Genomic DNA, 53,862 nt, shown 5'->3' on the forward strand with positions numbered 1-53,862 from the left:
GGTAAGGGCGCGGGGCTTGTAGGTCCTGCCGCCGTCGGAGGTCGCGCGGACATCGAAGCCGCTAATCCAGAACGGGATATCGGGACCCCTAACGACCAGCGAGACCTCGCCGTCGCCGGAGCGCGATAGCGAGACCGATGCCGGTGGGGAGGGCGTCTTGTAGACGCGCACGGAGCTCGTTCTCTCCGACGTGCCGCCTCGCCAGCGCGCCCTTACGTCGTAGTCGTAGTAATTGTTTGCCGATGTCGACGTGTCGCGCCAGTTGGAGATCGTGACGCTGTTGTAGGGGTTCTCGGTGTCGCCGCCGTTGGTATGGCGGTAGACGTTGATGCCGTCGTAGTACTTCCTAGCATCGTCGTCCGGGTGGTTGACCCACTCGAGCTCGGTTGTCCCGTCGGTCGAGCGCGTGACCCTGAGGTCGGTCGGGGCCGCGGGCTCGTATGCCGGGACCTTGCCGATCCTGGCGCCCTCGCCGCAGGAGGTCGTCGCGCCGACCCCGCCGTAGCCGTTGACTGCCACGGACTCGGTGTACGCCTCGACCCAGACGTCGTAGTCGTTGTCCTTGCGTTCCGCGTCGGTGTACCCACTGACGGTGACGGCGCGCTTCCAGGAGGAGGTCGTGTAGCCGTCGCCCGACGCGCGCCAGACGCCGCCGACCTTGACGTGCAGGCGCACGCCGTAGTAGTACCAGTCTCCGAAGTCGACGGTGGCGGTCCAGTAGATGCGGGCCGTGGTGTCGTTCACGTTCGACACGGACGTGGAGAGGTTGACGGTGTAGTACGTCACGCCTCCCCTGGTCGTCTGCGCTGATGCCATCTGCTACCCCCTTCCGGTCCTGACGGTCCTCTTGAGTTCGGAGACCAGCGCCCTGAGCGCCTCCGCGACGCGCTCGTCGACCTCGAGGGCCGACCCGTCGAGGTAGATGTTGTAGACGTCGCCGCGCTGGCCCCCGAGCTTTGCCATCTGCTCGGCGATGGTCGCCGCGAACGGCTCCGAGTACTTTCGGTTGGTGAGCGGCACGATTGCCTCGGCGCCGTCCTCGCCCACCCAGTCGAGCGGGTAGCCGGTCACCGGCGCGTCGACGATGGCTCCGTGCGCGTGCATGCGGATGCCGCCATCGGCGTGCCGTATGCCGCCTGCGGCCTTCTCGTTGCGCGTCCTGTTGACGGTCACGTAGGTCGTGGTGATCGTCGCCGACCTTGAGTGGAACGGCTCGTTCATCACCGCCTGCATCGCAGACTGGCACTTCGGCAGCGTCCCGTAGCTCGCCTTGGCGGTCATCTCCTTGCTCTTGAGCTTGGTGCCGTTGAGCTTGTCCACCGAGGTCTGCGCCCTGTCGACTTCCTTCTTGTCGACCTTTGTCTTGGCGCTCTTGGACTGGAGAGCCGTGCCGTTCCAAGTCACGAGGTTGCCCTGGGCGTCGCGCAGGTCGCCGACGCTCACGTCGACGACGCCGTTCTTGTCCATCAGCTGCGAGCCGTTCCAGGTGTAAACGTTGCCCTGGGCGTCCATGAGCTGGGCCTGGTTGACGGTAACGTTGCCGTTCTTGTCGACGATGGGCTGCGCGTTGTAGTTCTGGACGGCCCACACCATCTGGTCGATGTTGCCGTTGAAGTTGCCGGCGAGCGCGGCGAGGTTGGCGGAGCCGATGCTGTTGAGCGTCTCGGTCGACACGCCGGCGGCGGCGCAGGCGTCCGAGAACGCGCCGAAGTCGATGTTCTCCTTCGAGAACGCCTTCTTGAACTTGCCGCCCATGTCCTCGAGCGCGGCCTGGATCTGGCTCGCGGCGCGGACCGTCGAGGCGGCGCCCTCGTCCATCGATACGCCCCACCCGTCGAGGTCGTCGACGATGGAGCGGGCGGTACCGTCGTAGTCCTGAGCCAGCTTGGCGAGCTGGTCGTCGCTGAGGCTCGCCAGTTGCTCGGTGTCGACGCCGAGCTGCGTGAGAGAGCCGGAGACGGCGGACAGGGTCTCGCCGTTGGCCGAGAGCTGCGCCTGGAAGAGCGTCAGCTGCGCCTGGGCGAAGTGCTCGAAGGTGCTGCCGGCCTCCTGCGAGGTCAGCGCGGCGTCTCCGAGCTTGCCGTTGAGCACGTCGATGCTCTCCGAGGCGGAGTCGAACTGCTTCTTCGCCTCGTTGTACTCCCTGCCGACCTTTTCGGTGCAGGCGAGCGCCTCGAGCTCGCCCTTGGTGAGCTCCGGGTAGGTCTTGGCGAGTTCCTTCAGGCGGTCCTGGTAGGGCTTCGTCTTGGAGGCGAGCGTGTTTGCCGCCTCGGACTGCGCCTGGTACGCCTCGGTGAGGTTCGCCGTGAGGGCGCTCACCTCGGCGTCTTTCTTCTTGGATGCGACGAGCTCGTCGATGGACTGCTTGAGGTTCTTGACGTTGCCGTCCGCGTCGACGTACTGCCCGTTCGCCACGTCCTGCGCCGAGATGTTGAGCCCGAGCTGGTCGTTGAGCAGCTGCAGCGCCCACGTGAGCCTGCCCTGGGCGTCGGTGGACAGGTCGGTCTTGCCGGCATAGTTGTCGATGATCTGCTGCGCGGTGTTGAGCTGCGCGATCTGCGACTCGGCGGCCCTCGTGTTCTCGTTCATGGCGTCGACGTGCTTGCCGATCGACTCGGCGAGCTCGTCGACGGACATGGCGGATAAGCTGGACTTCTTGCCTACATTCTCGACCCTGCCGGCGTAGGAATCGAGCGCCACGGTGTTTGAGGCCGCGTCGACCAGGCCGGTCGTGGCCTTGTTGAGCGCGTCCGTGCGGGCCTGCCACTCGACCTGTTTCTCGATGAGTATGCCGATGCCGGCGGCCGCGACGGTGCAGCCGATCGCGACCGGATTGAAGCCGATGCCCACCGCCTCGAGCGACTCGGCGAATGTTCCGGCGCCCCCGCGAGCGAGTTTGAACGCCTCGGTGGCCTTGCCCACGCCGCTCGCGACGCCGGAGAGGACGGGCACCGCCTTCTGCCACGCCGCGATGCCCGCCGCGCCCGAGACGATCTCGGGCGCCAGGCCCTTGAACCCGCCGTAGAGCTGCTTGACCAGGGGCATCGATGCGGAGACTCCGCCGTTGACGACCTTGAAGAAGCCGTTCACGGCGCCCTTCGCGTCGTCGAGCACCCCGGCGATGTTGTTTCTGCCGATCGCCTCGAACGTCCCGGTGACGCCCTTGGTCACGGAGTTCGACATGTTCTGGATGCTCGTCTGGACGCCGCCGGCCGCGGTCTCGGCCTGGTCCTTGAAGGACGCGAAGCTCGCGCCGCCCTGCGTATCGAGCTCGACCATCTTGTCCATGAGCTGGTCGAGCGTGATGGTCGGGTCCTTGCCCCTGCCACCGAGCGCTGCGTACAGGTCGTTGGCGTTTGCCGTGGGGCCGAGCATGGATTTCGCCAGCTGGTCCATCTGGCCAGGCGCGGCCGTCGTAAGCGAGCGCCAGTCCTCCATCTCGGGCTTGCCCTTGGAGAGGATCTGGCGGAACTGCTCCATCGCCGCCGCGCACAGCTGGGTCGAGCTGCCCGAGGCGATGAGCATGTCGTTGAGCGCGAGTCCGACGTCGGTGGCCTTGTCGAGGTCGCCGACCGTGGCGGTGATGCCCTGGACGACCGAGACCATGTCGTCGAGCCTGGTGGGCAGGGTCGACAGGCGGTCGGACATCTTGCCGATAGACGCGTTGGCGGAATCGGCGGAGTACCCGAGGGACCGCATGACCTTCGGGTAGTTGTTAAGCGTGTCGAAGCGGCTGATCGCCGACCCGACATGGGACGAGATGGAGTCCATGGCCTTCGACGTGAGCGTCGAGAAGGCGCCTATCATCGCGCCGGAGCCGGCCAGCCCCTTCCCGAACCCGGAGCCCGTGCTCTTGCCGAGGCTGGAGCCGGACTTGCTCGCCTGCCCCTCGCACTTGCCGAGCGCGGACTCGACCGACTTGGTAAGGTTGTCGAACCTGGGGACGATCAGCAGGTCCGCGCGTCCGATCTCAGCCATCCGTCACCTCCACCCACTCGGTGTTCTCGATGCGGGCACGAACCGACGCCGCGCGCTCTACCGCGGCGCCGGCGGCGGCCACGTCCCGCGGGCGGGGCACCCTCGGGGCTTCCGATGCCTTGCCGCCGCACAGCGCGGTCGCCGCCGCGTAGACGCTGTCCACGACGTCCGCCGTCAGGTGCTGCTCCTGGGTCCAGCTGCGCTCCGGGTGGAGGGCCGCCACGGTGAGCGACCCGTCCGGCAGCGTCCTCACGAGGTCGTACGCCTCGGCGGCGCCGACCTCGTCGTAGCAACAGCCGTAGAAGACCCTGAAGTCGTGCCTGAGCAGGGGCAGGTGGCGTTCCTCAAGGTCGGCGAGCTCTAGAAGTTTTTTAGTTCGGCCGAGTAGAGCAGCTTGTTGTAGGCGTAGCCCAGCGCATCGTCGTCCTGCGTGCCGTCGTCCTCGGTCACGGCCTCCATGAGGCTCGCGTACTGCTCGTCGCCGAGGAGGAAGCGGAACGCCCCGTCGAGCTCCTCGGTCGTGCGGTCCTCCTTGTTCATGGCGTCGATGAAGCGGCGGTCGTGCGCTCGCTTGACGGGAATGCTCATGGCGATGCCGAGAACGGTCAGCTCGGCGCAGCGTCCTCGCTTCTGCTCGATGAGCTTCGCCTTGTCGGCCGCCGTCTGCGCGGCGGCGGTCGTGAAGCCGAGGACCTTGGCGTATGCCTCGAGCTCGCCCTCGTCCATCATTGCCAGGTAGTCCTTGTTCATCTTTCCTCCCAGATAAAGGGCCGCCCCGGCAAAACCGGGGCGGCGTTTTCGTTATGGCCCTGTCTACGCGGCGGGCTTAGCGCGGTAGATGTCGAACAGCGGCTTGTCCGCGGTCTTGAGGACCGTGAAGGTGAAGCCGTACTGGACCAGTCCGCCGGGCTTGTGCTCGACGTCGTCGTAGGAGTCGATGGAGACGCGCGGGATGACGGTGCGGCGGAGGTTGCCAGTGTCCTCGAGCTCGTCGATGACGAGCGGGACGCGCACGTCGGAGTTGGCGACGGCCTTGATGTGGCTGAACGTTCCGTCCTCGTTCGTCTCGACGTTGTCGGCGCCGTAGCGCAGCTTGGCGACGGAGGAGCGGACGGACTCGATGAAGACCATCTTGTACTGGTGCTTCTCCTCGGAGACCTTGGTGAGCACGATGGACTGGTGCCAGCCCTTGAACTCGTTGACCGTCACGCCCTTGGAGGCCGTGAAGCCGTCGGGCGACAGGTCGCCCAGCGACACGAGGTCGGTGAGCGTGGAGATCTTGGTCATGGCGTCGGCCGGGAGCGTCGGCTTGGCCTTGAAGCTCGTGTACACGCAGCCGCCCTCGACGGGTGAGCCGGTGGTTACGAGCGAGGGGTCGATATCGGCCGCGGGGGTCGCGTCCTCTGACGCGAGGGCAATCTTGGCCTCTTCGTTGTTGGATGCCATTTATCCTTCTTTCGGTTGGTATGTCTTCAGTCGGTACAGCGCGTACCAGCGCGGGGACCGGGCGAGGTAGTCGTAGTCGGTCCGCATCTCGAGCTCCTCGCAGGCGCAGAAGCCCCGCGCGAACGGCAGGTGCGACATCGCGTCGCCCACGAGCTCGGCGAGCTCCTCGGCCCTGGCCTCTGTCGGGGCCCACATGATGACCTCGACCTGCGGCGAATCCACGAGCGCGTCCTGCCGCGCGCCCCCGCACCGGCGGACCACCACGACGGTCCCCGGCCGTTCCCCGGGCAGGCCGACCTGAACGGGCACGCCGCCCAGGACGGACTCGAGAATCGCCCTGAGCTCGCCCATCACGTTGAGTCTCGGCACGTTTCCTCCTTAGAGCAGGTGGTCGAGCGTGTGGTTGCGGTTCTGGTCGTAGGCGCCTGCCGGGGTCGCGGCGCTTACGACGCCGAAGGTGTCGCAGGAGCCCGACTTGACGACGCCCGCGTAGGGGGCGCTGTCGAATGTCCCCGGGTATTTCTTCTCGAGGGACCTGCGGTAGCCTGACGGCACGTGGTGTGATGCGGCCTCGGCGTTGGCCCTCGCCGCGAGGCGGGCAGTCTCGGTCGCCACCCAGGCGCGGACGCCCGCGCCCTTCGTGACGGCGATGACTCCCGCGTCGCTGTGGACGAAGCGCCCGAACTTGATCTTGTCAGCCATGGACCCTCCCCGCCGTCGCCGTCATGTTCCACGCCGTGGGACAGGGGTTCGTGATGTCGGGGGAACCGACGACCAGCAGCGCGGTGTCGGGGTCGGCTGGCATGCCGCGCCCCGTCAGGGCGATGCGGCAGCGCGCCAGCGGCGGCCCCGCGTACGTCTTGGGGAACGCGATGGAGTAGCTCGCCTCGATGCCGTCAGGCCGGACGGCATCCCCCACATCAGAGCCCGCCAGGGGCCGCACGAGGCACCCCGTGACGACGGTGGCCTCCCACTCGACGACAGGCTCGCCCATGGCGTCCCTGCCCGTCTCCGTGCTCGACAGCACCGTCACCTCCTCGCCGATCACGGCCTGCCCCCGTAGCTCGGGCACACGGTGCCGATGCGCTGGCCGCACCCGAGCAGCCTCTTGAGCGCGGCGAGCGTCGAGCGGTCGAAGTAGGCCGTGCCGCTCGGGTTCTGAAACGTGAAGCTCCCCTGGAACCCGTTGGCCGTGAAGCTCGACTGCGAGACGCCGGTGAGGTCCTCCACGCCCATGGGCGCGCAGGCCGGCTGGACCAGCTTCTTGCGGGCCGCGTCGGTCACCAGGTCGCGGGCAAGCTCGCGGGCGTCGCCCGTCAGGGAGCGGTAGCGCGGTATGCCGAGGGTCGCGCGGAGCTTCGCGCTCTGCCGCGACAGCTCGGCCGCGACGCGCTCCTCGTCGGTCACCGCGTCCCCCGTGTCGATGCGGTACTCGTCGACCGTAGCGAACGCGTAGTCGTCCACGTCGGCCTCCTTACTTGGTCGTGATGGTTCCCTTCACGATGTAGTCCTTCACCTCGGGGAAGAACGTCGCGCAGGCGAGCACGTTGGTCTCGACGGACACGTGGTCGTACGCCGGGGTGTGCGCGACGCCGATCAGGCCGGAGTCGGAGACCGTGTACGTGAGGCCCGAGGTCGCGAGCTCGCCGAAGTCCACGCCGAAGATGCGGATGTTGTCGGCGAGGGTGGCGATCATGGTTCCCTTGGCGACCTGGTTGGTCAGGAAGACGCCCGAGAGGCCCAGGAAGTTCTCGAGGTAGGTGAGGCCGAACAGGTTCTGGTCGGTGATGGTCGCGGTGCCGAGGTAGTCGGCGGCGTCGTCTCGGTTGATGAAGTGGACGACGCGCTCGGCGGCGTCGCCGTTGGTCTCGAGGGTGTTGCCGAGCCTGGCGTCGACGGCCGCGGCGCATGCCTGCAGGCCCTTGCCGGTCGCCGTGCCCGTTCCCTTGAGCAGGAAGGAGAAGAACTGCGAGACGATGCTGCGGCGCACGAGCGAGGCCATGTGCTTGTCGGTCTTGAGCACGGCGTTGACGTAGCCGGACTGCTGGATCGCCTTGTGCGTGGTCATGCGGCGGTACGGGAAGGCCTCGGCCTCGCCCACGGGCTCGTAGGTGGCGGTGAACTTGGACAGCGCGACCTCGTCGCCCTCGACGTAGGACGTGCCGGAGCTGGAACCCAGCTGGACGGCGGCGTCGCCGGTGGCGGATTCCTTGGAGCCGTCGGTCTTGGAGTCGTTGAGCTCGCCGGTCACCTTGAGCATCTTGAGCGTGGTGCCGGCGGCGATGGTCTCGGCGCCGAAGATGCCGAGGACCTCGAGCAGGCGGTCGAGGTCGCCCTCGAAGTTGCGGATGAACTCCTGGTCCATCGAGGCGTTGATGGCCTTGGAGTCGGAGATGTTTGCGGGTACGGGCATGCTTGCCCCTTTCTTACTTGTAGAGGTCCATGTGCGCGGCGCGGGCCATGATGCGCTTGGCGGGGTCCTTGATGGACTCGATGGACTCCCTGTTCACTTTCTTTCCTCCACCGGATCCGCCCTTGTCGAGCGGGTAGCCCGGCTGGCGCGACTCGGCGAAGTCGCCGACGGCCTTTGCCGATGCCGTCATAGACTCCTCGTCGTCGCCGTGGATGAGCGCGGCCGGCACGCCGGTGGCCTGCGACACGCGGGCGAGCGTGCGTTCGCGCTCGCGCTCGGCCTCGGACGCGGCGAGGCGTCCCTTCAGGTCGTTGAGCTCGTCGTTGAGGGACTCGACGGTGGGCGCCTGCGCGCCCTGGGCGTCCCACAGGTCGGCCTTGCCCTTGTTCTCCTTGGCCCGGGCCTCCCACTTGCGGGACTCCTTCTTGAATCGCTCGGCCTCGGCCTTCCAGTCGATCGCGGGCGGCTCCTGCGGCGCGCCGGGCTCTTGGCCGGCGCCGGGTTCCGCCGGCGCGGCGGGCTGCGGGGGCTCGACGGGATCGGTCACGTTGTTGGCTTGCTGCTGGGTCGGCATCTTGCACTCCTTCCGCCCCGTGCGGGGCTCGCTTCGCGCCCCGTGCGGCGGCGCTGGCGGTCTTTAGGCATGGAAAAGGCCGCCTCCCGTGCGGGCTGCGGCCTCGTGTTCCTGCCGGCGCGTTGCGTGTCTTCGCCGGCGACGCTTGATGGCGCGTCGCGCCCGCCCTCCCACGGGGCGTCCTCACTTGGCCGAGAGCCTCTTGCTCACGCTCGCCGCGGTCTGCGCGAGCGACTTGGCGTAGGGGCTCCCGGGCTTGAAGCCCATGGCCAGCCCCGCCCTGTTCGCGGTGGCCATGCGTGCCTTGAGGTCATCCGGGGACGACGCCCCCTCCATGTACCTCTGGATGTCGCCGATGCTTCCGAACCTCTTCCCGTCCACGAACGCGGCGACTACCTTGCCGCCCCTGTGGTGGCCGCGGGACCCCGAGCGCCTGGACCCCCATTCGGGGTGCTTCCCGCGGTACTCGTCGTAGAGCGCCGACGGGTCGTATCCGTCGAGCGCGGGGCTGCCGGAGAAGTCGGCGACCGGTATGCACCTGCAGCTCGGGTGGCGCTCGGCTCCGGCTGTCGCCGAGCTCTTGAAGACGAAGCCGCGAGAGCCGATCATCCGGCACCAGTCGCACGCGCCCGCGTGCGGCACCAGCGCCCAGCGCGGGTGCGCGGGGTCGGCCATGGCGTTGCCCTGGATCGTGGCGTCCGCATAGCCCATGGCGCGCTGCACGGCGGTCGCCGCGAGCGCCGTGGCGGCCGCGGAAGTCCGCAGCGCCTCGTCGACGTCGCTCGCGAGAAGCCCGCCGTGGCCGGGGTCGAACTGCCGCGGTTCGTATCCCTGCGCCGGGCCGGCGCCCGAGCGCATGGCGGCGTAGAACTCGACGGCCGCTGCGGCGGCAAAAGAGCCGAACTTGGCCACGAGCGCCGCGTAGGTGCGCGCCAGCGCCCGGTAGAGCTCATCGCCGTAGAGTCCGGCGAACTCGTCTATCGCCTGCGCGACCGCCGCCTGCAGCAGGTCGGCGTTGATGCCGAGCGCGCGGGCGTAGCGGTCGAAGTCCTCGCGCGGTATCACTCCGCCTCACCGCCGGCGGGCGGCAGGGCCGCGGCCTTCGCGGCCTGCGCGGCCATCGTCTCCGCCATGGCGTTTAGCGCCGCGATGGCCCCGCTCTGCTGCTTCTCGCGTTCCAGGCGGTCGATGGTCGGCTGGGACAGGCCCACGCCCTCGTAGTAGACGCGGGTGCCCAGCATGCTCTCGTCCGCGGCGGCGAGTTTCGTCCACGCGTCGGCGCGCGCCGCGATGGTCGGCATCGAGGGGTCCTTGAAGTACGCCTGGACGGCGCGCTGCTCGTCGGTGAGCCCGGATATCGGGACGCCGTCCTTGACCGCCATCATCATCTGCGCGACCGTCTCGAGCGCCTCGGCGTTGTGCTCGTTGATCTGCTCCACCTCGAGGATGAGCGGGTCGTTCGCTGCGCCCAGGGCGTCCGAGGACGTGTAGGTGTTCGACAGCACTCCCAGCTGCGCCAGCGGGACGTTGGTCGCGCCGGAGAACCGCTGCGCGTCGTTCTCGAAGACGCGTGTGAAGTTGTCGGCGGTCGGCGCGGCGAACTGCCCTACGGTCGGGACGTCGCCGTCCTCGTCCTTGGTGATGGCGAGGAACGACCCGACGTACGCGTTGAACTTGGCGATGGGCGACGGCGGGGTGGCGGGGCCGCCCTCGTCCTCGTCCTCGTCATCGCCCTCCCCGCCGTCCCCGTCCTTCACGGAGAAGAGGTCGTCCTTGGCGCCGAGGATGTATCGCTGGGGGAATGTGAAGAACTCCGCGCCGACCTCCATGCGCAGCACGTCGCGCATGGCCTTGTCGACGATGCCCAGGATCTCGGGCGTGAGCATGGAGTGGCCGAGCGGGCGGTCCGGGTCGGGGTCGTAGGTGAACACCTCCATGAGCGGGCGACCCATGGGGTTCGGCTCCGTCTCGCAATCCCACTCGTAGGGGCCGCTGCCCAAGCCGATGCGCACCAGCGTGAGCACCGCGTCCGGGAAGTGGCACACGTAGCGGGAGGCGTTGCCCGACCTGTCGACGTCGGCGAGGACGACGCCGCAGCGGATGCGGCGGGCGTCCTTGTCCCACAGGCAGCAGAACTGGTTCGCGCTGAACACGCGGACCATCGCCTCGGGCTGTCCGGGGCCGCCCCTCATGACGGTCATGGCCGACACGCCGTAGGTGAGGGCGCTCGCGCACGCCTGCCGGTAGAGCGACCTCAGGCGGTTCTCGCGCACGAGACGCTTGAGGTCCTGGTCCTCCGCGCCGTCGAAGACGAAGCCGTCGAAGACGGAGCGCACGGAGTGCGCCTTGATGGCCTTGGCGCACCACCCGGTGACGCAGTTGACCATCTCGAGCATGGGCGGGATGGAGATGCCGAGGCTCTTCATCTCGTTCTTCATGTCGTAGTAGCGCTTGAGGACGGTGTTTCGCGCCGACACGTCGCCCCAGGTTTCGAACATGTCCTCCACGGCGGCTCGGTACGGCTCGGGGACGGCGTCGAGGTTCGGCGTCTCGACGGAGGCCCTCTGCCCAATTCTCTGGATCACAGTGTCCTCTGCTTCCTGCGCGGGTTGCGCTTGGTGTTCCTCGCGCCCCACAGCGCGAGCGAGCAAGATTCGAGTGGCTCGGGCGACACGGTCGCGTCCTCGGGGGAGCCGAAGCCCCACCCGCCGCGGGACCCGATCTTCCTGCGCACGCACTTCCTCGCCGAATCCTCGAGCGTCGGGTCGTAGGTGTGCGCGAGCGTGCCGTCGTTGAGCGCGTCCACGAAGCCGACGGCGGCGGCGACCACGTCGCGCGTCTGCGGCCTCACGACGTAGCCGCGCGGCGGCTTCATCTCGGCGAGGCGGTCGATGAGCGCGTCGGCGCCCGACATGCCGTCGATGACGACGACCGACGCGGTCGTGCGGCGGTCGTAGAGCCACTCGGCGAGCTCGCGGGCGCCGCCCGCCGTCGTTCCGACCCTGATGAGCTCGACGGCGGCCTTGCCCTTGAGTGCGCGCTGGCCGAGCTTGCAGCCCGACAGCGCGTAGGTCGACCCGTCCCTCGAGAACTTCACCCCGAAGGCCTTCTTGCCGCGGTACCGGTCGCCGATGGCGTCGATGAGGGCGGCGCCCCACGATTCCCGCGGGATGGCCCTCGTGAGCATGGCGGCCGGGCTGAACCAGCCCAGGCGCTCGTGGGCGAAGCCGGTGATCGAGCCGCCGGCGAACTCCGTGCGGGTGAAGTCGAGCGACAGGATGATGCCCATGCTCGGGTTCGATTCGTAGATGAGGTCCACCACGTCGTCGAACGTGGCGTCCTGGCGCGGGCACTCGTCCGTGGCCCACGAGCACCACTCGGTGCTCGGGATGTCGCCGGCTAGGATGGCCGCGCGTGTGCGCGCGAACACGGTGCCGGGGCAGTCCTCGTTGGGCGGCGTGCCCGTGTAGATGATCTGGCGCTCTCCGGTTGCGGACGCGGCGAGCGTGTACATGATGGCGTCGTACTGGGAGTCGGTGAGCTCCTGCGCCTCGTCGAACACGACGAGCTGGATGTCATCGAAGCCTCGCGCGCTTCCGTTGGTGCGCGCCGAGAACTCGATGGAGCCGCCGTTGGTGAGGTAGATGGCCTCCTCGCCGTTCGTGCGGCGGATCCTCTCGACGAGGCACGAGAGCTCGGGGTGCTCCCTGTCCGTGAAGTAGCGGACGAGTCGGTTGAACGCCTTCTTGGCGGTCTTCACGCGGTGCGCGGTATGGAGGATGTGCCAGCCGCAGACCGCCAGGCGGAACACCTCGTATATCTCGATGACGGCGTTCTTGCCGTTCTGGCGCGGCACGTCCAGGCCGCACGTGACGTAGGCGGGGCGGCCCTCGGCATCGCACGCGCACCAGTCGGACAGCACGAGGGACTGCCACTCGATGGGCTCCATGCCCAGGTCCCCGCCCAGCTCGGCGGCGTCCTCTCCCTCGGAGTAGGCGACCTCGCCCACGGCGACCCTATACCGCGGCTCTTGCCTTCCGCGCCTCGTGGCGCTCGGCGATCGAGAAGAGCTTGGTCTGGACGTTCCGGACATCTGGCGCCCCCTCGTGGCCGTCGGTTATGCCGAGCTGCTTGTTGAGCTGCCTGATCTCCGCCGAAGCGGTCTTCAGGGTCGCTATCTGCGGGAATGACTTCAGGTCCCCCATGTCGTTCTGGTAGGCGGTCTGCTCGCCGAAGCTGTCCAGCTCGTCCTGGGCGAGCTCGACGATCTTGTACCACTGGCAAAGCAGCGCGAGCGTCGGCGCGTCGGCCTGGGTGAACGAGCGGCCGGCGGTGAGCTCGTCCCACTTGGCGCTCTTCACGGGGTCGCCGGCGACCGCGGCGGGCTTCTCGAGGGGCATCCGCCACCTCCAATCGGCATAAAAAAGCCGCCCCGAAGGACGGCTTGCGCGGCGGTAGGATTTGCACCTACGTCTCCTCAATCAAGGGCACTCCTCGTACTGTGCTACTTTCCGCGCTTCCTATTTTCCCATATGCTGACAGCCTTATCAACCATGGCCTGCTCGTCCGGCGTCAGCCTTGCCGCGCCCTTCGCCGAGTCGTTCTCATTGTGGTTGTAGCCGTGGTGCGCATGCGGGCGCTCCCCATTATGCGAGTGGTCCACGTCGATCTGCTTCGACCTCTTGTTCTCATTGTCGAAATAGACGATCGATTTCAAGTCGTCCCCCTCGACATGGGCGTAGACGCGCCCGCGCGTCATCGTCTCCATGAGGGTTTCGCTGCCGCGCCCGTTCTTAGATACGAATTTGATGTTCCCGACGGTCAGCACCGAATGGTACTGGCTGCCGTACGGGTTCTTCGGGTTTCCGCGTTTATCTACGCTCCACCCGCTGCTGGCGCCCCTGCCTCCCACGGAACCCGCCTCCCTTGTACTCGACGACCTCGCAGGCACCGAAGTCGAAACCTATGTCGCCGCCGTAGAGCAGCACGCGAGCGGGCTCCAGTCGGCTCATGGCCTCCGCCATGCCCTCGCGCCAGACGGCCAGGGCGCCCTCGTCCCCCTTCACGCCGACGGTCGACACGGCGACGGTCGAGCGGCGCGGGACGCCGTCGAACGTGAAGAGAAAGCTTCGGCGCTGCGCCCACGAGAGGGTCGGGACTACACGGAGGCCCTGCTCCTGCCACCAGTGCCCGAGCGCCTGGGAGCGGTAGCGGTTCCATCGCTGCATGGCGTCGGGCATGTCGAGGTAGAGCGAGAAGTCGGGCGTGAGCACGCAGTCGAAGCCGCGCAGGCACTCGAGGTAGGCCGCGGGGCGGGCCCACACGCGCTCGAACTGGTAGTCGTCGATGAAGAAGTGGCAGCAGCGGTCGGCCTTGTCGGCCTCGGGCGTGCTCTTGGCGTAGTTGAACCCGATCATGTCCGCCGGCTTGGCCATGCAGCGTTTCATGCGGGGCATGCCGTCGCGGCCGCAGTCGGATCGGCTGACGAGGCGCAGGTTGTACGCATCGTCCGTCCTCAGGCGCTCGTGGCCGTAGTCGAGCCGTTTGCTTTTGAAGTCGAGCCCGAACCTCGACATGTCGAAGTCCTTGAGGCTGCGGACCTCCTCGCGCAGCATCGACTTGTTCCAGGTCGCCACCTCGCCGGTCTTGTTGTCGGCGATGCGGAAGGCCTTGATCTGCTCGTCCGTCAGGTCGTCGCAGTACTCGATCTTGGAGTCGGGAATCTCGTCCCACCCCAGGCTCCTGCACGCCTCGACGCGCGTGTGCCCCCATACAATAACCGGGCGCTCGCGGCTCTCCAGGCCGATGGTCCCGCGCAGCCCGAACTCCTTGATGGAGTCGGCGACCACGGGGACGGCGGAGGCGTTGTGCCGGGCATTTCGCTCATATGGGACGATGTCGTGTATCTTCACGTACACACCCGCCTAGTTTTTCTCGGTTTAGCTGCGGTTTTGGCTTGACTTCTGTAAAAAAGCGTATTCGGGGGTATTGCGGCCCTGGCGCGGGATGGTGGCCTGTCACCATCCGGTAAAAGACCCCCGTGGGGTCGTGTGCCGAGGCGCGTCCCCTACCACGAGGTCGTTGCCCGAGGCTGTCTGTCGGGCACGGACGGGGGATTAATAACCGATGCGCCATCGTCCTTGAGTGCCTTGCACAGCGCGACGAACGTCTCGGGCGAGTTCCAGGCGGCGCGGCGCGAGGCGAGCGCGAACCGGACGGCCGAGACCTCGGCGACGCTGCGGGCGCGGCGCCAGTTGTTGCAGCAACGATGTGCGGCGGCGACGTTGTCACGGTCGAAGGGCGATCCGCCGCGGCTGACCGGGACGAGCTCGTCGCACTCGAAAGCCCGGGGGTCGCCCGCAGGCACCCCGTAGTCTATGGGTAGCCCACATATCCAGCAGGGCCTACCCTGTGAGCGCAGCCACCGCACGACATGGCGGCGTCGGGCGCCGTTGGCCTTGCGCGGGTTGCCCATCCCCTACCACTCCACCGGGGAGCGCCCTCGGTTGGACATGCACGCCTCGATGCCCCCGTAGCGCAGCGCCTCCAGGCGCACGCCCCCGGCACCCCCAGGTCGGCGGCGCGGCGCCGCCGTGACCCCCAGGGCGCGGCGGAACGCCCACGCCATGACCGTGTCGTGGCGGCGGGCGGATCGCGCGATGTACTCTCGGCTGACCACGGGCATCATCCCCTATTGAATTAAACGCAGTAGAAAGGCCGGAGTCCCTGAACTGCTGAAGGGAACTCCGGCCACTCATCTGTGCTTCCACGCACATCCGACCCGCACACCGCGCGGGCGGCGCTGCGAATCGACACCCTAGTTATATCCCAGAAGAAACCTGCAACGGTCTGCAATTGTGTGCAATCGTCTGCAACTATCTGCAATTGTCTGCAGAAGTGTGCAATCGTCTGCAATTGCATGCAGTCCCATAAAGACAAAAGGCCCCGACCGCACATGGCGATCGGGGCCGACATGCTGACGCGAACCAGCCATCCAATTATATTGCCGCACGGCCCACGCCAGCCCTTGCGGTGGCGATGCCCACCATATCGACCCAGTCCAGGGCCGATGACATATCTGAATGCACCGACCTCACCGACACCCCCAGTGTCCCCGCGATCTCCTGCAGGGTGCGGTCCTCGCAGTAGCGCAGCTCCAGCACGTCGCCCCAGCGCTTGCCTGGGTTGGCCGAGCGCACGCCCGCGCAGAGCTCGCGCCCACGCTCCACCTCGTGCCGGAGCTCGGACAGCTCCGCGCCGCTGCGGCGCTCGTAGTCTATGCGGTCGTCCGTCGAGCGCATGAAGTCCGTGCCGTGCGCGCCCTTGCCCACGGCGTCGTAGCGCTGGGCGCGCACCTGCTCGCGCGCCTGCATCGACTGGATGACCGCCAGCCTGCGGTCGATGCCGCGCTGGGCGGCCCGTACAGTCTCCAGATATTCCCGTGCATCCATGTGACCTCCCGCGTGGTACCATGCTCTACGCCACATAGAGGATGCCGGGAGGCGTCTTTGCCAAAGGCCGCCGGCGCTCCAACGCCAGCGGCCTTAATTATATATCTACCTGCGGAAACTCAATATCTCATCGCGACCTCGCGCCGCATGGCCATGATCTCGTCGTGCACCGCGCCCGAGCCCGCCAAATAGCGGTCGACCCTGTCGAGCTTCGGCTTGGCGCCCTTGCGGCGGGCCTCCTTCACGCGGCGCAGGTCGTGCTCGCGCCGGCACGCCTCCGAGCAGTACTTGGCGTGGGGCGCCTTCGGGATGAAGACCCTCCCGCAGACCGCGCAGTTCCTCTCCTGCACGTCCCACATCACGGTCATCTCGTCGACCTCCTGCACCTGCGTGCGAGGCGCGTCTCGATGCTCTTGCGCACGCGGCGGTTCTCGGCGAGCATCCGCCGCAGCCTCTCGAAAACTCTCATCGGTTAGCCTTCCTCGACCTCTTGAGCGCGCGGGCCCGGTCGCGCTCCAGCGCCCGCGCCCTCCGCTCCGTCTCCCCGATCTGCGCCGACGTCACCCGCGGCGCGTCCGCCCGACCGTGCGTGAGCGCCCGGCGCGCGGGACCCGACACCAGATCGGGCACCGTGCGCCAGGCGGTTGCGCGGAACAAGTCGATCGCCGAGCGGATCACCGGCTGTTCCAACTGTCCGCGAGCATGGCCACCGCCTGGCGGAACGGCGGCAGGTCCATGCTCCCCCACGCGACGCTGTTCGACATCCCGCAGGCGGGGCACCTGACGCTCAGCACGTTGGGCTTGGTCAGGGAACGCTCTCGCACATCCTCCACCTTGGGCTCCGCCCCGCACTTGGGGCACGCCTTGAACTCGGCATCGTTAAAGGTCACAGTTCTCTCCCGTCTCTCTGAAAACATCTCCCGTCGTGCGCCATCTCGAGTACGAGTCCATCAGCATCGCCCAGAGCAGGCAGAGCGTCGAATCTTCTCTCAAACTTCCTGTACCTCGCATACTAAGGTCGTATCTCAGCCGAAGGGAGCCTCCGCTGTCGGGGCAGTAGACTTGCACGCCCAACGGCAGGAGCATCTTGTCGTACAGCTCGTCAGCAAGGTCGCGAGGGCACACAAGCCAGTTATCGTCGCCTCGGAACGTGAAGCCGTGGCCGCTCTTGAAGTCCGCCATGCAAGACTTGACCTCAACGAACACGAACCGCCCGTGCTCGAGCTTCATGTTTCGTCCTCCGACGCCCGGAGAAAATGCCATGAAGTCGACCCTGTGGTCGGGGTCCACCCATACCTCCCGCGCGACGAGGGCGAACTGCCTGCGGAGCTTCTTCTCCACCTTCTCGGACAGCTCTTCGGTCACATCCCTGCGGCTCATTCGCCCTCACCTACCAGCCTGCTTAAAAGACGCTCCATGCTCTCATCGCATATTTCGAGCGTGGCCGCCTCACCAGCCCAGACCTTTCTGCCTGCGACGTTGACGAATGAGATCTTGTCCATGTTGACGACGTACCTGTAGCCATCGTCGTCGTATAGCTCAATGAAATCTCGGCTCATTAAAGCTCGCCCCCATTCCAGCCGTCGGGCATGTCCTCGATACGGCGTTTCGTCCTATACGTGCGCACGGTGGCAATCTCTAGCTCGAACGTGCGCTTGCACTCAGGGCACTCAACCTCTTCATCGTCCTCGTCGTAATACCACGGGTCATCGATGGAACTCTCGCAGTAGGGGCAGGTCAGGCGTTCCTCAGCGCACTGCTCGTTCTCCCATTCCCTCTCGATACGGGCCTTCCTTAGGCACTCGTCACATATCGAGTACCCCGACTCTCCGAGAATGCCAGCCATCGGATGCGAGTACTCCCTATAGTTCGGAGTCGGCTTCCCGCACCAAGAGCAGGTGTACATCTTTGGCACTTCACTCACTTCTCGCTCCCATCCTTCTCACCATCACCCTTGCATAGACGTTCAACACGGCTCCAGATGTCGCCAGTCATCGTGAGGGTGCAGGCGTCGGCAAATCCAACGAGCTTGCACTTCCCGTCCTTGTCCTCATGTCCACGACACAGGCCCCTGGCAACGTTGTAAACACAGTAAGGACGCCCGCTGCGCTCGCCTTGTTGAACGGCCTCATAGAGGTCCTCCAGCACCCTCTCGTAGCTGTCGGGACGATGGAGGTAGTAGCTGTCGACGTACACTTCCATGCCCTGGTCGGCGATATAAACGTCCGCAGTCCACCGCTTAGACCAGGTCGAGAACCTGTACGACTCCACTCTTATGACGCACCCGTCCTCGTCGTATAGAACCTCGGTATCAAGCGGGACGCGGTTCCCCTCCTTATCGACGGGGCCCAACGGCACCAATTCCCAGTCTGGCGTCATGGAGTTATCGACTATGAAATGTTCCCCCATCACTCGTCACCACCATTCTCTGCCTTGATCTCCGCCAGCCCGAGCTGCTCGCACACGACGCTCTCCTCGTCCCACATCCACGAGTACATCTCGAAGACCTCTTCCGAGTCGTCGATTACGACCTTCCACGGGTCGACCTCCTGCAGCCGCCCGTCTCTGCGCATGACGACCGCCACCGGCCTGCGGGTCGGCCCCGCGGCCTCGTCGGTCGCGGAGATGCGGCGGTCGAGGCACGTGAACGTCCTGTCGAACAGCCCGACCAGCAGGGCCTTCTCGTAGCCCGTCCTCGAGCCCAAGCCGAAGTCCTGCACGAAGCACGGCGTCAGGTCCCTAGTCAGCATCGCCCTCACCCCTCAGCTTGCGGATGCGGGATGCAATGTCCTTGAAAGCGGGTTGATCGCAGTTGGAGTAACGGTCCGCCTCGCATGAGGAGCAATCGCACATGTCCTTCCGGAAGTAGAAGCAGGGCGAGTACTCGGAATGGTTCGCCCCTTCATCCAGGTCCTCCAGCAGCTTCTTCCAGCTGTCGGGCGCTTTGAGATACAGCGATGAGACGGCAATCAGGTCATTGTTGAACGCGTAGCTAATAAGCCAACTGTCCATGTGTGGGAGGCGCGCGAAGAACCTGACCTTGTAATGCTCCCCGCGAGGACCGTACAGATCTATTTCCCGCTCCATTCCTTCACGATCTCCTTCTCCTCCGCGACCATGATCAGCGCCTTGTTGAGGCATCTCCTCGCCTGGCGCAGCTCATCGCAGATGTCGCACCCCTGTCGCAGCCTGTCGCACTCCCCGAGCGACCTCTTCGCGTCCTCGAGCCTGCCGACGGCGAGGTCGATCCAGTCGGCGGGTCCGCACACGTAGCTCATCGCGACTCACCCCTCACGCCGAAGACCTCCGCGAGGATGTCGCCGGGCGCGGCCACGAACGGATCCGCGCTGATCGGGTCGTACATGACCTCCAGGTAGTCGGGATAGCCGACGGTTATGCCCACGGTCCGGACCTTCACCTCGGTCTCCTCGCCGTCGCCGGCGGAATCGTCGGGCTCGTCCACGGGCAGGCACTGGTAGCCCCAGATCACGCTCACCTCGTGCTCGTCCAGGATGGTCTTGGTGCGCTCGATTCGCATCCGGTAGCCGTCCACCGGCCTCGTGTCGTAGGTGTCGTCGGCCCAGGGAATCCGGTGCCCGTCGAGGGCGTCTCGGTAGGCCCTCATCACCGCTGAGATCTCGGTCAAAACCTCTCTCCTCTCCTTCTCAAAAGAATTAGGTGTTCTTTGCGCCGGGAGCCTCCCCGACGGCGCCGTCTCCACCGTCTAGCGGCGGGAACCAAATCGCCTGCTGCCCCAGCTGCCCCGCCGCCGTTGGCACACCATTGGCACACCCGCGCTTCGGCTTCCCGCCCTTCGGGTCCTCGCCCTTCGGGTCCTCGCCCTTCGGGTCCTCGCCCTTCGGGTCCTCGCCCTTCGGGTCCTCGCCCTTCGGGTCCTCGCCCTTCGCGAGCTTGGCGATCTCCTCGTACAGGTCCTTCTCGCGCTGCCGGCGCGCAATCGCCGCGTCGCGCTTCTGGATCTTGGCCAGCAGCACGGCCTCCCTCCGCGACATGACGTTGGTCATGTAGACCTTCGTCAGGCTGAGCGGGCGGCCGTGTGAGGGGTCGGCCTTCTCGTTCCTGAGCATCTCCATGAGGGTGATCATGACGCCTCCGCTATCTGGCGATCGAGCTCGGCTATGAGCTCGTCATCGGTCTTCACGGGCTGCCACACGGCGGCGCGCTCGACCTCCTGGGAGGTCTGCCCGCCGCGGGCCTTGCGGTCCGCGTCGAAGCCGACCTGCTTGCGGCTCCAGTTGCGGGCGAGCGCCCACACGTCGGTCACGGGCAGGCCGCTCGGCAGCGTCCACCCCTGCGCGGCGTAGTGGTCGAAGAACTGGCGGGCGTCGCCCCGGAGGCAGTTGGCGGCGAAGTACGCCTCCACGTCCTCGGCCGACGGGGGCTCGAAGTCATCGGGTGCTTGGCGGGCCGCGCTATAGCCCGCTAGGGCTATCTCCTTCTCCTTCTCTTTCTGTTGGCTACCCCCTCGCCCGCTGGGTCGGCTACCCCCTTGGACACCCCCTTGGCTACCCCCTTGGGTGGTTGCGATGCCGCCTGCCTTGGCGGCCCTCGCCTGCCCCCCGAGGCTGCCGTTGACCATGGCGTCGATGCGGCCCCTCGCGAAGGTGAACGCCGCCATGGTGGTGGGCTTAAGCTTTGGCTCGATGCCCTCGTAGCCGTAGCGCAGCATCGCCCACGCGAGCGCCATGCCCTCCCTGTCGCCCAGGGCGCGGCAGCCCTCGTAGAAGTCCCTGTTGAAGTTGAAGTTATTCATCCGTATCACCTCCGCAGATCGAATCGGTAAAGGCCGCGGCGGCGGCCTGGTCGCGGCCCGGCATGACCGAGCCGTAGATGTCGAGCGTCGTCTTGACGCTCGCGTGCCCCAGACGCTCCTGGATGGTCCTCATGTCGAACCCGTTCATGAGCAGCCATGAGGCGTGCGTGTGCCTCAGGGAGTGGAACACCGTCTCCTCCGGCAGCCCCAGGTCCCTCACGAGCGACTTGAAGCGGCTCGTCACGGTGGACGGGCGCGCGATGCCGCCTGCCGGCCCGAAGGTCACCACCAGCGCCGCCGGGCCCTTGCGCGAGAGCCACGTGTCCTGCCACTCCAGGTGGCGCTGCAGCTGCGCCTCCACCGCCGGGGCGAGCGCCACGTTGCGCACGCGCCTGCCCTTGGTGTAGGCCTGCCGGTGCAGCTCGGGGTGCTCGACCGCCTGTCCCACGACGTGCAGGTCGTGCAGGGCGCGGCGCCAGTCTCGGCGCTGCAGCCCGCAGACCTCCCCGCAGCGCAGTCCCGTGTTGAGGGCGAGGTAGACCGCCATGGCCTCGGTGCGCCGCGAGATGTTGGCGCCCGAGGCGGATCGCGAGGACATGGCGGAGACCAGCGCGCGGGACAGCTCGTCGGTATCGCACTCGGACAGCGCGAAGGGCTCGACGGGGTCGGGCGAGGGCGCGGGGACGTCGAGCATGATGTCCCGCCCCAGCGCCGGCTGCCACGAGCGGTAGGCGCCCTTCAGCAGCGCGTGCATCTTGAGCAACGTCTTGGGCGACAGCCCCTTGCCCGTCCTTGGGGCGAGCAGCATACGGTAGGCGGCCGACACGTTCCAAGGCTCAAGCTGGTCGTAGGGCAGGCGCCCGATAGTCGGCTCCACCATCGTCCTGACCACGCTGCGGTACGTGGCCACGGAGTTGTCGGACAGGCCGTTGACGGGGTCGGAGATGTACGTCTCGAGCATCGAGGACAGGCGCTTGGAGCTGTCCCGGGCCGACGACGGGTCGAACGTGGCCGCCCACCTGTCGCACTCGACCTGGGCCTGCTCGCGCGTCAGCTCCGCGTCCCACGACCTGTACGGCCTGATCCGCCTTCCGGTCACGCGGTCGGTGCCCATGTAGGGGCGGGCGAACCATCTGCCGTCCGCCCCGCGCTGCACGACCGCCCGGCGGTCGCTAGATGTCTGCATCGACGCCCAGCTCCGCAGCCATGTCGCGGATCTCCCTGCGCGCGTCCAGGTCGGTGGTCTGGATGCTGTCGGCGTGCCCATGGGGGTTCGCGCCGAGCGCGGCTATGAGCACGAGCTTGCGCGCGTTCCTGTCCGGGACGCCCGCCTGGCTGAAGGCCGCGCAGAGCGTGTCGGTGCACTCGCAGGCGAGCGCGAACAGGTCGCTGATGTCGGTCGGGCCCAGGAAGCAAGAGTCGCCGGAGCCGTCCCCTTTGGCGGTCGCGACCGTCGCGCAGCGGCACTCGAAAGCGCGGACCTCGCCGCACGCCTCGACCGTCACCCTGACCTTCTTCTCGCTACTCATCCTTCTCCTCCTCCTTGGCGCTCGCCTGCACCCTCTCCATGAGCCACACGTCCTCCTCGCCGGGCTCGAAGCCCGCGGAGCAGAAGATGTCATAGTGGTCGAGCCACGCCTCCGCGTCGTCGCCGCCCCAGCGGTTGTTGAGCTGGGCCATGTCCTTGGCTGCCGCCATGAGCCAGCAGCCGGCCTCGTACTCGCTGGGCCTGCAGGCCTTGAGGTTGCGGGCGAACTCGTCTCGCACGAGCCCGAAACGCCCCTCGTTCTCGGGGTGGCTGTCGCCGCCCATCGCCATGAGCAGCGCGGGCGGGTCCTCGCGGCCCACGCGCACCTCCATCATGAGGTCCTTGGACATGGCGAAGGCGCCGGACGACACGAAGCCGATCAGGCTCCTGTACAGTTCCTCGAGCGCCGCCTTCTCGCGCTCGGCCTCCTGCTCGGCCCGGATCTCCTCCTCGGTCTTCTCGGGCGCGGCGCCCGAGCCGTCATCCGGCTCGTAGAGATCCCAGTAGCTGCCCTTCCACACGGCGACGGTGCCGGCGGCGAACTCCTTCCCCTCGAGTTTCTGGGCGGCGAGGCCGACGTTGACCCAGTCCGTGTAGTTGAAACCCTCGGGCTGCTCCTTCACGACCGGGATGCCCGCATCGCCGAAGGCGTCGTAGTCCTCGGCCTTGGCCTCCTCGCGCTCGACGCGGCGGCGGATGCTGTCGGCCTTGCCCGCCCAGCCGTCACCGGCGGCGAGAACCGCCTCGACATCCTTCTCGTCGTCGAAGGCGCTCGCGGCCTCGAGCTGATCGAGCGTCACCTGGCGACCCTCGATACTCCCGCGCAGCCTGCGCGCAGCCCGGATCTGCCCGGCGGTGGCTCGGCTCGCGCGCTCGATGCGCTGCTCGTCGATGCCCAGCACGAGCATCTGCTGCACGCCTCGTGCGCGCTCGGCCTCGGTCAGCTGGCGCTTGTCATCGGTGGCAAGCATGGCCACAAGCTCGTTGGCCTCGTCCATGCTCTCCGCCACCAGCGCGGACACCTCGCGGTCCTCCCCGTAGATGGACGACAGCGCGCGGTAGCGGCGCTCGCCGTCCACGATGCGGTAGACGTTGCCGTCCGCCACCACCACGGGCGGGTTCAGCGGCTCACCGCCGGTCGCCTCGATACTGCGGGCCAGGGCGCCGATGTCGCCGAAGTCCTCGCGCGGGTTCTGCTCGCTCGGGCGGATGTCGCCCAGGCGAACCTGCCTCTTCTCGAATTGCATGTCATTCCTCCTAGTAGTACATCCCGCTCGGGGCGGTCCCCTCGATGGCGCCGGCGACGGCGATCAGGCCGATGAGCGCCACGGCGCACGCGACGCTGCGCACACGCTCGGGAAGCGACTCCCACCACTCGCCGAGCCTGCAGCCGGCATCCCAGATAAGGTCGCCCATCACGCCACCCGCCTCGGTCGGCGCGCCGGCACGCAGTCGGGCGACGGCAGCGCCGGCACCGCCCCGCGCGCCATGATGGCGGCATCGATGTCCTCGCTGCGCACCACCTCGCGCGAGCTGTTGGGGTTGAGCGACGGGTAGCGCGGTATCACGCCCTGCATGACCATCGCGCGGAACGTGACGTTGTCGCAGCAGGCGTAACGCGCGCCCTTGGCTATAGACATCCACATGGCCTTCTCCTTTCATTCGTTGAGCCAATCCCTTGCCGGAGGGCCGCGCCGATAGATGCGGCCGGAGGGCGCTCCCCCGCCAAAGGGAGCGGTGCCGCCGCCCCGCCAAGTCGGCGGCGGACACCTTATGGGTCGGATGTAGGGAGTCCGACCCCGTCGCGCCACGGGCCCCGTGGAATGGGGGCGGTGCGGAACCCGTGGCGCGACGGGGGCTGACTCCGCCGTCAGCGGCGCATGAGGCCGAGCCCGACCCCGAACAGGAACGCGAAGGAAAGTGCGAGAATGAAACCCATGGAAACCTCCTTGGAAGGGAATTGAAGATGAACAGAGCGCTCAGGGCGGCAAAGGAGAACATCGACCTGCTGGTCACCATCGCGGGCGCGGTCGGGTTCGGCTCGGTCGCCGCGATGGCCGAGGACGCCCGCCAGATGATCGCCGAGCACCCGGCCTCGTGCCTCCTCCTGACCGGCGCCGCCGCGATGCTCGGGTACGCGACCGCGCGCATCGTCTCCGCGAGGAGCGCCTGGGCAAAGCGCCGGAGGATGGACGAACGGCTCTCCGCCGTATTCCTCGGCATGTCGAGGAGGCGGAAGGAGCTGGTGTCCCGCGCGCTCGACGAGGGCTCCGTCAGCCTCTCCCCGCTCGATGCCGACGCCCTCGCGCTGTGCGAGCTCGGCATCTTCGGCACGCCGCCGGTCGGCTCGATGCTCACCGCGACCGACTTCTCCATCAGGCCCGCGGTGATCAGGGCGATCGCCGGGCACCGCTCCGAATGGCTCGCCTAGCGCGCCCATAGCGACCCGACCACCCACGCCGCGATGAACGGCAGCGCGGCGGCAAAGCAGCAGCGCGCCAGGCCGTAGGCGCCCTGGCCGACGCATAGCCACCCGGCGGCGTCCATGACGGCGGCCGAGGCCAGCAGCGCCCGCCTCTTCCCCGTCATTCCTCTTCCTCCAGATCCTCCATGGGCACGCCCCACCATTCCTCGTCGAGAGAGAGCACGCGCACGAGCATGCCGCCGCTCCACCGGTAGCCCTTCCCCTTCACCCTGACGGTTGCCTCGCTGAAGACCGAGTAGGCCCAGCCGTGGAGCTCCCCCAGCTCGGCCGTCGAGGTCTCGACGAGGTCGATATCGAGGTCCTCGGGAAAGAGAAACTCCGCCCGGATCCTGCGCCTGAGGCTCTCCTCCGTCTCGTAGAGGACGCCGTCCCTCTCCCTGAACGTGAACACCTGATCGATCATGACCTTCTCCTTTCAGCAGTTCGTTAGCGGGCCGCGGCTACGCAGCCTCGTCCGTGTTCCAGCCCATCAGGTCGTTGGGCGTGCAGCCGAGGGCCTGGGCGATGGCATACGCCTTGTCGACACCTGGGACCATCGAGCCGTTCTCGTATCCGATGATTGAAGATGCCGAGAGCCCCGCCTTGTTGGCCAGCTGCTCCTGAGACATATCGGCGCGAGCGCGGGCGGCGCGAAGGTTCGCTCCGAACTCATCCTTCGAAAACTCCATTTCGTCCTCCTTCAAAATGTGCGGGTTTCTTCCTGTTGCTTGAAACTATAGGCGGATGTCTGCCTATTGGCAAGAGAAAACTTTGCAGAATCTTGCTCATTCTGAAGAAAAGCTATAGGATTCTCGGCAACAACCGTCCTATTTGGGAGGAGCTTATGAATCTAAGAATTAGGGAAGTGAGAAAGAACCTTCACATGTCCCAAACGGAGCTAGCCGACGCAACGGGGACGAGCCTGAGAACGGTAGGCTCATGGGAGAGAAGCGAGAGTCTCCCCAACGTCGAGCAGCTATGGAAGTGCGCTAAAGCTCTTAACACCGACCCCAACGACCTGCTCGGATGGTACGAGGAGCATCCCGAGGACAGGCCGGCGGCGCCGGCGGGCGCGGAGGGCGAGCTGATCACCTGCTACCGGCAGAGCACCGAGAAGAGGCGCTCGAAGATCCTGGAGACGGCACGCGACCAGGCCGAGCTGTCCCAAAATCAGGCTGCAGCGCCTGAGATCGAAGGGCTGGAAGCGGATCAAGTAAAGTCCGCGTAGGCAACGGGCACCAAAACGCAAGCTACTCCCCCATTTTCGTAACCCCACGAAAATGGGCTGATCGGCTTGACCGTGCCGAGGACAAACGGTAATTTGGACAGCGGTATTGACGCGGGGACCCCACGGGGCCCGCGTCCAATAGAAAGGCGGCTGTCCCAACGGGCGGGCGCCTTTTTCATTTAGGAGTGCAAGTCATGGATAACGCAATCGACGAGCTCATAGCGGAATGCGAGGAGATCCTCGCGGACCCCGATTCCTACAATCTCGTGAGCGAGGCAAAGAGAATCGAGTCTGCGCTAGAAACGGTCGTGCCCAAGGTCCGCGTGGGCCTGAAGATGTTTCGCGCGTCGGTCGCCGGTCATTCGTCATACGGGAGAAGGGATGCCGCCGAGGACATAAGGCGGCTCCAGTCGAAGGCTAGGCTGTATGCCGACGAAAGGCGCATGAGTTATGAGATTGAGAAGATGAAGTCCTCGGCAGCGGGGACAAACGTGAAAGTCGAGCAGCACGCAGACAGCAACGCGACATCAAGCTCAAGCTCCTCGTCCTCATCTTCCCTGAGGGCATCCGTCGACAGCTTGATGGAGACGGTCGCCGCGGACCGGATGCTCACCACGGAAGACAAGGACATGCTCGCCGCCTGCCTCGTTCAGATGGAATTGGCAGCAAAATGCGGCGACCAGGCATCGCTGGCCGACCGCATGATCAAGGGATTGGAGATTGCGAAGAAGGGAGGGGAACTAGTGGCCGGTATCCTCGCCGTCGGCGGGAAGATCGCAGGGCTCCTCTAGACGCCCATGTATCCGATGAGGACCCATTGACCGGTCTGCGGGCACCTCACGGCGCGCACGTCATATTCGGATGCCAGGGAGTATGCGCACGGCCTGAGCGTCGCAAACGGGACAGGGCCCGCAGCGTCGTCCTTCACTCCAAGGGCGACGACCCTCACGGTGTCTCCGCGCTCCTGCGAAACGAGCTCGTACCCAAGGCTCAGCGGAATGCCCGTGAGCCCGTCGTAGATCATCGTGTCGCAGGAATCGTCCTCGTACGTATATGCGCCGACGCTGCAGCGAGCCATGGGTACCTCCAGGAGCGTAAGTGGTGTTCATAACGATTATGACCCGCGGCGCGGCAGGGCTTTAGGATTTTCCGAAAAACCTCCAACGGCTCGGGCTCCGAAAAACCAGCCGCTGATTTGATTTAATCCTTAATTGCGCTAATCTTTTATATACTTTATTACTTAGCTGTGCTAATATTTAATTGTCGAAAGGAGTTAGGCGGTGACTAAGAAGAGGGACCTCGAGCGGGAGCTGACCGAAGCGGGCTACGTAAAGCTCAGCGGCACCGGCACCAAGCACGACAAGTTCCGCCGCGGGGACGTGACGGTGACAGTGCCCAGGCACCGGGAGATAAAGGAGACGACCGCGAGGGGAATCAGGAAGGAAGCGGGGCTGCTCTAGCCCCGCCCTCCCCTTCACCGCAGGAAAGGAGACCACCATGATCGTCATGCAGGAGTTCGAGGTCTACCCCGACCCCGAGGGCGGCTACGCCGTGGAGCCGTGCGGGCTCGCCGGGGCCACCGAGGGCGATACCTACGAGGAGGCCGTGGAGATGGCCGTCGACTGGCTGCGCGTCCATGCCCTGGCGGCGCTGGAGCGCGGGGCGGAGTTCGAGGGCGGCGGGCTTGGCCATGCGCCGTCCCACGGCGGCACGATCGTCACCGTCGCGACCAGCGTCGAGCTGTCCGACATCCCGGCCGTAACCGCAGCCGAGGCCGCCGAGATGCTCGGCGTGAGCACCGCGCGCGTGGCGCAGCTCTGCCGCGACGGGAGTCTGAGCAGCTGGAGGGTCGGCAACACCCGCATGGTGTCGCGCGACTCCATCGAGTACCGCATCGCGGCCAAGCCCGGGGCGGGCCGTCCGTGCAAGGCCGCGGCGGAGGCGTAGCCCCAGCAGGGCGGGCTCGGCATCTAAACAAAAAAGCCCCGTGCGGCAATCTTGGCGGATCCGCACGGGGCATGCCCTCCGGCAAATAAGGGAAAGGCAGGACCATTATATGGCAACCAACGACAATTCCAGGTCAAAACTCGGCTCGAAGCGCGAGGTGGCTCCGGGCAAGTGGGTGATCCGCGTGCAGGCGGGCTTCCGCGCGGACGGACACGTGCGGCGCGTGTCGCGCACCGTCCACGGCACCGAGACCGAGGCCGACGTCGCCATCGCCCAGCTCGCCCGCGAGCTCGGCGTGTCCCAGGCGGCGCACGCGGGCGTGACGCTCGACATGTACTACTGGGGCGTGTTCCGCGACTCGCCCAGCAACCGCGGCAAGCCGCGCTCAAAGGCGAGCCTACGCGAGTACGACGGCCAGATGGACAACTACATCTCCCCCGTCCTGGGGTCGGTCGACATCTCCGAGATCACCCACGATATGATGCGAAGCTGCATCGAGCGCTCGGGCGCGCCGGCCAAGACCAAGACGACACTCCGCGCCGTCATGCGCCGCGCCTTCGATGACGGATGGGTGACGGTGGAGCCCTTCCGCCGCCGCGTCATAGCGCCCAAGGCCAAGCAGGCGCCCGTGGAGCCGTGGAGCATCCCCGAGGCCGCCGAGGCGCTGCGCAGGCTCGCCGCCAGCGACGACCGCGCGGACCTGGTCATGAACGCCTACCTCATCCTGGGCCTGAGCGGACTGCGCAAGGAGGAGGCGCTGGCCGTGCGCCCGTGCGACCTCAAGGTCACCACGACCTACGACTTCGCCACTGGGCAGCCGACCGTGTCGGAGTACATCGAGGTCTGCCGCGCGTACACGGACGAGGACGGCGTGAAGGAGACCAAGAACGCCCATTCCGTGCGCACCGTGCCGGTTTTATTGGCGGGCCGCGAGCGCCTGCACCAGATCATGGACGAGCTGCGCCCGAGCATAACCGTCGAGGGCGGCACTTCGGTTACGGAGCAGGTGCGGGAGTGGAGCGGACAGCGCATCGTCAATATGCGCGGCGATAATCTCGTGCGGGCGTGGCGGCGCATGTGCGTGCGCCATGACCTGCGGTATATCCCTCCTAAGGCCCTGCGCCACACGTCCGAGACCATCATGGCGGCGACCGAGGTCGACCCGCTGAGCATCATGGATCTGCACGGTCATACGGACCTGGGGACAGATTACCGCCATTACATCAAACCGGGCCTCGCGGAGCGCGAGAAGGCCGCCAGGCAGGTCGGGCGCGCTCTGCAGATCGTCGAGGGCGGCGGCGCGGGCGGCGGTTTTAATGGCACCGGTCTGGACGCCGAGACGCTCTGATTTGCGTTTTCTAGGTCCGCCACCAGCGAAATGCATAAAACGCCCCCTGCCGCGCATAAACGGCAGGGGGCGTAAAACGTGAACGGTAACGGACGGTTATGATTCGACTTCTCGGTAAACAAAAAAGGCCAACGCCGAAGCGCTGACCTGTGCGTTCTTTGGTGGGCCGTCAGGGGGTCGAACCCTGGACCTTGGGATTAAGAGTCCCCTGCTCTACCAACTGAGCTAACGACCCAAAGCTAAAGTCCGTCGTAGCGGACTTTAGAGGAGATATCGTGTGGTGGGCCGTCAGGGGGTCGAACCCTGGACCTTGGGATTAAGAGTCCCCTGCTCTACCAACTGAGCTAACGACCCGATATCAACACGAAGCAAGAACTGGGGTGGGTAAAGGGACTCGAACCCTCGACCTACGGGACCACAACCCGTCGCTCTAGCCAACTGAGCTACACCCACCGTGTCCTGTGCGCTTCGCGCTCGACTATTATTGCAAGGAACGCCACGCGATGCAAGCCCCAATTTTCAAGAATTTTGAAAAGAGTTTTTCGAGACCATTTCGAGCAATTCCCACCGGTTTCATAGGAGTAAACTTGCCCCACTGCAAATGCTCGAAAGGACAAGCATGAAAGAACTCTCCAACCGTACGGCAACGTTTACCGATTCGGTCATCCGCCGCATGACGCGCATCTCCAATAAGTATGGCGCCGTCAACCTGTCGCAGGGCTTCCCCGACTTCGATCCCCCGGCGCAGCTGCTCAACAGCCTGAGCGCCATCGCCAGCGACCCCAAGCCGCTCTATCACCAGTACTCCATCACCTGGGGCTCCCAGGCCATGCGTGAGGCGCTTGCCGCCAAGCAGGAGCACTTTATGGGCATGCCGATCAACCCCAACGAGAACATCGTGGTCACCTGCGGCTCCACCGAGGCCATGATGGCCGCCATGATGACGGTCACAAACCCCGGCGACAAGGTCGTCATCTTCTCGCCATTCTACGAGAACTACGGCGCCGACACGATCCTCTCGGGTGCCGAGCCCATCTACGTGCCGCTTAACCCACCTGCGTTCGACTTTGACCGCGAGACACTCGAGGCGGCCTTCCGCGACAACGATCCCAAGGCCATCGTCCTGTGCAACCCTTCCAACCCCTGCGGCAAGGTCTTTACGCGCGAGGAGCTCACCTTAATCGCCGACCTCTGCAAAAAGTACGACGCCTACTGCATTACCGACGAGGTATACGAGCACATCGTCTACGCGCCCCACGAGCACGTCTATATGGCCACGCTGCCCGGCATGTTCGATCGAACCATCAGCTGCAGTTCGCTGTCTAAGACGTACTCCATCACCGGCTGGCGTCTGGGCTACACCATCGCCCCGGCCCAGATCACCGAGCGCATTAAAAAGGTCCACGACTTCCTCACCGTGGGTGCTGCCGCTCCCCTGCAGGAAGCTGTCGTCACCGCCCTCAAATTCGACGACAGCTATTACCAGGAGGTCCTCGACCTCTACACCGCCAAGCGCGACCTATTCTGTCAGGGGCTCGATAGCATCGGTCTTGAGCACAACGTGCCGCAGGGCGCCTACTATGTGATGATGGATATCTCGGAGTTTGGCTATGACAGCGACCTCGACTTCTGTGAGGATTTGGCCTCCAAGGTGGGCGTGGGCGCCGTTCCGGGCTCGAGCTTCTTCCGCGAGCCCGTCAACCATCTGATTCGTTTCCACTTTGCCAAGCGAGACGAGACGCTCAACGCTGCGCTTGAGAACCTCAAGTCGCTACGTGATAAAATCAACCCGCGCGGGTAAGGACGGTCAGTAACTAAAGGCACTAAAGAAACCTCGTGAACCCGTTGGGCCATGAGGTTTCTTTTTATAGCGACCTCATTCATTTTTTAGAGCGCTATACTTTAGTCACGGAGCAACTCGTCCAGAGAGGAATACTATGGCAGAGCAGCAGCTTATCGGAGCGCTCGAGGCCGGCGGCACCAAGATGGTCTGCGCCACGGGCTATGCAGACGGCACGGTCCTGGAACGCGAGCAGATTGCGACCACGACCCCGCAGGAGACCGTTGAGGCCGTCAACGCATGGTTTGCCGACAAGGACATCGCCGCGCTGGGCATCGGCGCCTTTGGCCCCACCGCAGTCAACCCTGCCTCGTCCCAATACGGCAAGATCCTGGAGACGCCCAAAACGGCATGGCGCTACTTTGACCTGCTGGGCACCATCCAAAACGAGCTCAATATTCCCTGCGGCTACGACACCGACGTCAACGTCGCCTGCCTGGGCGAGGCCACCTTTGGTTGCGCCCAGGGCCTCACTGACGTGGTGTATCTGACCATCGGTACCGGCGTGGGCGCCGGCGTGCTCTCGGGCGGTAAGCTCGTGCACGGCATGATGCATCCCGAGGCCGGTCACATCCTGGTCACGCGCGACCCGCGCGACACCATCGGCGAGCACAGCGGCTGCCCCTTCCACGACAACTGCCTCGAGGGCCTCATCGCCGGTCCCGGCGTCAAAAAGCGCTGGGGTGGCAAGAGCGCCGGAGAGATGGCCGATGACCCGGAGGCCATGGACCTGCTCGCCGGCTATCTGGCGCAGGCGCTCATGACCTACATCCTGTGCTACGCACCGCAAAAGATCGTCATCGGTGGCGGCGTGGCCGACCACACCCCCATCGTGCCGCTCGCGCGCAAGAAGTGCGCCGAGATGCTCAACGGCTACATCGTCACGCCCGAGATGGCCGACATCGATAACTACATCGTCAACAACAGCCTCGAGGGCAAACAGGGCATTATGGGCTGCTTGGCCCTGGGCGCTCAGGCGCTTCAGTAGCAGACGCACCCACAGGGCGTGGCGCGCCCGGCAAATCCGACCTACGGAACGACGCCACCACACCTCATATAAGCCCTCAAATAAAAAAGGCCGCCTAGGACCAAACAATACGTCCTAGGCGGCTTTTTTGGCGCGCATCAGCGGCCGTAAGAGATATCGGAGCACAACGCCCGTTGCCGCACCACAGCAGTCGATCATCACATCGGTGATCATGCCGGCGCGTCCCGGCACAAAGAGCTGAATCGTCTCGTCGATCGAAGGAATCAGCAGCAGGAACACCGCCGTGGGCAGCAGCACGTCAAAGGTGCGCCGGCCCTCAAAATCAAAGGCGTGCGTTGCCAAGATGCCGAGCACCATATACTCGGTAAAATGCGCGCATTTGCGAACAACAAAGTTGGTCACCCATTCATATGGAAGTCCCACGCCGCGCAGGAAATCGCGGATAGCTTCCATGACCGTTAGGCTCAGCGAGCCCGACCCCGAGCCGGGAACCAGCGAATTGCCCCAGATCAAGAGCGCCATCAGGCAGGTCACGACCGCCCATTTTCGATTGATCTTAACCATGCAGAAGTTATGCCTCCGCGCGGAGCGGCGCGAAGCTGGCGGTACCGCCCTCGATAACGCTCAGATAGGCACGGCCCGTACGCTTGGCGGTAGAGGACTGCAGGCGCTCGATCTCTTCCTCGAGGATCTGATTGACGCGCTCGTGACGACGATTTTCCATAATGCCGGCGGCAATAGCCTCGGCTCGCTCGATGCCCTCGCGCGAGATACGGGCGGTATCCTCGGGGAACACAGCGCTGTGACGGCCGACATAGGCGGGTGCAGCAGGCTGAGGGGCAGCGACGGGAGCGGGAGCTGCAACAGGAGCAGGCTCGTCGATCTCGTCCAGAATCGCGGTGGCAGCGGCCCACATGTCCTCGTGGCCCGAGTAATCGGCCATGGGGACATCAACCTCGAGCGAGGCATCCGGAAGGTCACCGGTGTCGATGCGATCTTGGGCATCAATCGATGCGGTGATGGCTGCAGGCTCATCGAGGTCATCGAGATCGATGTCCGCGGCACCGAAAATGATAGGCATGCTGGCGAGGTTTGCGTTGTACGGCGCAGCCTCAGCCGCCTGCTGCTGGGCAGGAGCGCCCCAAAGCGAGCTTTCGGCGGCACGGCGGGCGGCAACGGCCTCCTCGTCCGCGGTCATGGCTTCATCAACGTACGAATTATCGGCAGAAGCGTTCACGTCCGCCGAGGTGGCGCTGCAGGCGTTATTGGCTGCCGCGTTGGCAACGAGTGCCACAAAAGCCGCCGTGCTGCCCGCAGGGGCGGCCTGGGAGCCAGACACGGCGCGTGCCGCGGCGGCGATGTCGTCGCGATTGAAGGAGCCGGTCTGCCCGCCGTTGGTGAGCTCGTCGATGGCGACTTGATAGACGTCGCGCGAGCGCGCAGGGTCGCAGCTCACCGGCGAATCGTCGTCGAGCATACTGTCGATCATGGACCAAGCCTCGGCCTCGTCCATGGCATCTGCGGCTCGAGCGATGGTAGGGACACCATCATCGGCATGACGGCGCTGGAACGCACCAGTCAGGCCGGAAAGGAATGCCGAGGTAGACTGCTCCGACTGAGCCTGAGAAGCAGAAGCGGCAGCATATGGAGTCGCATCCTGCTGCTGAGCTGGAATCGAGGCGGTCTTGAACTCGCTTTGATGCTGATTGAGATTGGCGGCACCGCCCATGGCATCGGGCTGGAACAGACGCTCTTCACGCTGCGCACGGTACTCGGAGATACCCAGCGAGGCGGCATAGATGCCCACGCCCGCCACCGCACCGACGGCAAAGGGAACAGCGCCCGCGACAACCGTCTCGTTGACCGACGAGAACGGCAGCGTCGCGGCATACATCACCACGGGGGCGGCAAGGCCGATCCCGCAGGAAAGTCCGGCAAGGACTGCTCGTTGTGTTGCATCAGAAGAAGCCATGAGCTCTCCCCATCTTCCAGCACCCAAATCGCATCATTCAGTTGGCTGCGCGAGAGAAGATGAAGCGGGGCTATGCCCCAAAGCAACGGTATATGGTTCGTTTCATCTGCGTTTTCCGTCGCGAAGCTTAAAAGCTATTATGCGAAACCGCCCTGCCGATTGCAAGCGACGATGTCGGATTGAAACGGGAAACCTGCTGCTCGTCGGTCTTACGGTCAAAAATAAGCGCGGAGCGGCGCAATGGAAAGGGGCCGAGGCTCAAAGCCCCGACCCTTTATCGCATTGATGACTATCGCAGCGCGTGGATGACAACCTAGAACGTCTGCTCGTAGTCGCTGTGTTTTTTGGCCGAACGCACCAGGAACTCCTGGTTGGTGTTGGTGCCCTTCAGACCCTTGATAAACGACGCCGCCGCACGCTCGGTATTGTTCATGCCGGCAAGAATGCGACGCAGACCAAAGACAAACGGACGCATCTGCTCGTCGACCAACAGGTCCTCGTTACGCGTACCGGAGGCAACGGGGTCGATAGCCGGGAAGATGCGGCGGTCGGCCAGGTCGCGGTCGAGCTTAAGCTCCATGTTGCCGGTGCCCTTGAACTCCTCGAAAATGACCTCGTCCATCTTGGAACCGGTGTCGATGAGGGCAGAGGCCAGGATGGTGAGCGAGCCGCCGTTCTCGATATTGCGGGCTGCACCCAGGAAGCGCTTGGGCGGATACAGTGCCGCCGAATCGACGCCGCCCGAAAGGATGCGGCCCGAGGCAGGCGCCGCCAAGTTGTAGGCGCGGGCGAGGCGCGTGATGGAGTCGAGCACCACCACGACGTCGCCACCCAGCTCTACGATGCGCTTGGCGCGCTCGATGACGAGCTCTGCCACGCGGGTGTGGTTGTCGGCAGGCATATCGAAGGTCGACGCCACAACCTCACCCTTGATGGAACGCTGCATATCGGTGACCTCTTCGGGGCGCTCGTCGACGAGCAGGCAGATGAGGTGCACCTCGGGGTTGTTAATCGAGATAGACTGGCAGATCTTCTTGAGGATCGTGGTCTTGCCGGCCTTGGGCGGGGACACGATCAGGCCGCGCTGGCCCTTGCCGATCGGTGACACGATGTCGATGGCGCGACCGGTAATAGAGTCCTTGCCGTGCTCCATGCGCAGCGGCTCGTTGGGATAGACCGGGGTGAGGTCGCCGAACTTGGGACGGTTGCGAATCTGCTCGGGGTCCAGACCGTTGACGGTCGTGATTTTGGCGAGGCCGGCGCGCTTGTCGCCGCCGCGCGAAGGACGCAGCGAGCCCTCGATGACGTCGCCCGTGCGCAGGCGCGCGGAGCGGATGAGGTAGGCGGGCACGAAGGCGTCGTCGTTGGACTTCATGTAGCCATGGGCGTGGATGATGCCGGAGCTGTCCGGGCGAATCTGCAGAATGCCCTTGATGTCGCGGAAGCCCTCGGCCTTCGCAGCGGTGACGTAGATTTCCTCGACGAGCTCGGCCTTCTTCTTGCCGGTCGTCTCGATCTCGAACTCCTTGGCCTTCTCGCGAAGTTCGGCAACCTTCATGGCAGCGAGCTCCTCGCGCGAAAGCGTAGGCTCGGTGGGAGCGGCATTACGCTCCTTGTTGCGTTGCTTGCGATCGCGCTGGCGGTTGCGACGGTCGTTGTTGCGCTCGTCCTTGCGCTCGTTGCGCTCCTCGTTGCGCTTGTGCTGGCGACGGTTGGGGCGGGCGCCGTCTTCGCTCTCGGCGGGGGCGGCACCATCGGTTGCGGTGGTGTCAACATTGGCCGCAGCGGCGTCATTGGCCTCGGCGCCAGAATCAACCTGCGCTTCGACATCAGCATGCTGCTCGGCGGCCTTGGCCTTAACGGACTTCTTGCGACCGCGCTTGGGCTTCTCGGATGCAGGCTGTTCGACGTCCTGGGGCTCGGCGGCATCAGTCGATACATCGGCGGTCGTCTCGGTGGAATCCTCGGACGCGCCCTTCTTGGCAGCCTTAGCCTTGGACGTGCGCTTAGCAGCAGTGCGACGCCTGCGACCGGGACGGACGTCGGCGGGCTCGGCATCGGCAGAAACGGCCTCGGAAGTCGTAGCATCCTGGACGGGTTCATCGGCAGCAGTTGAGGACTTGGCGGTCGCCGCAGCATCCCGAGCGGCGGCGGCTGCGGCTGCGGCCTTCTCGGCCTCGACAAAGGCCTTAGGCTTGCGACCGCGACGGTGAGGGCGCAAAGCCGGATCGACAACGGGAACTTCGCTGGCCTCGACAGGCGCAGCGGGCTCAACAGACGATGCACCCTCCCCTGCCGCGGAACGGACCGAAGTCTCAGTGGGCTCGGGGACTACCTGTTCCGCAACCTGCTCGGCCTTAGCAGCCGTGCGACGGCGTGTGCGCGGTGCCAGCTTCTCGGTCGGCTGGTCGGCGGCAGGAACCTCGGTGGCGGCAGGGGTCTCGAGTACAGACGGAGCTGCAAGCTCGGTCAGAGCCGCGGCCTCGCGCTCGGCAGCACGACGGCGGGCGCGCACCACCTGAGCCTCGCTAATCTGCGCCAACGCACGTGCCTGCGCGACCTCATCGGAAATCGGCGCCGAGGAGTCAGCTGCAACGGTGAGCTTGGCGCGCGTCGTGCGCGTGGTACGGCGCTTTGGCTTGGTGACCTCCTCGCCGTCAGCGGCAGGCTTGGCCGTGCGGCGCGTGCGCTTGGGCTTTGCCGGAGCAGCCTCCTCACCAGTTGCAGGCACGGCCTTCTCAGCCGCTACAGGCATAGGCGTCGAAGCAGCCTTAGGCGTCTCAGGAGCCGAGGCTTGAGCGGGCGCCGCGACCTGGTCCGACGCAACCGGTGCAGCGGGAGCGGCCTGCGTCGTCGTTATTTCGTTTTCTTGCTGTTGATCAGACACAGTGTTTGCTCAACTTTCTTTTCAAGCCCTGTGATCACATGCTCCCTGCATAAACCTTCAGGGCGGCTAAACAGTCTAGTTCCGTTCAAAACGACGGACATCATTGATCTGTATCGAGATGATTGCGTCAACTACGCAGCGTTAGTGTAACACAACCGCCGCCACCTGCAACTTAGTCATTGGGGACGTTCTTAAACGACTAGTCAAAAGGGACACTCTTTGTTTGCCACCCACAAATCTGACTGCCTCCGCCAAAACTATGGCGGTTTACTACGATGAATCGCTCAACCGCGACCACTCCGAAACTTGTTGAACTAAAACCGCAGGTAGATGCCTTGCACTTTTTAGCAAAACGCCGGCGTGGTTAGAATTCCTCAATTCATCGTAGTAAACTGGCATAGTTTCGTATTTCCAGCAGTTCCAAATTCATCAATACGTCGGCGTTTGCGAAAAAAGCCCGACCTCCGTAGGAGATCGGGCTTATAGGGCTCAGTTAAACCAAACCTACACGGTCAAATGACCCGCAGATTACATCTGCTCGGGCGCGGAAACGCCAACGAGGGTAAGCACCAGGGCGAGCGTCACGCGGACAGCGTCGCAAGCTGCCAGACGGGCGCGCGAAAGCTCGGGGTCGACGGGACGGCCCTCGCTCGGCAGAACCTGGCAGGCAGCGTAGAAGCTGTGGAAGTCGCCGGCGAGCTCCTCGGCAAAGTGGGTCAGACGGAACGGAGCGCGATCGCGAGCACAGCTGGCGATCAGGTCGGTGAGCTCGTTGAGCTTGCGCGAAAGGGCGAGCTCGGTCGGGTCGGTCAGCAGCGAGTAATCGACGTTCTCACCGATGGCCTTGGCGGCAACGGCCTTCATGCCCATCTCGTCGGCCTGCTCGGCGGTAACGTCGGCGGCACGGCGCAGGATGGAGCACACGCGGGCGTGAGCATACTGCACGTAATAGACCGGGTTGGAGTTGTCGCGCTTCTTAACGGCCTCGATGTCGAAGTCGACCATCTGGTTGGAGCTCTTGGAGATGAGCGTGTAGCGAGCGGCATCGGAGCCGACCTCGTCGACGAGCTCCTGCAGGGTCACCATGGTGCCCTTGCGCTTGGACATACGGACGGGCTTGCCGTTACGCAGCAGGTTGACGAGCTGGCCCAGCAGAACCTCAAACTTGCCGGGGTAACCCAGAGCGTCGCAGACGCAGCGTACGCGCTCGATGTAACCGTGGTGGTCGGCGCCCCAGATGTCGATGACGTGATCGACGCGCTGGAACTTATCCCAGTGATAGGCGACGTCGGAGGCGAAGTAGGTGTACTCGCCGTCGGACTTGATCAGGACGCGGTCCTTGTCGTCGCCCAGATCGGTGGAGCGGAACCACAGGGCGCCGTCCTTGGTGTAGAGGTAGCCCATCTTGTCGAGCTTCTCAAAAGCGCGGTCGACGGCGGAGGTGCCGGCGGTCTCGCCCTCGGTGTCCTTCACATACAGCGAGCGCTCGGAGTACCAACGATCGAAGTCGCAGTTGACGGCGTGGCAGAGGTCGCGCATGTTATCGACCATCTTTACATAGCCGCGCTCGCGGAAGCTCTCCATGCGCTCCTGAGGATCGGCGTTGACCCACTTATCGCCGTCGGTGCGCCAGAACTCGGCGGCCTCGTCGATGATGTAGTCGCCGCCGTAAGAGTCCTTGCCCAAGGTCTCGGCAAAGTTGTCCTGATACGGATGGGTCTCGGGGTGCTCGTCGTTCTCGTCGGCAACAAAGGCGTCACGGTCGGCGATCAGCAGCTTGTGAGCCTCGTCGATATCAACGCCCTGCTTGGCGATGATGTCGGCAAGCTGCATATAGCGCGTGCTGATGGAGTTGCCGAAGGTGTTCATCTGAGAGCCGTGGTCATTGATGTAGAACTCACGCTGGATCTCATAGCCGGCGTGGTCCATAACGCGGCAGAGCGAATCGCCCAGCGCGGCCCAGCGGCCGTGGCCGATGTGCATGGGGCCGACGGGGTTGGCGGAAACGAACTCGACCTGGGTCTTCAGGCCACCACCGACGTTGGACTTAGCGAAGTCCATGCCCTTCTCGCGAGCCTCGCCAAAGATGGCATTCTTAACGGCAACGGAGAGGTAGAAGTTGATGAAACCGGGGCCTGCGATCTCAACCTTCTCGATCGCGGGATCCTCGGGCATATGGGCAACGATGGCCTCGGCGATCTTGCGCGGGGCGCAGTGGGCCAGCTTGGCGGACTTCAGGGCCATGGTAGAGGTCCACTCGCCATGAGAAGTGTCAGCCGGTCGCTCGATAGCGCAATCGTCAAGTTCAAATGCGGAAAGGTCGCCGGCCTCCTGGGCCGCAGCAAGCGCAGCGCGTACCAGCTCTTCAATCTTCTCGGGCATAGATCCTCCTTGTGTTAAAGCCCCCGAGCTCTTGGTCACTCGTAGGGCAAAAGCCAGAGTTTGTAGTACTCTATCACAAGCGAGGGGCACTGTCGCAGGGTAAAGCCAATCGAAATTGCATATGCACAAAATTGACTACAGCTTGTATGGAGTCACTCAAAGATGCCGGTCTGCCTGCAGATTATGCACGCGTTGAAAATGCATAAAGGTGTGAATGAGCTGTGTCTTTTATCGAATACTCTTACCTATCAGAGTTGTGTGCTTTTCCTGCATAAAGCGAGGATTTGCGCACGTCAGCGTGTTATTCTAGACATACGTAAATTCGTATAAGTTGGAGGTAGCATGTTCTCAATCGGTCAACACGTCATTCATCCGGGTCAGGGAGTCTGCACCGTCGTCGGTTTTAGGGACGACACGCCGCAGCCCATGTTGTTGCTCGAGGCCAAGCAGGGGCATGCGCAGACGATCCTTATGTACCCCGTGGCGCAGGCCGACCGTCTGCATGCCGCCATCTCTCAGCAAGATGCCGAGCATCTGCTGAGCCACTATGACGAGCTGGAGTGCGACACCTTTACCGAGCGCAACAGCTCGCTTGAAGAGACACACTTTAAGCAGCAGCTCAAGCTGGGCGCGCCCGAGACGGTCCGCGTGGCAAAGACCATGATGCACCGCATTCGCCAGGCCGAGGAAGCCGATAAAAAGCCCAGCTCTTACTATATGCGTGTACTCAAGGAAGCCAAGCGCCGCTCCATCGAGGAGTTCGCCGTGGCATTGGGCGTCACCGAGGAGGCCGCCGAAGCCCGCCTAGCCCAAGCCGCCCTCAACTAACCCATCCGCGCCAAAAACCACCACAAAGGGGACAGGCACCTTTGTGGTGGTTTTTTCGTTCTAGTCGTTCTAGTAGTATTCATTCTTAGCGATACCTGCGAGCACAAGGAGTCTTTTATGGCAGAGCCACTTTCCGCCGGAATCACCCGCGACCGTGCGTTCGAATTGCTCAACGAGCACAATAAGGACCCGTTCCACATCACCCACGGCGAAACGGTCGAGGGCACCATGCGCTACTTTGCGCGCGAGTTCGACCCCGAGAACGAGGAGTTTTGGGGCATCGTCGGTCTGCTGCACGACCTAGATTGGGAGGAGCATGAGGACGACCCCATGAACCACACCATCTATGCGGCCGAGATCCTTGAAGGCGAGGGCGCCTCTCCCGATCTCATTCGCGCCATTCAGACGCACACGTCGGACTTCAACACCTCGCTGCCCAAGCCCGAGCTGCAGATGGAAAAGATCCTGTTTGCCTGCGACGAGCTCACCGGCTTGATCGGTGCTGCCGTCATCATGCGTCCGAGTAAGAGCGTCATGGACTTTACGACCAAGTCGCTCAAGAAAAAGTTCAAGGACAAGCGCTTTGCCGCCGGCTGCTCGCGCGACGTGATTACGCAGGGTGCCGAGATGCTGGGCTGGGAGCTCCCCGAGCTCTTCGACCGTACCATCGCGGCCATGCAGTCCTTCGCCCCCGACCGCGACACCTTTCAGGCTTAATTCCAAAACCATCACAAAGGGGACAGGCACCTTTGTGGTGGTTTTTGTTTGCGCGGGCGTTAGGGGCGGACCTGGCCGGTGCCTCGGAGCTTGTATTTGTAGGTGGTGAGGGCCTCGGCGGCAAAGGGGCCGCGGGCGTGGAGCTTTTGGGTCGAGATGCCAATCTCGGCGCCCAGGCCAAACTCGCCGCCGTCGGTAAAGCGCGTGCTGGCGTTGGCATACACGGCCGAGGCATCGACCTCGTCCAGGAAGCGCTCGCAAGCATCCGTGTCCTCTGCAACGATGGCCTCGGAGTGCATCGTGCCGTAGCGGTTGATGTGCGCGATGGCCTCGTCCTCGTTCGCCACGACCTTCACGCTCATCTCGAGCGCCAGATACTCGCGACCCCAGTCCTCCTCAGTCGCGGCAACGTAGTCATCGCCCTCGGCAAGCCCGGCGTCGGCGCATGCGGCGCACGTGGCCTCGTCGCCGTGAATGAGCACGCCGTGGTCGTGCAGCACGGCAACGACCGCAGGCAAAAACACATTGGCCACAGCATGGTCGACCAGCAGCGACTCGGCGGCATTGCACACGCCTACACGCTGGGTCTTGGCATTAACGATAATGTTGAGCGCCTTATCAAAGTCGGCGGACTCATGCACGTAGATATGACAGTTGCCCGTGCCCGTCTCGATCACCGGCACAAGCGACTCGCGCACGCAGCGCTGGATCAGGCCTGCACCGCCGCGCGGAATGAGTACGTCGACAATACCGCGGAGCTTCATGAGCTCGCCAGTGGCCTCGCGGTCGGTGGACTCGATCATCGAGATAGCCTCGCGCGGGAAGCCCTTGGTCTCGAGCGCATCGGCCAGCAGCTCAGAAATCATGGCACACGAGTGATAGGCCAGCGAGCCGCCGCGCAGAATGCAGGCGTTGCCGGTGCGGATGCAGATGCCCGCGGCGTCGGCCGTCACGTTGGGGCGCGCCTCGTACACCATGGCGACCAGGCCCAACGGCACGCTCACGCGGGTGAGGTCCACGCCGCTTGCGAGCACGCGGTGGTCGAGCACGCGGCCGACAGGATCGGGCAGCTCGGCGAGCTTCTCCAGGCCGGCGGCCATACCCTCAACGCGCTCGGGCGTCAGCAGCAGACGGTCGAGGAGCCCCGCCGAGGTCCCCGCATCGCGCGCGGCGGACATATCGAGCTCGTTGGCGGCAACGATGGAGTCGACACCGTTGCGCAGTGCTGCGGCCATGGCGCGCACGGCCTCCTGGCGCTGCTCGTCGCTCGCCGTGGCAAGCGAGGCCGACGCTGCCTTAGCGGCAACGGCAAGATCGTGGACATACGTGGCTATATCGACCGACATGGGCGGCCCTTTCTCCTAGAAGTTTGCAACCATGGTAGCCGATTTGCGCATGGCCTCGCCCGCGGCGGTAGAATTGGTCAACCCGAAACACCGCAACGAACGGAAGACTCACATGGCCCTCATCACTTCGTACCACGTCCCCGGCCTGTATGTCGAGGACCACAGCATCGACGTCCCCCTCGACTGGCGCGGCCTGGAGCCGATGCTCCTGGCCGTCGGCAGCACCATGCGCCGCGGCGCCATGCCGGCGCCCATCGCAGGTGCGCCCGAGAGCATCAAGCTCTTCTACCGTGTGGTTTGCGCGCCCGACCGCATCAACAACGATCTGCCACTGCTCCTGTTTTTGCAGGGCGGCCCCGGCGGCGAGAGCCCGCGTCCGCTGTCACCCACAAGCGACGGCTGGATCGAGGAGGCCGTCAAGCACTTCCGCGTCGTCCTGCCCGACCAGCGCGGCACCGGACGCAGCAGCTGTGTAGACGGACGCACGATTGCCGCACTGGGCGAGCGTGCCGAGGCAGCCGGCGCCGATGCGGACCGCTCGCAGGCGGACTTCCTCAAGCGCCACCTCGCCAGCTCCATCGTGCGCGATTTTGAGTACCTGCGCCTGGTGGGCTTTGGCGGCAGGCCCTGGGTCACGCTCGGGCAGAGCTACGGCGGCTTTTTGACGCTGAGCTACCTGTCGCTCTTCCCCGAGGGCGTGGCGGCAAGCTTTACCTGCGGCGGCATCCCCCACGTACCGGCGAGCGCAAGCGAGGTCTACGCGCACACCTTCCCGCGCATGGCTGCCAAGACGCAGCAGTATTACAACCGCTACCCCGCCGACGTCGAGCGCGTGGCGGCCCTGGCAGATGCCCTCGAGGAGCAAAAGCCCGTGCTACCCGACGGCTCGCCGATGACGGTCGAACGCCTGCAGCTCATGGGCAGCGACTTTGGCATGAAGCCGAGCTTTGAGCGCATGCATTGGATTATCGATCATGCTTTTGTTGACGGCGACGGCACGCTGGCCTGCGGCGCCTCGGTATCCGACAGCTTTTTGATGCGCGCCTTCGAGCGCACCAACACGCGCACGAATCCGCTGTACTGGACGCTTCAGGAGTTCATCTACGCCGACGGCGACACCATGCCCATTCGCTGGGCCGCGGCAGAAGAGAAGGCCCATCGTGCCGAGTTCGACACGCTCACGCGACCGCTCATGTTTACCGGCGAGGCCATGTTCCCGTGGATGTTTGAGCAGATGCCCGAACTTAAGCCCTTCAAGCCGGCGATGGATCTGCTTATGGAAGACACAAGCTGGGACAAGATCTACGACCCGCAGCGCCTGGCGTGCAACGAGGTGCCCCTGCAGGCCGCGGTGTACTTCGATGACATGTACGTGGACTCGGGCATGCAGCTCGATACGCTCAGCCGCGTGGGCAACTCGCATGCCTGGGTGACCAACGAGTTCGAGCACGACGGCTTGCACGGCAGCGTGGTGTTCAAGCACCTCTTCGACGAAGCCCTCAACCGCGGAGACCTGCGCCAGATCTTCTAGCAAAGGAGTGTCCCCGTCTGCCGGCACAATAGGAACGTCCCCAAGTGCCGGCAACGACAATGCCGCTGGTAGAGGACAGAAAGCGAAAACGCCCCTAAGCGAGCAAGGTGACGTGAAAGAGGAGGGCATTGACCTTTTGGTTATGCCCGACGATTGAACGTCAGATTGCCGCTTAGGGGCGTTTGCAGCGTCAATTGGTTAGGCGAACACTATCAAGTTGTCCCTATGGATCGCGGGCTTCTCGGCCAGGTCTGCGAGCAGGCGGTTGCTGGCAATCTGGTCCTGGCGGCGGCCGGCTGCAAGCTCCAGCACGTCCGAATCGGCCTCGGCGATACCACGGGCGACAACCATGCCGCTCGGGTCGCACACGTCGAGCACATCGCCCTCGGCAAACTGGCCATCGACCTCGCGAATACCCACCGCGAGCAGCGACGATCCGCGGCTGACCAGCGCCTTCGCGGCGCCATCATCGACCGTCACCGAGCCATGCGCCTTGTCACCCAGTGCGATCCACAACTTGCGCGGCGCAATGTCCAGGCGCTCCGCCGGCGGATCGAACAGCGTACCCACGCTCTCGCCGCGGGCCAGACGCACGAGCGCATCGGGCTCCTCGCCCGAGCAAATCACGCTTTGAATGCCCGCCGTCATGAGAATGCGGCTCGCGCGAATCTTGGTGATCATGCCGCCCGTACCCACCGATGTGGAAGAATCGCCCGCCGAGGCGATAATCTTGGCATCGATCTTATGCACGACCGGGATAAACTCGGCCGTCGGATCCTCATGCGGATTGGCGGTGTAGAGGCCATCGATGTCCGAGAGCGTCACGCACAGATCGGCAGAAACCAGGCAGCTCACAAGCGCCGCCAGCGTGTCGTTGTCGCCGAACTTGATCTCATCGACGGTAACGGTGTCGTTCTCGTTGACGACCGGCACCACGCCCAGCTCCACCAGGCGCAGCAGGGCGTCGCGCGCGTGCAGGTAGGACGTGCGGCGCGCCGTGTCGTGACGCGTGAGCAGCACGAGCGAGGTGAGCAGGTCGCGCGCATGGAACTCCTCGTCGTAGGCCGACGAGATGATGCACTGACCGGCCGAGGCGCAGGCCTGCAGGCTCGGCAGGTCACCGACCGGCTTGCGGTCGAAGCCCAGCACGGGATAGCCGCAGGCAATGGCACCCGAGCTCACCACGACCAGGCGCCAGCCAAGCTCGCGCAGCGCTGCGGCCTGGTCGGCAAGCCCGCCGATAAAGGCGCGGTTGACCTTGCCGTCGGCGCCCACCACCGTGGACGAACCGATCTTTACCACCATCGTTTTATAAGAAGTCGTCATACGTCAAACCAATCGAATGTCGAGCGTTCGGGCGAGCTGGGGCAGTCGGGGCGCCTGGTGCGGAACGGACGAAAATGATCCGTTTTCCTCCGTCCCCTTCGGATCATTTTGCCCAGGGGAAGGCCGAAGCCGCAGCCATGTTCTTGCGCACGAGCTCGTCGCGCACCTGAGCCAGGCCCTGCTCCATGCCCACCACATAGGTCTGCGGGTACAGGAAGCGCTTGAAAGCTGCGTCCAGATGGTCAAGTGCCCAGGCGCAACGCTCGCGCGCGTCCTGGATGCTCTCACGCGGAGCCACCGCACTGCCATCGCGCACGATCGGCACCAGCAGCTCGCGATACTCAAGTTCGGACACGTCGGTCACCAGAGCGGCATCATTCACGGCCACGAGGGTATTGCCGCGCGCGGCGCCCTCCCCCGCCAGATGGTCCTCGTCGTAGATCATGTCGCAGACTGGGCCGCCAAAGCCGTCGTAATAACGGCGCACGCGTTGCACACCCGGGATCGTGCGCTTGTAGGGCTGCTCGGAGAGCTTGACCACCGGCGTCCACGGGTCCGTCTCACTCGCACGGCGGGCGGCGAGCTTGTACACGCCGCCCAGCGCCGGCTGGTCGTAGCAGGTCGCGAGCTTGGTGCCCACGCCAAAGCTATCGATAGGCGCGCCCTGGTCGAGCAGCGACTGAATCGTGTACTCATCCAAATCGTTAGAAACCGAGATCCCCACATAGGGCAGGCCCTCGGCATCAAAACGGCCGCGCACATACTTGGAGAGCTTGGCGAGGTCGCCGGAGTCGATGCGAATGGCCGACAGGCGCTCGCCCACCGCTTCCATCTCCTTGGCAACCGTAATGGCATGCTCGCAACCCTCGCGTACGTCGTAGGTGTCGATGAGCAGCGTGCAATTCTTGGGGCTCGACTTGGCAAAGGCGCGGAAGGCCTCGAGCTCGGAGTCGAAGCTCATGACCCAGCTGTGCGCATGCGTGCCAAAGACGGGAATACCGTAGCGGCGGCCGGCGAGCACATTGGACGTAGAGGAGCAGCCGGCAACGTAGCTCGCGCGCGCGACGGCCAGCCCGCCATCGGGACCCTGGGCGCGGCGCAGGCCAAACTCGGCAACGGGACGGCCGTCCGCCGCCAGCACCACGCGCGCCGTCTTGGTGGCGACAAGCGTCTGGAAGCCGACGATGTTGAGCAGCGCCGTTTCGAGCAGCTGGCACTCCAGCGCGGGACCGGTGACGCGAACCATGGGTTCGCGCGGAAAGACGAGCTCGCCCTCGGGGACGGCGTCGATGTTTACATGTGCATGAAAATCGCGCAGGTAGTCGAGGAATGCAGGCTTGAACATCGCACCGCCGGCCGGGGCCTGGAGTGAGGCGAGGTAGTCGATATCCTCGGGCGTAAAGCGCAGGTTCTCGACCAGCTCGGGCAGCTCGGCGGTGCCGCACATGACGGCATAGGCGCTGCCAAAGGGATGGTCGCGGTAAAACGCGGTAAAACAACCCTGCTCATTGGCCTTGCCGCTCTCCCACAGGCCCTGGGCCATAGTGAGCTCGTACAGATCGGTGAGCATTGCAATGTCGGTGGGATGCGAGATGTCGGTCAAAGCCATGGGGCGACCTTTCGGATGCGTTGTGCAGAGGTTGAGGGTTGGAAAAGGGCAGAGTGTTCGGGCATGGCACCCAGCGCGAATGGGCTAGAGCAGGCCCATGCTGGTCAGGATCGTGTAGCCCATAAAGATGACAAACGCGATGAGGGCAAGGACAATGATGATTTTTTGAGCCGGCGCCATGCCAGGGATCTCGTTCTCGCCCGTAGGCTCCTTGGAGGTAACCATGCGCTGGGCAAAGGTCATCTCGTCACGGCTCGGCTTGGGCTCGACGGACTTGGAACGAGCGACCTTTTTAGGCTGAGGTTTAGGTGCGGTGGGCGCGGGCTTCGCGGCGGCGGGCTTGGGCGCGGGGGCGACGTTCGCGGCGGCCTCCTCGGCCTTCTCGCGCTCGGCACGCAGGGCGGCCAGCTCCTCACGCTCGCGGCGTGCCTCTTCCTGGGCCTCGCGACGAGCTTTCTCGGCGCGGAGCTCTTCCAACTCGGCGCGTTCCTCGGCAGACAGTGGTTGGGACTCAAGCTTGGCCATGGTACAGCCCTTTCTTTTAAAAAAAGCCGCCGACACAATGTCAGCGGCTTATCAAATCCAAGGGTGGAGACGAAGGGAGTCGAACCCTCGGCCTCTGCCATGCGACGGCAGCGCTCTCCCAACTGAGCTACGTCCCCAAGACAAGTTGATATTTTACCTACGGCTCGCCAACTGTCAACGCCCAATACCCAGTCTTTTTGGGACGCGGCTGTTTTAGCTACCCCGACAGACAACGCGAACGGTTTGGTCGAACAGCGGCAGGGGTAGCTAAAACAGCCCCGTCCCAAAAAGACTACTCAAAGAGCCTCGTCCCAGATTAGCTGGTTTGAGCACTAGTAAGAACACCGGTGGTATCGAACGCCGGGGTAAAGCTCTCGTCTACCGCGCCGCCTTCTTGCCAAAACATCGTCGTAAAGCCCAGGTCGTCGGCATGGTCGAGCACCTGCTCGTACTCCTCGCGCGTCACGGCGCGCGCCAGGTCGCCGCCTTGTTCGCGCATGAGGGCATTGGGCGTGTACTGGTTCATGACCGAGATCGGCACGTCGCCCACCGTCTGCCACACCAGGTCCAACACGCGGCACGAATCGTCCGCATGCCCCGGCAGCACCAGATGACGCACGATTATGCCGCGCCTCATGAGCCCGTCCTCGTCTACCAGCTCTCCCCCGCGGCGCTCAATCTCGCGCGCCATCTGGGCCAGACCCGACACGGCCACGCGCGGGTAGTCCTTAATATGAGAAAGCGACTGAGCAAGCCCGGCATCGGCATATTTAAAGTCCGTAAGCCACACGTCGACAAGGTCGCCCAGCGCCGCCACGGCACTCGCGCGCTCGTAACCACTCGTGTTGTAGACAATTGGGATGACCAACCCGCGCGTCCGTGCCGCGGCAATCGCGGCAGGCAACAGGTGCGCATAGTGCGTCGCCGTCACCAGGTTGATGTTATTGGCGCCCTGGTCCTGCAGCTCCAGCATAATCTCGACCAAACGCTCGGGCAAAATCTCAAGACCGAAATTGCCCGTCGAGATCTCGTGGTTTTGGCAGTAGATACATTTGAGCGAACAGCCGCTAAAGAAAATCGTACCCGAGCCGGCCTCGCCCGAAATGGGCGGCTCCTCCCACATATGGAGCGCCGCGCGGGCGACCTTAAGCGTGTTGTCGGCGCCGCACACGCCACGCGCGCCCTCGTCGCGCGCCGCACCGCAACGGCGCGGACACAAATGGCAGGCGGGCGAAAAAAGTTCGGTCAACGACGTCGGCATAAAAACATGCTCCAAAACAATGATTCAGCAGCTCAAACGTAAAGGGACCAACCGCACAGACGGCTCGAGCCCAAGGCGCCGTAATCGTCCGACACGATTTTTGTAATGTCAAGACTGGAATCGATAAAGTGCCGCTTTATAATGTAGGTATTCCGCCCCCCGCGGAGCAACTGGGTGAACCGTCGCGTTTATTTAGGGAGCCCACACAGTCGTACCTAGTACAGGTATCCTTCGTTGTTAAGGACGCTGGAACAGTCGATGAGGGCACCCACCTGTTTTAGGTGGGTTCATTTTCGTAACGTGGGGGGTGGTTTTCATTTGCCGAAAACCACCATTACAGCCCATATGGATCCCCGCCGGTATCCCGACAAGCCATCGACAACATCCCAATATCTGGTAAGCGCGTGATTATCGCTGCATGCAATTCCATGCACCCCCCGTGGTCGAGTATCATGGTTCGGCTATGCCCTTTGCGCATGGCGTTCTTCTGACCTTTTCCTTCGACGCTTGGCGGTTTTTAGATTCATGGCTTCATCCCCGAGCTACATACCGTACCTATGCGTGGCAGCGGCGGCCTTTATCACGACCTTCCTCATTGTGCCCCTGGTCAAGCGCTTGGCAATTAAGCTCGACGCCGTCGACTATCCTTCCAAGCGCCGCATCAACACCAAGCCCATCCCGCGTTTGGGCGGAACGGCGGTGTTTTTGGGCCTGGTCGTTGCCTGCATTGTGCAAATCCTAGGCACCTGGCACCTAGGCTGGCCGCCCGTCCTGGTGCCGCACCCGCGCCTTCACATTAGCTATCCCATGCTGGCGCTCTCCTTTACCGTCATCTTTGCGACCGGCGCTATCGACGACGTCTTCCAGCTCAAGCCCAAGCAAAAACTGGCCGGTCAGGTCCTCGCCGCGCTCATCGCCTGCGTGGGCGGCCTGCGCATCGGCGTCATCGTCAACCCGTTTGCCCCCGGCGAGATCATGCTCGGATGGCTCGCCTACCCCATCACCGTGATCTATCTGGTGGCATTCACCAACATCATTAACCTCATCGACGGCCTCGACGGCTTGGCCACGGGCATCTGCGGCATCGCGTCGTTCACCATGTTTTCGATGGCCGTTCTCTCGGGCCGCATCGACGCCGCCGCGCTCTCCATTGCGCTCTTTGGCGCCTGCCTGGCCTTTTTGCGCTACAACTTCAACCCCGCAAGCATCTTCTTGGGCGACTCGGGGTCGCTGCTTCTGGGCTTTGCGCTGGGCTCCATCTCGTTGCTCAACGTGAGCCGCACCGCCGCGCTCACCTCGCTTATCATCCCACTCATCGTTGCCGGCGTGCCCATCATCGACACGTTTAGCGCCATCGTGCGCCGCAAGCGCGCCCACATTAGCATCGGGCAGGCCGACAAGGGCCACATCCACCACCGCCTGATCCAAGAGGGCTACAACCAAAAACAGGCAGTGCTCCTCATCTACGCCTGGTGCATTATGCTTTCGGCCGGCGCCGCCGCGATTAACCAGGTCGAGGTGCCCATGCGCGTGCTCATCTTTACCGTGCTCGCCATTGGCTCGGCGGCCTTTGCCAAGCATCTACATCTGTTTGAGCCCGTGCTGCGCCACCATTACAACAAGCGCACACACGAGGATGAGCTCGTCACCCCCGACGACCCCGCCTTTAAGCAGGAGGAGCAGGCAGCCGAAGAACGTAAGGAAGAGCGCCACCACAAGCTCTAGGGTAAGCTGCCGAGAATGTGCCAAGGCATCGCTGACCAAGTGCAACTACATCGCATCAATCGCGTAAGCCACCCCTTGCCAGCCCCTCGCCTACTTACGCCCCGCCCCTCCAATAAACGCGTTATCATCTTGACCCATGAACATACGTTAGGAGCAATTATGCCAAACGAGAACAGCTACGAAGTCGCTCTGCAGAAGAGCAACGCCATTCGCGAGGGCCTGGCCAAGACGCCCGACAAGTTCACCATGCTCACCGGCGACCGCCCCACCGGCCGTCTGCATCTGGGTCACTACTTCGGCACCCTCAAGGGCCGTGTGGAGCTGCAGAACATGGGTGCCAAGACCAACGTACTCATCGCCGACTACCAGGTCATCACCGACCGCGACACGACCGAGCACATCCAGGACAACGTGTACAACATGGTCATGGACTACCTTGCCTGCGGCATCGACCCCGACAAGACCATGATCTACGCGCACTCCGCCGTGCCCGCCGCCAACCAGCTCATGCTGCCGTTCCTGTCGCTGGTGTCCGAGGCCGAGCTGGCGCGCAACCCCACGGTCAAGGCCGAGATGGAGGCCTCGGGCCACGAGCTCACCGGCCTTCTGCTCACCTACCCGGTGCACCAGGCCTGCGACATCCTGTTCTGCAAGGGCAATGTGGTGCCCGTCGGTCGCGACCAGCTGCCGCACATCGAGCTCACCCGCACCATCGCCCGCCGCTTTAACAACCGCTACGGCAAGGTGTTCCCCGAGGTCGACGCACTGCTGTCCGAGACCCCGCTGCTGCCGGGCCTGGACGGTCGCAAGATGAGCAAGAGCTACGGTAACGCCATCAACATCTCGATGACCGCCGAGGAGACGGCCAAGCGCATCAAGAAGAGCCAGACCGACTCCGAGCGCATGATCACGTTCGATCCCGAGAACCGCCCCGGCGTGTCCGGTCTGCTTTCGACGGCCGCCATCTGCACCGGCCGTTCCGAAGTCGAGATTGCCGAGGAGATTGGCATGGGCGGCTCCGGCCAGCTCAAGAAGTACGTGACCGAGGCCGTCAACGAGTACTTCGCGCCGATCCGTGAGCGTCGCCAGCGCTACGAGAACGACCTGGATTACGTAAAGGACGTCCTGCACGAGGGCAACCGTCGCGCCAATGAGATCGCCGAGCAGACCCTGGGCGAGGTTCAGGACGCCATGGGCATGGTGTACTAGGCAAAGCGCCTTCGCACAACATAGACGGTGAGGCTGAATCCTCACCGAAACAGGAACAGGCCCGCTGGCAGATAGTTGCCAGCGGGCCTGTTCCCGAAGTACACCGTTGAATCGCACAGAGGGGAGGAATGCGAATCAAACTCAACAGGGCAGGCTTTTTCATCGCCTATTGCCTGCTCCGTTGCTGAAAACAATATAGTTCACCGTGGTTTACTTTGCTGCGACAAACCGCGCCGCCATACCTTCTCCATAAGTTAACCTCGGTAAACCTGCTAAAACCACCACAAAGGGGATAGGCACCTTTGTGGTGGTTTAAGCCACGGCAGAGCCGCTAGAGCCCTGCAGGCCAGCGACAGGCGGCCAAGTCGACGTGCATGTCGTCCTTAAACGCCACACCCTCCCCTAGCAAAAGCTCACGTTGAGCATCGGGACCGCCAAAAGCAAAACCATCGCATATGCGGCCATCGGCAAACACCACGCGGTGACAGGGAATCTCGCCGGGGCGCGGATTGCCATGCAGGGCATACCCCACGTACCGCGCACTTCGTGGACGTCCAGCAAGCAGCGCCACCTGACCATACGTGGCGACCATCCCCTCGGGAATCTGCTCGACCACCTCGTACACCCGCTCAAAAAAGCCCTCAGACGCCATTGCTCGCTCCCTTCCACCCGGAATAGCATAAACCACCACAAAGGTGCCTGTCCCCTTTGTGGTGGTTTTGGCAGGTGGGCTAGTTAACGGGCTGGAAGAAGGCTACGGCTACGGCGCCGGGGCCTACATGGGTGCCGATGGTGGCGCCGATGGTGTGAACGGGCAGTTCGCCCTCGGTGTGGCCAGCCCACAGTGCCGCGCTGTCCTCGATATACTTCTTGAGCACCGCATCCGAAAGGCCCGTATAGCCGAGCGCCAGCGGCATGGAAAAGTCGATGCCGCCTGCCTTTTCGACCTTCTGGTTGAGCAGGTTACGGCCGTTCTTGGAACCGCGCGCCTTGCCCAGCTGCACGATCAGACCGTCCTCGGCAGCCACAACGGGCTTTACGTTGAGCAGCGTGCCCACGGCGCCGGCAGCAGCAGACAGGCGACCGCCGCGCACCAGGTACTCCAACGTCTCGAGCAGGCCGATGACGACCACGCGGTCGCGCACGGCCTCGACAGCCGCCGCAACCTGAGCCGCGCCCTGGCCCTCGTCCACCAAGCGCAGGGCATACTCGACCAGCACGCGCTCGCCCAGGGTAACGTTATTGCTATCCACCACGTACACATCGCCGCCCGGGGCCTCGGCAAGTGCGGTGCGGGCACTCTGATTGGTGCCCGAGAGCTTGGCGCCCACGGTAATAATCACGGCCTCATCGCCGGCCTCACGCGCTTCGGCAATCGCCTGCGAAAAGGCGTACGGGTTGACCTGACCGGTCTTGGGCAGCTCATCGCGCTCCACAAGCATCTCGTAAAAGCGCTGGTGATCGATGTCGACGCCATCCATATACACATCGGTGCCAAAGGTGACGGACAGCGGCAGAACACGCAGAGCGGGGTGCTCCGCCGGCGACATATCGCTTGCGGAATCGGTAATAATGCGGACGGACATAACGAATCCTTTCTTGCGCAGGTCCCGCGCGGGGAATTTTGACAGCAATGCCCCGGCACGGCATACGCGCTCAAACGGGACTATGCAGTTTTTAATGGGAAGCAAATGCCTTGGCGGCCTTAGATCTCACGCAGGGTGTTGAGAATCGTACGCAGCGACGCATACATCTGCTCGCGCTGCTCCACACCCATAGCCTTACCGGTGGTGTCGAGCACCTCGCGAATGATGCGGTCCGCCTCGCTCATGCTCTCGCCGCCCAGAGCGGTCAGGCGCACCGGGGCACGATACTTAACGGCTGCATCACCCGAGTCGTCGACCTCGACGTAGCCGCCCTCCTCCAGATGCGCGAGCGTGCGCGAGACGGCGGCACGGGTCACGCCTGCCATGCGAGCCAGGTCAGCGCCAGTCAGGCCGTCCTTGCTGCGCTCAAGATAGTACAGGCACATAACGTCGGAGCCCTTGAGGCCCAGCCTTGCGCCCTCGGATGTCTTAATGCGCTGGATCTCCTTGTAGAGCCCGCTGATCAGTCCGACAAAGTCCTCGAAACGTGTCTCGTCGTTCTGCTGCATGGGAGACGACCGCCTTTCGCTTGCATGATGCTAACGGGTAAACATCTTAGCCGCACAAGGCAACACCCATACCCAAATATCCCATTTGTTAACCCATCAACATAAAAACCACCACAAAGGGGACAGGCACCTTTGTAGTGGTTTTGACCGGCGAACATGATCCGCAGGCGTCGCTACAGTTCCACGCAGGGATTGTCGCGGGTCACAAGCGTCTTAACGACAACCGTCGCTCCCAGATAGCGCTCAAGCAGCTCGGCTAAGCGATCGATCGCGGCCTGGCAATCCCCCATCCGCTCGGGCTCCACGCACTCAATCGCCAGGAATGCATCGGCCGAATCGTCGGACAGCGCCGTGCGAACGCCATCGCGCCAGTTCCAGCAGCGGCATACGGCGCCCGCATCATCGATATA

65 protein-coding genes and 4 tRNA genes (2 of these 69 running past the window's edge) are annotated in these 53,862 nt (G+C 64.3%); 13 read left to right on the top strand and 56 right to left on the bottom strand.

Translation table 11 applies throughout. From position 1 onward, the window contains the following. The 35 genes from DXD48_RS02840 to DXD48_RS03020 all read right to left on the bottom strand — a co-directional run. Positions 1–816, bottom strand: the 5' end (the start) of a protein-coding gene (locus DXD48_RS02840) for a fibronectin type III domain-containing protein (protein ID WP_117563915.1). The gene continues 1,512 nt to the left of window position 1, outside the view; the window shows 816 of its 2,328 coding nt (coding positions 1–816); the start codon lies at positions 814–816; its stop codon lies off the left edge, out of view. A gap of 3 nt (positions 817–819) precedes the next feature. Then, positions 820–3,978: a tape measure protein gene (locus tag DXD48_RS02845; protein ID WP_117563916.1), complete on the bottom strand. Its 3,159-nt coding sequence runs from the start codon at positions 3,976–3,978 to the stop codon at positions 820–822. After that, a complete protein-coding gene (locus tag DXD48_RS02850) occupies positions 3,971–4,231 on the bottom strand; it encodes a hypothetical protein (protein WP_117563917.1) in 261 nt (86 codons plus the stop codon). The genes DXD48_RS02845 and DXD48_RS02850 overlap by 8 nt, the downstream gene beginning before the upstream one ends. Positions 4,232–4,338: 107 nt before the next feature. Next, positions 4,339–4,728, bottom strand: coding sequence for a hypothetical protein (locus tag DXD48_RS02855; RefSeq protein ID WP_117563918.1), 390 nt, complete (start codon positions 4,726–4,728; stop codon positions 4,339–4,341). Positions 4,729–4,791: 63 nt separating this feature from the next. Then, the gene (locus tag DXD48_RS02860) at positions 4,792–5,424 is read right to left on the bottom strand and encodes a hypothetical protein (RefSeq protein WP_117563919.1); all 633 of its coding nucleotides are present in this window, start codon (positions 5,422–5,424) and stop codon (positions 4,792–4,794) included. Then, positions 5,425–5,793 (bottom strand): hypothetical protein, encoded by a 369-nt coding sequence (locus tag DXD48_RS02865; RefSeq protein WP_117563920.1) that lies wholly within the window; start codon positions 5,791–5,793, stop codon positions 5,425–5,427. It abuts the gene before it with no gap. 9 nt (positions 5,794–5,802) lie between these two features. Further along, positions 5,803–6,126 (bottom strand): hypothetical protein, encoded by a 324-nt coding sequence (locus DXD48_RS02870; protein WP_117563921.1) that lies wholly within the window; start codon positions 6,124–6,126, stop codon positions 5,803–5,805. Continuing rightward, a complete protein-coding gene (locus DXD48_RS02875) occupies positions 6,119–6,472 on the bottom strand; it encodes a hypothetical protein (RefSeq protein WP_117563922.1) in 354 nt (117 codons plus the stop codon). Before DXD48_RS02875 ends, DXD48_RS02870 begins: the two co-directional genes overlap by 8 nt. Next, on the bottom strand, positions 6,469–6,888 hold the full coding sequence (locus DXD48_RS02880) for a hypothetical protein (protein ID WP_117563923.1): 420 nt from the start codon (positions 6,886–6,888) through the stop codon (positions 6,469–6,471). The genes DXD48_RS02875 and DXD48_RS02880 overlap by 4 nt, the downstream gene beginning before the upstream one ends. A 10-nt stretch (positions 6,889–6,898) precedes the next feature. Beyond that, the gene (locus tag DXD48_RS02885) at positions 6,899–7,837 is read right to left on the bottom strand and encodes a hypothetical protein (RefSeq protein WP_117563924.1); all 939 of its coding nucleotides are present in this window, start codon (positions 7,835–7,837) and stop codon (positions 6,899–6,901) included. A gap of 13 nt (positions 7,838–7,850) precedes the next feature. Next, positions 7,851–8,411, bottom strand: coding sequence for a hypothetical protein (locus DXD48_RS02890; RefSeq protein WP_117563925.1), 561 nt, complete (start codon positions 8,409–8,411; stop codon positions 7,851–7,853). A 183-nt stretch (positions 8,412–8,594) separates the two neighbouring features. Further along, positions 8,595–9,476, bottom strand: a complete 882-nt coding sequence (locus tag DXD48_RS02895; RefSeq protein ID WP_117563926.1) for a hypothetical protein — start codon at positions 9,474–9,476, stop codon at positions 8,595–8,597. Then, on the bottom strand, positions 9,473–10,996 hold the full coding sequence (locus tag DXD48_RS02900; protein WP_117563927.1) for a phage portal protein: 1,524 nt from the start codon (positions 10,994–10,996) through the stop codon (positions 9,473–9,475). Before DXD48_RS02900 ends, DXD48_RS02895 begins: the two co-directional genes overlap by 4 nt. After that, positions 10,993–12,420: a DEAD/DEAH box helicase family protein gene (locus tag DXD48_RS02905; RefSeq protein ID WP_117563928.1), complete on the bottom strand. Its 1,428-nt coding sequence runs from the start codon at positions 12,418–12,420 to the stop codon at positions 10,993–10,995. Before DXD48_RS02905 ends, DXD48_RS02900 begins: the two co-directional genes overlap by 4 nt. 7 nt (positions 12,421–12,427) lie before the next feature. Further along, entirely contained in the window at positions 12,428–12,811 is a 384-nt protein-coding gene (locus tag DXD48_RS02910) for a P27 family phage terminase small subunit (protein WP_117563929.1), read from the bottom strand. A 104-nt stretch (positions 12,812–12,915) separates the two neighbouring features. Beyond that, complete coding sequence (locus tag DXD48_RS02915) at positions 12,916–13,323, bottom strand: hypothetical protein (protein WP_117563930.1); 408 nt, start codon at positions 13,321–13,323, stop codon at positions 12,916–12,918. After that, complete coding sequence (locus DXD48_RS02920) at positions 13,283–14,323, bottom strand: DUF4417 domain-containing protein (RefSeq protein ID WP_117563931.1); 1,041 nt, start codon at positions 14,321–14,323, stop codon at positions 13,283–13,285. Before DXD48_RS02920 ends, DXD48_RS02915 begins: the two co-directional genes overlap by 41 nt. Positions 14,324–15,409: 1,086 nt before the next feature. Continuing rightward, positions 15,410–15,862, bottom strand: coding sequence for a sigma factor-like helix-turn-helix DNA-binding protein (locus DXD48_RS02935; RefSeq protein WP_158548914.1), 453 nt, complete (start codon positions 15,860–15,862; stop codon positions 15,410–15,412). 119 nt (positions 15,863–15,981) lie between these two features. Further along, complete coding sequence (locus DXD48_RS02940; protein WP_117563934.1) at positions 15,982–16,230, bottom strand: hypothetical protein; 249 nt, start codon at positions 16,228–16,230, stop codon at positions 15,982–15,984. 306 nt (positions 16,231–16,536) lie between these two features. Continuing rightward, positions 16,537–16,752 carry a Lar family restriction alleviation protein gene (locus DXD48_RS02950; protein WP_158548915.1) on the bottom strand — a complete coding sequence of 72 codons (216 nt, stop codon included), beginning with the start codon at positions 16,750–16,752 and terminating at the stop codon, positions 16,537–16,539. Then, the gene (locus tag DXD48_RS02955) at positions 16,742–17,227 is read right to left on the bottom strand and encodes a hypothetical protein (RefSeq protein WP_147324137.1); all 486 of its coding nucleotides are present in this window, start codon (positions 17,225–17,227) and stop codon (positions 16,742–16,744) included. Before DXD48_RS02955 ends, DXD48_RS02950 begins: the two co-directional genes overlap by 11 nt. 11 nt (positions 17,228–17,238) lie before the next feature. Next, a complete protein-coding gene (locus tag DXD48_RS02960) occupies positions 17,239–17,421 on the bottom strand; it encodes a hypothetical protein (RefSeq protein WP_117563938.1) in 183 nt (60 codons plus the stop codon). Continuing rightward, entirely contained in the window at positions 17,421–17,708 is a 288-nt protein-coding gene (locus tag DXD48_RS02965) for a hypothetical protein (RefSeq protein ID WP_117563939.1), read from the bottom strand. The genes DXD48_RS02960 and DXD48_RS02965 overlap by 1 nt, the downstream gene beginning before the upstream one ends. A 74-nt stretch (positions 17,709–17,782) precedes the next feature. Beyond that, the gene (locus tag DXD48_RS02970; RefSeq protein ID WP_117563940.1) at positions 17,783–18,271 is read right to left on the bottom strand and encodes a hypothetical protein; all 489 of its coding nucleotides are present in this window, start codon (positions 18,269–18,271) and stop codon (positions 17,783–17,785) included. Further along, positions 18,271–18,612, bottom strand: a complete 342-nt coding sequence (locus DXD48_RS02975; RefSeq protein ID WP_117563941.1) for a hypothetical protein — start codon at positions 18,610–18,612, stop codon at positions 18,271–18,273. Before DXD48_RS02975 ends, DXD48_RS02970 begins: the two co-directional genes overlap by 1 nt. Next, positions 18,602–18,949: a hypothetical protein gene (locus DXD48_RS02980; protein ID WP_117563942.1), complete on the bottom strand. Its 348-nt coding sequence runs from the start codon at positions 18,947–18,949 to the stop codon at positions 18,602–18,604. The genes DXD48_RS02975 and DXD48_RS02980 overlap by 11 nt, the downstream gene beginning before the upstream one ends. Beyond that, on the bottom strand, positions 18,934–19,140 hold the full coding sequence (locus DXD48_RS02985) for a hypothetical protein (RefSeq protein WP_117563943.1): 207 nt from the start codon (positions 19,138–19,140) through the stop codon (positions 18,934–18,936). Before DXD48_RS02985 ends, DXD48_RS02980 begins: the two co-directional genes overlap by 16 nt. Next, positions 19,137–19,508: a hypothetical protein gene (locus tag DXD48_RS02990; protein WP_147324138.1), complete on the bottom strand. Its 372-nt coding sequence runs from the start codon at positions 19,506–19,508 to the stop codon at positions 19,137–19,139. The genes DXD48_RS02985 and DXD48_RS02990 overlap by 4 nt, the downstream gene beginning before the upstream one ends. Positions 19,509–19,536: 28 nt before the next feature. Beyond that, positions 19,537–19,968: a hypothetical protein gene (locus DXD48_RS10075; RefSeq protein ID WP_158548916.1), complete on the bottom strand. Its 432-nt coding sequence runs from the start codon at positions 19,966–19,968 to the stop codon at positions 19,537–19,539. After that, on the bottom strand, positions 19,965–20,636 hold the full coding sequence (locus DXD48_RS03000) for a DUF6291 domain-containing protein (RefSeq protein WP_117563945.1): 672 nt from the start codon (positions 20,634–20,636) through the stop codon (positions 19,965–19,967). Before DXD48_RS03000 ends, DXD48_RS10075 begins: the two co-directional genes overlap by 4 nt. Continuing rightward, positions 20,629–21,822, bottom strand: a complete 1,194-nt coding sequence (locus tag DXD48_RS03005; RefSeq protein ID WP_117563946.1) for a site-specific integrase — start codon at positions 21,820–21,822, stop codon at positions 20,629–20,631. The genes DXD48_RS03000 and DXD48_RS03005 overlap by 8 nt, the downstream gene beginning before the upstream one ends. After that, entirely contained in the window at positions 21,809–22,165 is a 357-nt protein-coding gene (locus DXD48_RS03010) for a hypothetical protein (RefSeq protein WP_117563947.1), read from the bottom strand. The genes DXD48_RS03005 and DXD48_RS03010 overlap by 14 nt, the downstream gene beginning before the upstream one ends. Beyond that, positions 22,158–23,411 (bottom strand): ParB/RepB/Spo0J family partition protein, encoded by a 1,254-nt coding sequence (locus tag DXD48_RS03015; RefSeq protein WP_117563948.1) that lies wholly within the window; start codon positions 23,409–23,411, stop codon positions 22,158–22,160. Before DXD48_RS03015 ends, DXD48_RS03010 begins: the two co-directional genes overlap by 8 nt. A 10-nt stretch (positions 23,412–23,421) precedes the next feature. Then, a complete protein-coding gene (locus tag DXD48_RS10080) occupies positions 23,422–23,580 on the bottom strand; it encodes a hypothetical protein (RefSeq protein ID WP_158548917.1) in 159 nt (52 codons plus the stop codon). Then, entirely contained in the window at positions 23,580–23,810 is a 231-nt protein-coding gene (locus DXD48_RS03020) for a hypothetical protein (RefSeq protein ID WP_117563949.1), read from the bottom strand. Before DXD48_RS03020 ends, DXD48_RS10080 begins: the two co-directional genes overlap by 1 nt. A gap of 320 nt (positions 23,811–24,130) precedes the next feature. Between DXD48_RS03020 and DXD48_RS03025 the strand changes: the two genes are divergently transcribed. Then, on the top strand, positions 24,131–24,595 hold the full coding sequence (locus DXD48_RS03025) for a hypothetical protein (protein ID WP_117563950.1): 465 nt from the start codon (positions 24,131–24,133) through the stop codon (positions 24,593–24,595). Here the strand turns inward: DXD48_RS03025 and DXD48_RS10085 are convergent. The 3 genes from DXD48_RS10085 to DXD48_RS03035 are packed head-to-tail and all read right to left on the bottom strand — an operon-like array spanning position 24,592 to position 25,317. Further along, positions 24,592–24,753 (bottom strand): hypothetical protein, encoded by a 162-nt coding sequence (locus DXD48_RS10085; RefSeq protein ID WP_158548918.1) that lies wholly within the window; start codon positions 24,751–24,753, stop codon positions 24,592–24,594. The two genes, DXD48_RS03025 and DXD48_RS10085, sit on opposite strands and share 4 nt — an antisense overlap. Further along, positions 24,750–25,052, bottom strand: coding sequence for a hypothetical protein (locus tag DXD48_RS03030; protein WP_117563951.1), 303 nt, complete (start codon positions 25,050–25,052; stop codon positions 24,750–24,752). Before DXD48_RS03030 ends, DXD48_RS10085 begins: the two co-directional genes overlap by 4 nt. A gap of 37 nt (positions 25,053–25,089) precedes the next feature. Beyond that, positions 25,090–25,317, bottom strand: a complete 228-nt coding sequence (locus tag DXD48_RS03035; RefSeq protein ID WP_117563952.1) for a helix-turn-helix domain-containing protein — start codon at positions 25,315–25,317, stop codon at positions 25,090–25,092. A 92-nt stretch (positions 25,318–25,409) separates the two neighbouring features. Here DXD48_RS03035 and DXD48_RS03040 point away from each other — a divergent pair, with 92 nt between their 5' ends. Together DXD48_RS03040 and DXD48_RS03045 are read left to right on the top strand one after the other, a co-directional pair. Then, positions 25,410–25,856: a helix-turn-helix domain-containing protein gene (locus tag DXD48_RS03040; protein ID WP_158548919.1), complete on the top strand. Its 447-nt coding sequence runs from the start codon at positions 25,410–25,412 to the stop codon at positions 25,854–25,856. A gap of 194 nt (positions 25,857–26,050) precedes the next feature. Then, positions 26,051–26,647, top strand: coding sequence for a hypothetical protein (locus DXD48_RS03045; protein WP_117563953.1), 597 nt, complete (start codon positions 26,051–26,053; stop codon positions 26,645–26,647). On the opposite strand, the gene DXD48_RS03050 is transcribed toward DXD48_RS03045, so the two are convergent. Then, positions 26,644–26,934, bottom strand: a complete 291-nt coding sequence (locus DXD48_RS03050; RefSeq protein ID WP_117563954.1) for a hypothetical protein — start codon at positions 26,932–26,934, stop codon at positions 26,644–26,646. The two genes, DXD48_RS03045 and DXD48_RS03050, sit on opposite strands and share 4 nt — an antisense overlap. Before the next feature lie 202 nt (positions 26,935–27,136). On the opposite strand from DXD48_RS03050, the gene DXD48_RS03055 reads away from it, so the two are divergent. The 3 genes from DXD48_RS03055 (at position 27,137) to DXD48_RS03065 (ending at position 29,151) form a co-directional block, all read left to right on the top strand. After that, the gene (locus tag DXD48_RS03055) at positions 27,137–27,316 is read left to right on the top strand and encodes a type II toxin-antitoxin system HicA family toxin (protein ID WP_117563955.1); all 180 of its coding nucleotides are present in this window, start codon (positions 27,137–27,139) and stop codon (positions 27,314–27,316) included. Positions 27,317–27,353: 37 nt separating this feature from the next. Beyond that, entirely contained in the window at positions 27,354–27,803 is a 450-nt protein-coding gene (locus DXD48_RS03060) for a type II toxin-antitoxin system HicB family antitoxin (RefSeq protein WP_117563956.1), read from the top strand. A 109-nt stretch (positions 27,804–27,912) separates the two neighbouring features. Then, complete coding sequence (locus tag DXD48_RS03065) at positions 27,913–29,151, top strand: tyrosine-type recombinase/integrase (protein ID WP_117563957.1); 1,239 nt, start codon at positions 27,913–27,915, stop codon at positions 29,149–29,151. A gap of 159 nt (positions 29,152–29,310) precedes the next feature. Here the strand turns inward: DXD48_RS03065 and DXD48_RS03070 are convergent. The 3 genes from DXD48_RS03070 to DXD48_RS03080 all read right to left on the bottom strand — a co-directional run bounded on the left by DXD48_RS03070 (position 29,311) and on the right by DXD48_RS03080 (position 29,604). Beyond that, positions 29,311–29,386 (bottom strand) — tRNA-Lys (locus DXD48_RS03070). A gap of 43 nt (positions 29,387–29,429) precedes the next feature. Continuing rightward, positions 29,430–29,505: transfer RNA gene (locus DXD48_RS03075), tRNA-Lys, on the bottom strand. A 22-nt stretch (positions 29,506–29,527) separates the two neighbouring features. Next, a tRNA-His gene (locus DXD48_RS03080) sits at positions 29,528–29,604 on the bottom strand. A gap of 166 nt (positions 29,605–29,770) precedes the next feature. Between DXD48_RS03080 and DXD48_RS03085 the strand changes: the two genes are divergently transcribed. Beyond that, positions 29,771–30,952 carry a pyridoxal phosphate-dependent aminotransferase gene (locus DXD48_RS03085; RefSeq protein WP_055252293.1) on the top strand — a complete coding sequence of 394 codons (1,182 nt, stop codon included), beginning with the start codon at positions 29,771–29,773 and terminating at the stop codon, positions 30,950–30,952. Between the two features lie 136 nt (positions 30,953–31,088). Continuing rightward, the gene (locus DXD48_RS03090; protein ID WP_117563958.1) at positions 31,089–31,979 is read left to right on the top strand and encodes an ROK family protein; all 891 of its coding nucleotides are present in this window, start codon (positions 31,089–31,091) and stop codon (positions 31,977–31,979) included. 114 nt (positions 31,980–32,093) lie between these two features. On the opposite strand, the gene DXD48_RS03095 is transcribed toward DXD48_RS03090, so the two are convergent. The 4 genes from DXD48_RS03095 to argS form a co-directional block, all read right to left on the bottom strand. Then, positions 32,094–32,543: a VanZ family protein gene (locus tag DXD48_RS03095; RefSeq protein ID WP_117563959.1), complete on the bottom strand. Its 450-nt coding sequence runs from the start codon at positions 32,541–32,543 to the stop codon at positions 32,094–32,096. Between the two features lie 7 nt (positions 32,544–32,550). Next, positions 32,551–33,951, bottom strand: coding sequence for a hypothetical protein (locus DXD48_RS03100; protein ID WP_055252331.1), 1,401 nt, complete (start codon positions 33,949–33,951; stop codon positions 32,551–32,553). Positions 33,952–34,264: 313 nt separating this feature from the next. After that, positions 34,265–36,838: a transcription termination factor Rho gene (rho, locus tag DXD48_RS03105; protein ID WP_370446296.1), complete on the bottom strand. Its 2,574-nt coding sequence runs from the start codon at positions 36,836–36,838 to the stop codon at positions 34,265–34,267. A gap of 528 nt (positions 36,839–37,366) precedes the next feature. Then, complete coding sequence (argS, locus tag DXD48_RS03110) at positions 37,367–39,220, bottom strand: arginine--tRNA ligase (protein ID WP_117563961.1); 1,854 nt, start codon at positions 39,218–39,220, stop codon at positions 37,367–37,369. Positions 39,221–39,562: 342 nt separating this feature from the next. Here argS and DXD48_RS03115 point away from each other — a divergent pair, with 342 nt between their 5' ends. Both DXD48_RS03115 and DXD48_RS03120 read left to right on the top strand, forming a co-directional pair. Continuing rightward, positions 39,563–40,048, top strand: a complete 486-nt coding sequence (locus DXD48_RS03115) for a CarD family transcriptional regulator (protein WP_089572030.1) — start codon at positions 39,563–39,565, stop codon at positions 40,046–40,048. Positions 40,049–40,165: 117 nt separating this feature from the next. Then, positions 40,166–40,765 carry an HD domain-containing protein gene (locus DXD48_RS03120; RefSeq protein ID WP_055252329.1) on the top strand — a complete coding sequence of 200 codons (600 nt, stop codon included), beginning with the start codon at positions 40,166–40,168 and terminating at the stop codon, positions 40,763–40,765. A gap of 59 nt (positions 40,766–40,824) precedes the next feature. Here the strand turns inward: DXD48_RS03120 and DXD48_RS03125 are convergent, their stop codons facing one another. Beyond that, positions 40,825–42,111, bottom strand: coding sequence for a glutamate-5-semialdehyde dehydrogenase (locus tag DXD48_RS03125; RefSeq protein ID WP_117563962.1), 1,287 nt, complete (start codon positions 42,109–42,111; stop codon positions 40,825–40,827). A 112-nt stretch (positions 42,112–42,223) separates the two neighbouring features. Here DXD48_RS03125 and DXD48_RS03130 point away from each other — a divergent pair, with 112 nt between their 5' ends. Continuing rightward, entirely contained in the window at positions 42,224–43,642 is a 1,419-nt protein-coding gene (locus DXD48_RS03130) for an alpha/beta fold hydrolase (protein WP_117563963.1), read from the top strand. A 198-nt stretch (positions 43,643–43,840) separates the two neighbouring features. On the opposite strand, the gene proB is transcribed toward DXD48_RS03130, so the two are convergent. The 5 genes from proB to DXD48_RS03155 all read right to left on the bottom strand — a co-directional run bounded on the left by proB (position 43,841) and on the right by DXD48_RS03155 (position 48,363). Then, on the bottom strand, positions 43,841–44,968 hold the full coding sequence (proB, locus tag DXD48_RS03135; RefSeq protein ID WP_055252326.1) for a glutamate 5-kinase: 1,128 nt from the start codon (positions 44,966–44,968) through the stop codon (positions 43,841–43,843). 103 nt (positions 44,969–45,071) lie between these two features. Next, on the bottom strand, positions 45,072–46,577 hold the full coding sequence (locus tag DXD48_RS03140) for a nicotinate phosphoribosyltransferase (RefSeq protein WP_117563964.1): 1,506 nt from the start codon (positions 46,575–46,577) through the stop codon (positions 45,072–45,074). 84 nt (positions 46,578–46,661) lie between these two features. Further along, on the bottom strand, positions 46,662–47,102 hold the full coding sequence (locus tag DXD48_RS03145) for a hypothetical protein (protein WP_099431890.1): 441 nt from the start codon (positions 47,100–47,102) through the stop codon (positions 46,662–46,664). Positions 47,103–47,166: 64 nt separating this feature from the next. Beyond that, positions 47,167–47,239: transfer RNA gene (locus DXD48_RS03150), tRNA-Ala, on the bottom strand. Between the two features lie 179 nt (positions 47,240–47,418). Beyond that, positions 47,419–48,363: a radical SAM protein gene (locus tag DXD48_RS03155; protein WP_117563965.1), complete on the bottom strand. Its 945-nt coding sequence runs from the start codon at positions 48,361–48,363 to the stop codon at positions 47,419–47,421. 525 nt (positions 48,364–48,888) lie between these two features. On the opposite strand from DXD48_RS03155, the gene DXD48_RS03160 reads away from it, so the two are divergent. Further along, positions 48,889–50,088, top strand: a complete 1,200-nt coding sequence (locus DXD48_RS03160) for an MraY family glycosyltransferase (protein ID WP_117563966.1) — start codon at positions 48,889–48,891, stop codon at positions 50,086–50,088. A 159-nt stretch (positions 50,089–50,247) separates the two neighbouring features. Next, entirely contained in the window at positions 50,248–51,297 is a 1,050-nt protein-coding gene (trpS, locus tag DXD48_RS03165) for a tryptophan--tRNA ligase (protein ID WP_117563967.1), read from the top strand. Positions 51,298–51,628: 331 nt separating this feature from the next. Here the strand turns inward: trpS and DXD48_RS03170 are convergent, their stop codons facing one another. The 4 genes from DXD48_RS03170 to DXD48_RS03185 form a co-directional block, all read right to left on the bottom strand. Continuing rightward, a complete protein-coding gene (locus DXD48_RS03170; RefSeq protein WP_089572047.1) occupies positions 51,629–51,949 on the bottom strand; it encodes an MGMT family protein in 321 nt (106 codons plus the stop codon). 79 nt (positions 51,950–52,028) lie between these two features. Further along, positions 52,029–52,883, bottom strand: a complete 855-nt coding sequence (locus DXD48_RS03175) for a DegV family protein (protein ID WP_117563968.1) — start codon at positions 52,881–52,883, stop codon at positions 52,029–52,031. Positions 52,884–53,002: 119 nt separating this feature from the next. After that, a complete protein-coding gene (locus DXD48_RS03180) occupies positions 53,003–53,452 on the bottom strand; it encodes a MarR family winged helix-turn-helix transcriptional regulator (RefSeq protein WP_022093866.1) in 450 nt (149 codons plus the stop codon). A gap of 173 nt (positions 53,453–53,625) precedes the next feature. Continuing rightward, a protein-coding gene (locus tag DXD48_RS03185; RefSeq protein WP_117563969.1) for a B3/4 domain-containing protein crosses the window boundary here: on the bottom strand, positions 53,626–53,862 show its final stretch. It continues 483 nt past the right edge of the window; only the last 237 of its 720 coding nucleotides appear in the window; the start codon falls outside the window, past its right edge; it ends in the stop codon at positions 53,626–53,628.

It is taken from the genome of Collinsella sp. TM05-37 (assembly GCF_003436455.1).
GTDB lineage: Bacteria > Actinomycetota > Coriobacteriia > Coriobacteriales > Coriobacteriaceae > Collinsella.

Excerpts from the sequence above, each read along its gene's own strand:
- DXD48_RS02845 (WP_117563916.1), bottom strand. The coding sequence starts at position 3,978 with ATGGCTGAGATCGGACGCGCGGACCTGCTGATCGTCCCCAGGTTCGAC.
- DXD48_RS02855 (WP_117563918.1), bottom strand. The coding sequence starts at position 4,728 with ATGAACAAGGACTACCTGGCAATGATGGACGAGGGCGAGCTCGAGGCA.
- DXD48_RS02860 (WP_117563919.1), bottom strand. The coding sequence starts at position 5,424 with ATGGCATCCAACAACGAAGAGGCCAAGATTGCCCTCGCGTCAGAGGAC.
- DXD48_RS02870 (WP_117563921.1), bottom strand. The coding sequence starts at position 6,126 with ATGGCTGACAAGATCAAGTTCGGGCGCTTCGTCCACAGCGACGCGGGA.
- DXD48_RS02885 (WP_117563924.1), bottom strand. The coding sequence starts at position 7,837 with ATGCCCGTACCCGCAAACATCTCCGACTCCAAGGCCATCAACGCCTCG.
- DXD48_RS02890 (WP_117563925.1), bottom strand. The coding sequence starts at position 8,411 with ATGCCGACCCAGCAGCAAGCCAACAACGTGACCGATCCCGTCGAGCCC.
- DXD48_RS02910 (WP_117563929.1), bottom strand. The coding sequence starts at position 12,811 with ATGCCCCTCGAGAAGCCCGCCGCGGTCGCCGGCGACCCCGTGAAGAGC.
- DXD48_RS02935 (WP_158548914.1), bottom strand. The coding sequence starts at position 15,862 with ATGGATGCACGGGAATATCTGGAGACTGTACGGGCCGCCCAGCGCGGC.
- DXD48_RS02940 (WP_117563934.1), bottom strand. The coding sequence starts at position 16,230 with ATGACCGTGATGTGGGACGTGCAGGAGAGGAACTGCGCGGTCTGCGGG.
- DXD48_RS02960 (WP_117563938.1), bottom strand. The coding sequence starts at position 17,421 with ATGAGCCGAGATTTCATTGAGCTATACGACGACGATGGCTACAGGTAC.
- DXD48_RS02965 (WP_117563939.1), bottom strand. The coding sequence starts at position 17,708 with ATGGCTGGCATTCTCGGAGAGTCGGGGTACTCGATATGTGACGAGTGC.
- DXD48_RS02970 (WP_117563940.1), bottom strand. The coding sequence starts at position 18,271 with ATGGGGGAACATTTCATAGTCGATAACTCCATGACGCCAGACTGGGAA.
- DXD48_RS02975 (WP_117563941.1), bottom strand. The coding sequence starts at position 18,612 with ATGCTGACTAGGGACCTGACGCCGTGCTTCGTGCAGGACTTCGGCTTG.
- DXD48_RS02980 (WP_117563942.1), bottom strand. The coding sequence starts at position 18,949 with ATGGAGCGGGAAATAGATCTGTACGGTCCTCGCGGGGAGCATTACAAG.
- DXD48_RS02985 (WP_117563943.1), bottom strand. The coding sequence starts at position 19,140 with ATGAGCTACGTGTGCGGACCCGCCGACTGGATCGACCTCGCCGTCGGC.
- DXD48_RS10075 (WP_158548916.1), bottom strand. The coding sequence starts at position 19,968 with ATGATCACCCTCATGGAGATGCTCAGGAACGAGAAGGCCGACCCCTCA.
- DXD48_RS03000 (WP_117563945.1), bottom strand. The coding sequence starts at position 20,636 with ATGAATAACTTCAACTTCAACAGGGACTTCTACGAGGGCTGCCGCGCC.
- DXD48_RS03005 (WP_117563946.1), bottom strand. The coding sequence starts at position 21,822 with ATGCAGACATCTAGCGACCGCCGGGCGGTCGTGCAGCGCGGGGCGGAC.
- DXD48_RS03010 (WP_117563947.1), bottom strand. The coding sequence starts at position 22,165 with ATGAGTAGCGAGAAGAAGGTCAGGGTGACGGTCGAGGCGTGCGGCGAG.
- DXD48_RS03015 (WP_117563948.1), bottom strand. The coding sequence starts at position 23,411 with ATGCAATTCGAGAAGAGGCAGGTTCGCCTGGGCGACATCCGCCCGAGC.
- DXD48_RS10080 (WP_158548917.1), bottom strand. The coding sequence starts at position 23,580 with ATGGGCGACCTTATCTGGGATGCCGGCTGCAGGCTCGGCGAGTGGTGG.
- DXD48_RS03020 (WP_117563949.1), bottom strand. The coding sequence starts at position 23,810 with ATGTGGATGTCTATAGCCAAGGGCGCGCGTTACGCCTGCTGCGACAAC.
- DXD48_RS03025 (WP_117563950.1), top strand. The coding sequence starts at position 24,131 with ATGAACAGAGCGCTCAGGGCGGCAAAGGAGAACATCGACCTGCTGGTC.
- DXD48_RS10085 (WP_158548918.1), bottom strand. The coding sequence starts at position 24,753 with ATGACGGGGAAGAGGCGGGCGCTGCTGGCCTCGGCCGCCGTCATGGAC.
- DXD48_RS03030 (WP_117563951.1), bottom strand. The coding sequence starts at position 25,052 with ATGATCGATCAGGTGTTCACGTTCAGGGAGAGGGACGGCGTCCTCTAC.
- DXD48_RS03035 (WP_117563952.1), bottom strand. The coding sequence starts at position 25,317 with ATGGAGTTTTCGAAGGATGAGTTCGGAGCGAACCTTCGCGCCGCCCGC.
- DXD48_RS03045 (WP_117563953.1), top strand. The coding sequence starts at position 26,051 with ATGGATAACGCAATCGACGAGCTCATAGCGGAATGCGAGGAGATCCTC.
- DXD48_RS03050 (WP_117563954.1), bottom strand. The coding sequence starts at position 26,934 with ATGGCTCGCTGCAGCGTCGGCGCATATACGTACGAGGACGATTCCTGC.
- DXD48_RS03060 (WP_117563956.1), top strand. The coding sequence starts at position 27,354 with ATGATCGTCATGCAGGAGTTCGAGGTCTACCCCGACCCCGAGGGCGGC.
- DXD48_RS03065 (WP_117563957.1), top strand. The coding sequence starts at position 27,913 with ATGGCAACCAACGACAATTCCAGGTCAAAACTCGGCTCGAAGCGCGAG.
- DXD48_RS03085 (WP_055252293.1), top strand. The coding sequence starts at position 29,771 with ATGAAAGAACTCTCCAACCGTACGGCAACGTTTACCGATTCGGTCATC.
- DXD48_RS03090 (WP_117563958.1), top strand. The coding sequence starts at position 31,089 with ATGGCAGAGCAGCAGCTTATCGGAGCGCTCGAGGCCGGCGGCACCAAG.
- DXD48_RS03095 (WP_117563959.1), bottom strand. The coding sequence starts at position 32,543 with ATGGTTAAGATCAATCGAAAATGGGCGGTCGTGACCTGCCTGATGGCG.
- DXD48_RS03100 (WP_055252331.1), bottom strand. The coding sequence starts at position 33,951 with ATGGCTTCTTCTGATGCAACACAACGAGCAGTCCTTGCCGGACTTTCC.
- argS (WP_117563961.1), bottom strand. The coding sequence starts at position 39,220 with ATGCCCGAGAAGATTGAAGAGCTGGTACGCGCTGCGCTTGCTGCGGCC.
- DXD48_RS03115 (WP_089572030.1), top strand. The coding sequence starts at position 39,563 with ATGTTCTCAATCGGTCAACACGTCATTCATCCGGGTCAGGGAGTCTGC.
- DXD48_RS03120 (WP_055252329.1), top strand. The coding sequence starts at position 40,166 with ATGGCAGAGCCACTTTCCGCCGGAATCACCCGCGACCGTGCGTTCGAA.
- DXD48_RS03125 (WP_117563962.1), bottom strand. The coding sequence starts at position 42,111 with ATGTCGGTCGATATAGCCACGTATGTCCACGATCTTGCCGTTGCCGCT.
- DXD48_RS03130 (WP_117563963.1), top strand. The coding sequence starts at position 42,224 with ATGGCCCTCATCACTTCGTACCACGTCCCCGGCCTGTATGTCGAGGAC.
- proB (WP_055252326.1), bottom strand. The coding sequence starts at position 44,968 with ATGACGACTTCTTATAAAACGATGGTGGTAAAGATCGGTTCGTCCACG.
- DXD48_RS03140 (WP_117563964.1), bottom strand. The coding sequence starts at position 46,577 with ATGGCTTTGACCGACATCTCGCATCCCACCGACATTGCAATGCTCACC.
- DXD48_RS03145 (WP_099431890.1), bottom strand. The coding sequence starts at position 47,102 with ATGGCCAAGCTTGAGTCCCAACCACTGTCTGCCGAGGAACGCGCCGAG.
- DXD48_RS03155 (WP_117563965.1), bottom strand. The coding sequence starts at position 48,363 with ATGCCGACGTCGTTGACCGAACTTTTTTCGCCCGCCTGCCATTTGTGT.
- DXD48_RS03160 (WP_117563966.1), top strand. The coding sequence starts at position 48,889 with ATGGCTTCATCCCCGAGCTACATACCGTACCTATGCGTGGCAGCGGCG.
- trpS (WP_117563967.1), top strand. The coding sequence starts at position 50,248 with ATGCCAAACGAGAACAGCTACGAAGTCGCTCTGCAGAAGAGCAACGCC.
- DXD48_RS03170 (WP_089572047.1), bottom strand. The coding sequence starts at position 51,949 with ATGGCGTCTGAGGGCTTTTTTGAGCGGGTGTACGAGGTGGTCGAGCAG.
- DXD48_RS03175 (WP_117563968.1), bottom strand. The coding sequence starts at position 52,883 with ATGTCCGTCCGCATTATTACCGATTCCGCAAGCGATATGTCGCCGGCG.
- DXD48_RS03180 (WP_022093866.1), bottom strand. The coding sequence starts at position 53,452 with ATGCAGCAGAACGACGAGACACGTTTCGAGGACTTTGTCGGACTGATC.